This is a genomic window from Bythopirellula sp. (assembly GCF_041737835.1).
Taxonomy (GTDB): domain Bacteria; phylum Planctomycetota; class Planctomycetia; order Pirellulales; family Lacipirellulaceae; genus Bythopirellula.
Genome location: NZ_JBGSQY010000050.1, coordinates 172,685 through 230,355 on the forward strand (window position 1 = coordinate 172,685; position 57,671 = coordinate 230,355).

The 57,671-nt window shown below is 53.9% G+C and carries 44 protein-coding genes and 1 pseudogene (2 of these 45 running past the window's edge); 13 read left to right on the forward strand and 32 right to left on the reverse strand.

What is annotated here, in order from left to right; translation table 11 throughout:
• From AC6T8Q_RS16080 to gad, 5 genes and pseudogenes are all read left to right on the forward strand, one after another.
• Window positions 1-1,959, forward strand: partial view of a glycoside hydrolase family 30 beta sandwich domain-containing protein gene (locus AC6T8Q_RS16080; protein ID WP_500680047.1) — the 3' portion only. It extends 30 nt beyond the left edge of the window; 1,959 of the gene's 1,989 nt are visible here — the last part of the coding sequence; its start codon lies beyond the left edge, outside the window; its stop codon occupies window positions 1,957-1,959.
• Between the two features lie 183 nt (window positions 1,960-2,142).
• On the forward strand, window positions 2,143-4,971 hold the full coding sequence (locus AC6T8Q_RS16085) for a glycoside hydrolase family 2 TIM barrel-domain containing protein (RefSeq protein ID WP_500680048.1): 2,829 nt from the start codon (window positions 2,143-2,145) through the stop codon (window positions 4,969-4,971).
• A 147-nt stretch (window positions 4,972-5,118) separates the two neighbouring features.
• Window positions 5,119-6,423: an efflux RND transporter periplasmic adaptor subunit gene (locus tag AC6T8Q_RS16090; RefSeq protein ID WP_500680049.1), complete on the forward strand. Its 1,305-nt coding sequence runs from the start codon at window positions 5,119-5,121 to the stop codon at window positions 6,421-6,423.
• Window positions 6,424-6,495: 72 nt separating this feature from the next.
• Window positions 6,496-9,703 (forward strand): annotated as a pseudogene (locus AC6T8Q_RS16095) (efflux RND transporter permease subunit).
• 182 nt (window positions 9,704-9,885) lie between these two features.
• Entirely contained in the window at window positions 9,886-11,283 is a 1,398-nt protein-coding gene (gene gad / locus AC6T8Q_RS16100) for a glutamate decarboxylase (RefSeq protein WP_500680050.1), read from the forward strand.
• Between the two features lie 5 nt (window positions 11,284-11,288).
• On the opposite strand, the gene AC6T8Q_RS16105 is transcribed toward gad, so the two are convergent.
• The 4 genes from AC6T8Q_RS16105 to AC6T8Q_RS16120 all read right to left on the reverse strand — a co-directional run bounded on the left by AC6T8Q_RS16105 (window position 11,289) and on the right by AC6T8Q_RS16120 (window position 12,810).
• On the reverse strand, window positions 11,289-11,621 hold the full coding sequence (locus tag AC6T8Q_RS16105) for a DUF6966 domain-containing protein (RefSeq protein ID WP_500680051.1): 333 nt from the start codon (window positions 11,619-11,621) through the stop codon (window positions 11,289-11,291).
• A 184-nt stretch (window positions 11,622-11,805) separates the two neighbouring features.
• Window positions 11,806-12,021: a type II toxin-antitoxin system HicB family antitoxin gene (locus AC6T8Q_RS16110; RefSeq protein ID WP_500680052.1), complete on the reverse strand. Its 216-nt coding sequence runs from the start codon at window positions 12,019-12,021 to the stop codon at window positions 11,806-11,808.
• 2 nt (window positions 12,022-12,023) lie between these two features.
• A complete protein-coding gene (locus tag AC6T8Q_RS16115) occupies window positions 12,024-12,221 on the reverse strand; it encodes a type II toxin-antitoxin system HicA family toxin (protein ID WP_500680053.1) in 198 nt (65 codons plus the stop codon).
• 169 nt (window positions 12,222-12,390) lie between these two features.
• Window positions 12,391-12,810 (reverse strand): GNAT family N-acetyltransferase, encoded by a 420-nt coding sequence (locus AC6T8Q_RS16120; RefSeq protein WP_500680054.1) that lies wholly within the window; start codon window positions 12,808-12,810, stop codon window positions 12,391-12,393.
• Between the two features lie 594 nt (window positions 12,811-13,404).
• On the opposite strand from AC6T8Q_RS16120, the gene AC6T8Q_RS16125 reads away from it, so the two are divergent.
• Entirely contained in the window at window positions 13,405-14,070 is a 666-nt protein-coding gene (locus tag AC6T8Q_RS16125) for a DUF4142 domain-containing protein (RefSeq protein ID WP_500680055.1), read from the forward strand.
• Between the two features lie 490 nt (window positions 14,071-14,560).
• Here the strand turns inward: AC6T8Q_RS16125 and AC6T8Q_RS16130 are convergent, their stop codons facing one another.
• From AC6T8Q_RS16130 to AC6T8Q_RS16150, 5 genes are all read right to left on the reverse strand, one after another.
• Complete coding sequence (locus tag AC6T8Q_RS16130) at window positions 14,561-16,780, reverse strand: serine/threonine protein kinase (protein ID WP_500680056.1); 2,220 nt, start codon at window positions 16,778-16,780, stop codon at window positions 14,561-14,563.
• 107 nt (window positions 16,781-16,887) lie between these two features.
• Window positions 16,888-17,934: a response regulator gene (locus AC6T8Q_RS16135; RefSeq protein ID WP_500680057.1), complete on the reverse strand. Its 1,047-nt coding sequence runs from the start codon at window positions 17,932-17,934 to the stop codon at window positions 16,888-16,890.
• Window positions 17,909-21,718 carry an ammonium transporter gene (gene amt, locus AC6T8Q_RS16140; RefSeq protein WP_500680058.1) on the reverse strand — a complete coding sequence of 1,270 codons (3,810 nt, stop codon included), beginning with the start codon at window positions 21,716-21,718 and terminating at the stop codon, window positions 17,909-17,911. The genes AC6T8Q_RS16135 and amt overlap by 26 nt, the downstream gene beginning before the upstream one ends.
• A 277-nt stretch (window positions 21,719-21,995) precedes the next feature.
• On the reverse strand, window positions 21,996-22,394 hold the full coding sequence (locus AC6T8Q_RS16145; RefSeq protein ID WP_500680059.1) for a hypothetical protein: 399 nt from the start codon (window positions 22,392-22,394) through the stop codon (window positions 21,996-21,998).
• Between the two features lie 48 nt (window positions 22,395-22,442).
• Entirely contained in the window at window positions 22,443-23,603 is a 1,161-nt protein-coding gene (locus AC6T8Q_RS16150) for a DUF1559 family PulG-like putative transporter (RefSeq protein WP_500680060.1), read from the reverse strand.
• Window positions 23,604-23,964: 361 nt separating this feature from the next.
• On the opposite strand from AC6T8Q_RS16150, the gene AC6T8Q_RS16155 reads away from it, so the two are divergent.
• The 5 genes from AC6T8Q_RS16155 (at window position 23,965) to AC6T8Q_RS16175 (ending at window position 32,340) form a co-directional block, all read left to right on the forward strand.
• Window positions 23,965-24,786: a PEP-CTERM sorting domain-containing protein gene (locus AC6T8Q_RS16155; RefSeq protein WP_500680061.1), complete on the forward strand. Its 822-nt coding sequence runs from the start codon at window positions 23,965-23,967 to the stop codon at window positions 24,784-24,786.
• An 82-nt stretch (window positions 24,787-24,868) separates the two neighbouring features.
• The gene (locus AC6T8Q_RS16160) at window positions 24,869-26,551 is read left to right on the forward strand and encodes a gamma-glutamyltransferase family protein (RefSeq protein WP_500680062.1); all 1,683 of its coding nucleotides are present in this window, start codon (window positions 24,869-24,871) and stop codon (window positions 26,549-26,551) included.
• Between the two features lie 59 nt (window positions 26,552-26,610).
• Window positions 26,611-28,146, forward strand: coding sequence for a M14-type cytosolic carboxypeptidase (locus AC6T8Q_RS16165; RefSeq protein ID WP_500680063.1), 1,536 nt, complete (start codon window positions 26,611-26,613; stop codon window positions 28,144-28,146).
• A complete protein-coding gene (locus tag AC6T8Q_RS16170; protein ID WP_500680064.1) occupies window positions 28,143-31,058 on the forward strand; it encodes a PEP-CTERM sorting domain-containing protein in 2,916 nt (971 codons plus the stop codon). Before AC6T8Q_RS16165 ends, AC6T8Q_RS16170 begins: the two co-directional genes overlap by 4 nt.
• 211 nt (window positions 31,059-31,269) lie before the next feature.
• Entirely contained in the window at window positions 31,270-32,340 is a 1,071-nt protein-coding gene (locus AC6T8Q_RS16175) for a cupin domain-containing protein (protein ID WP_500680065.1), read from the forward strand.
• Here the strand turns inward: AC6T8Q_RS16175 and AC6T8Q_RS16180 are convergent.
• From AC6T8Q_RS16180 to AC6T8Q_RS16235, 12 genes are all read right to left on the reverse strand, one after another.
• Window positions 32,337-33,740, reverse strand: coding sequence for a cytochrome b N-terminal domain-containing protein (locus AC6T8Q_RS16180; protein WP_500680066.1), 1,404 nt, complete (start codon window positions 33,738-33,740; stop codon window positions 32,337-32,339). The genes AC6T8Q_RS16175 and AC6T8Q_RS16180 overlap by 4 nt on opposite strands.
• Window positions 33,741-33,788: 48 nt before the next feature.
• Window positions 33,789-34,313 (reverse strand): QcrA and Rieske domain-containing protein, encoded by a 525-nt coding sequence (locus AC6T8Q_RS16185; protein ID WP_500680067.1) that lies wholly within the window; start codon window positions 34,311-34,313, stop codon window positions 33,789-33,791.
• Window positions 34,310-34,531 (reverse strand): hypothetical protein, encoded by a 222-nt coding sequence (locus AC6T8Q_RS16190; RefSeq protein ID WP_500680068.1) that lies wholly within the window; start codon window positions 34,529-34,531, stop codon window positions 34,310-34,312. The genes AC6T8Q_RS16185 and AC6T8Q_RS16190 overlap by 4 nt, the downstream gene beginning before the upstream one ends.
• Complete coding sequence (locus tag AC6T8Q_RS16195; RefSeq protein WP_500680069.1) at window positions 34,528-35,334, reverse strand: cytochrome c oxidase assembly protein; 807 nt, start codon at window positions 35,332-35,334, stop codon at window positions 34,528-34,530. Before AC6T8Q_RS16195 ends, AC6T8Q_RS16190 begins: the two co-directional genes overlap by 4 nt.
• A gap of 2 nt (window positions 35,335-35,336) precedes the next feature.
• Entirely contained in the window at window positions 35,337-37,562 is a 2,226-nt protein-coding gene (gene ctaD / locus AC6T8Q_RS16200) for a cytochrome c oxidase subunit I (RefSeq protein ID WP_500680070.1), read from the reverse strand.
• Window positions 37,559-38,509 carry a cytochrome c oxidase subunit II gene (gene coxB, locus AC6T8Q_RS16205; protein WP_500680071.1) on the reverse strand — a complete coding sequence of 317 codons (951 nt, stop codon included), beginning with the start codon at window positions 38,507-38,509 and terminating at the stop codon, window positions 37,559-37,561. Before coxB ends, ctaD begins: the two co-directional genes overlap by 4 nt.
• A gap of 419 nt (window positions 38,510-38,928) precedes the next feature.
• Complete coding sequence (locus tag AC6T8Q_RS16210) at window positions 38,929-39,135, reverse strand: hypothetical protein (protein WP_500680072.1); 207 nt, start codon at window positions 39,133-39,135, stop codon at window positions 38,929-38,931.
• Window positions 39,136-39,225: 90 nt separating this feature from the next.
• On the reverse strand, window positions 39,226-40,125 hold the full coding sequence (locus AC6T8Q_RS16215; protein WP_500680073.1) for a TerC family protein: 900 nt from the start codon (window positions 40,123-40,125) through the stop codon (window positions 39,226-39,228).
• A 24-nt stretch (window positions 40,126-40,149) separates the two neighbouring features.
• Window positions 40,150-40,341 carry a hypothetical protein gene (locus tag AC6T8Q_RS16220; RefSeq protein ID WP_500680074.1) on the reverse strand — a complete coding sequence of 64 codons (192 nt, stop codon included), beginning with the start codon at window positions 40,339-40,341 and terminating at the stop codon, window positions 40,150-40,152.
• Window positions 40,342-40,352: 11 nt separating this feature from the next.
• Window positions 40,353-41,465, reverse strand: coding sequence for a sodium ion-translocating decarboxylase subunit beta (locus AC6T8Q_RS16225; RefSeq protein ID WP_500680075.1), 1,113 nt, complete (start codon window positions 41,463-41,465; stop codon window positions 40,353-40,355).
• A 248-nt stretch (window positions 41,466-41,713) separates the two neighbouring features.
• Entirely contained in the window at window positions 41,714-45,280 is a 3,567-nt protein-coding gene (nifJ, locus tag AC6T8Q_RS16230) for a pyruvate:ferredoxin (flavodoxin) oxidoreductase (protein WP_500680076.1), read from the reverse strand.
• Between the two features lie 19 nt (window positions 45,281-45,299).
• Window positions 45,300-45,746 (reverse strand): hemerythrin domain-containing protein, encoded by a 447-nt coding sequence (locus AC6T8Q_RS16235; RefSeq protein WP_500680077.1) that lies wholly within the window; start codon window positions 45,744-45,746, stop codon window positions 45,300-45,302.
• A 320-nt stretch (window positions 45,747-46,066) separates the two neighbouring features.
• On the opposite strand from AC6T8Q_RS16235, the gene AC6T8Q_RS16240 reads away from it, so the two are divergent.
• Window positions 46,067-46,438, forward strand: coding sequence for a hypothetical protein (locus AC6T8Q_RS16240; protein ID WP_500680078.1), 372 nt, complete (start codon window positions 46,067-46,069; stop codon window positions 46,436-46,438).
• A gap of 21 nt (window positions 46,439-46,459) precedes the next feature.
• Window positions 46,460-46,906, forward strand: coding sequence for a DUF4405 domain-containing protein (locus AC6T8Q_RS16245; RefSeq protein WP_500680079.1), 447 nt, complete (start codon window positions 46,460-46,462; stop codon window positions 46,904-46,906).
• Between the two features lie 5 nt (window positions 46,907-46,911).
• On the opposite strand, the gene scpC is transcribed toward AC6T8Q_RS16245, so the two are convergent.
• From scpC to AC6T8Q_RS16300, 11 genes are all read right to left on the reverse strand, one after another.
• Window positions 46,912-48,417: a succinyl-CoA:acetate CoA-transferase ScpC gene (scpC, locus tag AC6T8Q_RS16250; RefSeq protein WP_500680080.1), complete on the reverse strand. Its 1,506-nt coding sequence runs from the start codon at window positions 48,415-48,417 to the stop codon at window positions 46,912-46,914.
• Window positions 48,418-48,439: 22 nt separating this feature from the next.
• Window positions 48,440-48,823, reverse strand: coding sequence for a biotin/lipoyl-containing protein (locus AC6T8Q_RS16255; protein ID WP_500680081.1), 384 nt, complete (start codon window positions 48,821-48,823; stop codon window positions 48,440-48,442).
• A 2-nt stretch (window positions 48,824-48,825) separates the two neighbouring features.
• Window positions 48,826-49,170: a hypothetical protein gene (locus AC6T8Q_RS16260; protein WP_500680082.1), complete on the reverse strand. Its 345-nt coding sequence runs from the start codon at window positions 49,168-49,170 to the stop codon at window positions 48,826-48,828.
• Window positions 49,171-49,177: 7 nt separating this feature from the next.
• Complete coding sequence (locus AC6T8Q_RS16265; RefSeq protein ID WP_500680083.1) at window positions 49,178-50,779, reverse strand: acyl-CoA carboxylase subunit beta; 1,602 nt, start codon at window positions 50,777-50,779, stop codon at window positions 49,178-49,180.
• A gap of 14 nt (window positions 50,780-50,793) precedes the next feature.
• A complete protein-coding gene (gene mce / locus AC6T8Q_RS16270) occupies window positions 50,794-51,213 on the reverse strand; it encodes a methylmalonyl-CoA epimerase (RefSeq protein ID WP_500680084.1) in 420 nt (139 codons plus the stop codon).
• A gap of 15 nt (window positions 51,214-51,228) precedes the next feature.
• Window positions 51,229-52,902 (reverse strand): acyl-CoA mutase large subunit family protein, encoded by a 1,674-nt coding sequence (locus tag AC6T8Q_RS16275; protein ID WP_500680085.1) that lies wholly within the window; start codon window positions 52,900-52,902, stop codon window positions 51,229-51,231.
• Window positions 52,880-53,956 carry a methylmalonyl Co-A mutase-associated GTPase MeaB gene (gene meaB / locus AC6T8Q_RS16280; RefSeq protein WP_500680086.1) on the reverse strand — a complete coding sequence of 359 codons (1,077 nt, stop codon included), beginning with the start codon at window positions 53,954-53,956 and terminating at the stop codon, window positions 52,880-52,882. Before meaB ends, AC6T8Q_RS16275 begins: the two co-directional genes overlap by 23 nt.
• An 8-nt stretch (window positions 53,957-53,964) precedes the next feature.
• Window positions 53,965-54,384, reverse strand: coding sequence for a cobalamin B12-binding domain-containing protein (locus AC6T8Q_RS16285; RefSeq protein ID WP_500680087.1), 420 nt, complete (start codon window positions 54,382-54,384; stop codon window positions 53,965-53,967).
• Window positions 54,385-54,849: 465 nt separating this feature from the next.
• A complete protein-coding gene (locus AC6T8Q_RS16290) occupies window positions 54,850-55,131 on the reverse strand; it encodes an aminotransferase class V-fold PLP-dependent enzyme (RefSeq protein ID WP_500680088.1) in 282 nt (93 codons plus the stop codon).
• Window positions 55,132-55,171: 40 nt separating this feature from the next.
• Entirely contained in the window at window positions 55,172-55,921 is a 750-nt protein-coding gene (locus AC6T8Q_RS16295) for a hypothetical protein (protein ID WP_500680089.1), read from the reverse strand.
• 94 nt (window positions 55,922-56,015) lie between these two features.
• Window positions 56,016-57,671, reverse strand: partial view of an NACHT and WD repeat domain-containing protein gene (locus tag AC6T8Q_RS16300; RefSeq protein ID WP_500680090.1) — the end only. It continues 2,739 nt past the right edge of the window; the window shows 1,656 of its 4,395 coding nt (coding positions 2,740-4,395); its start codon lies off the right edge, out of view; it ends in the stop codon at window positions 56,016-56,018.

Below are 57,671 nucleotides of genomic sequence, written 5' to 3' on the forward strand. Positions count from 1 at the left end.
CTCGTCGCTAGTTTCAGCGCCTGCGTGACCACCTCGCTGCACGCGCAAATCTCCGCCACCGTCACCGTCGACGCGGCCAATGTTCGCTCGGTCATGTCTCCGCTGGGCATCGGGCTGCATACGTCGCCCTATTACAACAATATGTCTCACCCAACCGTGGACGACCGGCTCGAAGAGGCAGGCGTGACCACGCTGCGTTATGGCGGTGGGGGCTATGCCGACGTGCTGCATTGGTCGGTCGCGCGGCCTCAATGGGAAAGTGGCATCACCGGGGGCGGCTTGTCTCCCTGGTGGGGCGAGCCAACCAATTTTGGTTACGTCGGCCCTGGCTCGGGATTCAACGGATTCGTGGGGCTGCTCGATCAACTTGAAAATGGCAAATCGGTAGTGACAGTCAACTACGGCTCAGCGATGAAGTTCGTGGGTGGCCAGATGCAGGTGCCCGACTACGGGGGACAACCCAAAGAAGCCGCCGCGTGGGTGGCCTACGCCAATGCCGACGCGAGCATCTACGGCACTCCCAGCGACATCGTCATCGGTGTCGACCAACAAGGGAACGATTGGAAGACCGCCGGCTACTGGGCCAAGCTCCGCGCTTCGACTTCCGGCGAATATCAATCGTGGGCTCAAGCCGATGGGGTCTACAACAGCTACAACTCGTTCTTGGCGATCAATCGCGACGCGCCGGTGGGCGTTGAGTATTGGGAAATCGGCAACGAAACGTTCGGCACGGGTTATTACGGCGGTGGCAACGGGTACACGGTCGATTATCGCGTCCCTTACAACGGCACGAATCGCGATGACAACCCCGCACTCTCGCCTGCCACTTATGGTCAGGAGGTTGTCGAGTATGCCGAGTTGATGAAGTCGATCGATCCCAACATCAAGATCGGGGCCGTCCTGGCGACCCCGCCGGATGATTACGGTTGGTCCTACGCCGACTTGAACGACAATGGCTCGAAGCAATCCAACGAAGCCTACTGGAACGACGAAGTTCTCTCGCAACCCGGCGTGGCCGACAACGTCGATTTCGTGATGGTCCACTGGTATCCCTGGGCGGGAGATAATGCCAATGGTTCGAGTTTGTTGTCTCAGGTCCGCACCAAGATTCCGCACATGATCAACGGCACCACGGCGGGGCAGGACACCGGTTCGAACGCGGGGATTCGCGATACCTTGGCCACTCATAATTTGACCGATGCCGAGATCATGATCACCGAGTTCAATTACATGGGCTCGTTGCAATCAGGCGTCGCCAACAGCGTGGAATCGATTTTCGTGGCCGATGCTTACGCGAGCTGGCTGGACCTGGGGGTCACGAGTGTGCAGTACCTTGAGATGCTCACCAAAGATTTTCTGGATGACTCGAGCGGCTTCGCTCGCGGTTCGGCCTTCTATGGGATTTCGATGGTCGACAAATTAGTCGAGCCGGGGGAATCGCTCGTCAATGCGACGACCAGCAACAACAACGTTCGCACGCATGCCGCGCTGCAGGACGACGGCAGCATCGCCGTGATGCTGTTGAATCTCGATCAATCCCAATCCGCGAACGTGACCGTCAACATTGCCAACATCGCCCTGGGCAGCACGGGCACCAAGTATTTGCTCACCGGCGGGACGAACCTCACGAACAACTCGGAATCAGCACTTGGCAACTCATTCATGATTAGCTTGCCCGCGCGGTCGATTGCGACCTATATCATCGATGCGGCCCCACAGCTGCTGGGCGACTTTGATGGCGATGGCGATGTCGACGGCCGCGACTTTTTGGCCTGGCAAAGCGGCGCATCGCCCAATCCCTTCAGCGCCGAGGACTTGGCCGACTGGCAAGAGAACTTCGGCGTGATCCCCGAAGTGGTCGCCACCTTGGCCGTCCCGGAACCAATGAGTTATGGAATCGCGGTGGGTCTGGCACTGCTCACGAGTGTGGGTCGCACCCCCGGTCGAGTTTTGCGCTAATTAAGTGCGACTCGCCGCCAAATTCGTGATTTGTGGTTAAGGCCCAACTCCGCTTGGGTAATTTCTTCCTGCGGCACCATGCTCTAGGCTTGCAACTGGGCATTTAGTTTCCCGGTTTGGGTTCATAAACTACAGCAAGGTGCGCTTTCTTTTCGGATGCTTCGATAGGTTGGGTCGGTCTCGATGAATTGTTTGAATCGTCTTTGCTGTGCCATTCTCTTTGGCTTTTGGGTCGTTCTCTCATCCGTGGCCGTTCAAGCCGCGGAAGAAAGCACGCGGCTGAGTGATTGGCGGTTCACGCAGGGCGATCCTGCGAATGCCGAGGCGACCGACTTCGACGACAGCGCGTGGAGCAACGTTCGCGTCCCCCATGATTGGGCCATCGCCGGTCCGTTCGATCCCGAGGAAGATGGCTTCGCCGCGAAATTGCCCTGGAAAGGCGAGGGCTGGTATCGCCAGGAGTTCACGCTCGACCGACCCGAGGGATCGCGCGTGTATCTCGACTTCGATGGCGTGATGGCCTTCCCCAAGGTCTATATCAACGGCAAGCTCGCCGGCGATTGGGACTATGGCTACACCTCGTTTCGCGTCGACGCAACCGACCACGTGAATCTTAAGGGCAAAAATGTCGTCGCCGTGCACGTCGACACAACCAACCACGGCACGCGCTGGTATCCCGGTGCGGGGATCTATCGCAAGGTGATGCTCGAAGTTCGCGAGCCGATTCATCTCGCGCATTGGGGCGTGTTTGTCACGACGCCGGAAGTCAGCAAAGAATCAGCAACCGTCAAAGCGGCAATCACCGTCGAGAACCACAACTCCGCACCCACCAAGGGACAACTTAAATTTACGATTCTCGATCCCACGGGCAAAAAAGTTTCTACCACGGACGCAGATCTTGAATTGCAAGTTGGTGAAACAGAGTTTGGCTACGAGACCAATGTCGTGAATCCCGAACTGTGGGATGTGGACCATCCCCATTTGTATTCGCTAAAGACCGAGGTGATCGTCGACGGCCAAACGGTCGATTCGCAAACGACACCTTTTGGTATCCGCACGTTTGAATTCACGGCTGACGACGGTTTTCATTTGAATGGCCGTCGTGTGCAGTTGTATGGCGTGAACCTGCATCACGATCATGGCCCACTGGGCGGGGCGTTCAACACCCGCGCGATGGAGCGGCAACTCGAAATCATGCAGGAGATGGGCGTTAACGCCTTGCGCACCAGCCACAACGCCCCCGCGCGAGAGGTCTTGGAGCTGTGCGACCGGATGGGCATCCTCGTTTGGGACGAATGCTTTGACAAATGGAACAACACTGCGGATCGCGTCGACGGCAAGCCGACGCACGAAGAACATGGCGAGCGTCATCTGCGGAGCATGATTTTGCGCGATCGCAATCATCCCTCGGTGGTGTTGTGGTCCATCGGCAACGAGATTCCTGATGACGAAGAAGGGGTCAATCCCGAACGCGTCCGCATGATGGCCAACATCGTGCGCAAGTACGACACGACTCGTCCCGCGACGATAGGGAGTTGTTTTCCCGAACAGGTAGCCAAGGGCATTTACGAAGGAGTCGACGTCGTCGGTTGGAATTACATGCGCCGCTACGACAAGCATCGCGAGCTCATGCCCGAGAAGCCGATTGTCTACAGTGAGTCAGCCTCGGCGTTGAGTTCGCGCGGGTTTTACAACTTGCCATTCCCCGAGACCAAAACGGATTACGCCCCCGGTCTGCAGGTTTCGTCCTACGACTTGAATGGTGCCCCCTGGTCGGACGTGGCCGACGCGGAATTTCGTTTGATGCAGGACGACAAATTCGTGGCCGGAGAGTTTGTGTGGACCGGTTTCGATTACCTCGGCGAACCAACGCCGCACAGTGCCGATGCGATCAGTTCCTATTTTGGCATCGTCGATTTATGTGGCATCCCCAAGGATCGCTATTGGCTCTACCGCAGCCATTGGCGGCCCGAGGAAACGACCGTGCATATCCTGCCGCACTGGAATTGGCCCGATCACGTGGGGAAGAACGTCCCCGTGTTCGTTTACACCAATGGCGATTCGGCGGAATTGTTCTTGAACGGCAAGTCACTCGGCCGCCGCACGAAAGGTGAAGTCCCGGCCCGCCCCACCAATTTTGCGACCGCTGCAAAATTCAGCGCGAGTTCGAGTCAACCCGGCAAGGAGCCCGACTATGTCGCCGACGACGACTTCACCACGCGCTGGTGCGCGGATGCAGGCACGGCTGGGCAATGGTTGGAAGTCGATTTGGGCGAGATCAAACCGATTAAGTGCTTACTCTTGGAACTAGAAAAAGAAGCTAAGAATTATGGCTACGTCGTGAAGACGTCGGTCGATGGCGAGAATTGGGAAACGCTTGTCACGAAACCAACCAGCAACCAACCGGAATGGGGCGGGCCGAAAACCTCACCGCATGACGTTGACACGCAAGCTCGCTATCTGCGGATCGAGTTTGATGAACTTAGTGGTCGGGCGTGGGCAAGCATCTGCGAGTTGGGAATCTTTCCCGAGCATGTCGACTCTTATTATTTTGATTGCACCTACGACTATCGCCTCCGCTGGAACGACGTGGTTTACGAACCGGGAGAGCTCAAAGTCATCGCTTACAAGGATGGTAAAGAAATCGGCACGGCGACGATGAAAACCGCCGGTGAGCCAGCCCAGGTGCGGCTAACCCCCGACCGAAAGGAACTCACGGCTTCGGGGGATGATCTCTGTTACGTGCTTGTCGAGGCTTTGGGCAAAGAGGGTGTGCCGTGCCCCTTGGCGGAGAACATGATCGAGTTCGAGGTCGACGGCCCTGCTGAGATTGCCGGCGTGGGCAACGGCAATCCCATATCGTTGGAACCGTTTCAAGCGGACCATCGCCAACTTTTTTTCGGCAAGGCGATGCTGATCCTTCGTACCCAAGCAGGAAAAGCTGGCCCCATCAAAATCACCGCGAAATCGGCTGGTTTAACACCGACCAGTGTGGAAGTCTCGTCCCACTAGCGGCACAACAAGGCGTGGGCTTGTTCCGATGGGAAACTGCTATTTCTTAGGTTAAAATTGAACCTGGCCATCGGTTACCGCGTAACAGGTGATTGGACGCCCTCCTCCCGCCTTTTTGACCCTGCAATCTCCCGCCGGAATCCATTCATGCCTGCGACGTATCCCGTTCGTTGGGTTCGCCTAGCGCTGTTGTTGGCCCATGCGCTTATTGGATGTACCGCGCTCATCGGATGCACCAAGCCCGTGGCAACCCAAACGACAGCGACCGCACCCGTCGCAGCCAAGGAAGTCGTGGTCGTCCGCGCTCAACTTCAATCCTGGCCGCAAACCGTGCGCGTGCAAGGGAGTTTGTTGGCCTACGAAGATGCAGTGATTGGTTCCAAGCTCGCGGGCCGAGTGGCGGAAGTGAACGTCGATCTAGGCAGCGTCGTCAAGAAGGGCGAAGTTTTAGTGAAACTCGTCCGCAGCGAGCTCGATCTACGCGTCGGCTTGGCCGAAGCTCAACTTCGTCAAGCTTGTGCGGCGATTGGCATCACTCCAGAAGATGATGAAACACAATTCGATGCGTCATCCGCCCCCGGCACGATGATGGAACAAGCGCTGGTGAACGAAGCGCAAAGCACCGTCAACCGTGCGCAGCAACTCTTGAGTTCACGGGCCGTCACCGAGCAAGAATTCGACACGATGGTGGCCCAGTTAAAAGCAGCCCAAGCTCGTTACAACGCCGCGATCAATATGGTTGGCGAACAGATCTCGATGATTGGCGTCCGTCGCAAGGAGCTGGCCCTGGCCAAGCAAATGGTGACCGATTCGGAAGTCGTGGCCCCCTTTGATGGCGTCGTGGGCGAGCGCTTGGTTTCGCCCGGCGAATTCGTGGGGGCAGGGCAGGCGGTCGTGTCGCTCGTTCGCTCGGATGTGCTCCGCTTCACGGCTGGCATTCCTGAAAGTCGTGCCTCAGAGATTCATGTCGGTCAACCGCTCAACATCAACAGTGGCCGCAACATCGCCGCGCCGATTGCCACCAAGCTTACGCGGGTGAGTCCCACAGTGATGCAGGCCACCCGTTCGATATTGATCGAAGGCGACGTGCCGAATCCAACGCTCGAATTGCAAGCCGGTTTATTTGCGCAAGCCGAAGTGGTGGTCGATCCCGACGATCAAGCCATCGTGTTGCCTTTGACGGCCGTGAGCCGATTTGCTGGCGTGCAAAAAGTGTGGGTCGTCGCCGACAATGTCGCCAAGCAACAAACCGTCCGTACGGGTCGCGAAGATGAGCAGCGCATCGAAATCTTGAGCGGTTTGGAAAACGGCACAGTTGTGGTCCTGCGCGCCAGCGAAGGACACGATGGCCCAGTGATTCCGCGCGAACAGTATTCCGAGAATCCACCTCAACAAGAGATTCCTCAAACAACAACTCAAGAAATTTCGAAACCTAGCGGCGATAAAACGTAGTCGCACGCTATCTGGAGAATCTTCGTGCAGTGGTTAGCCCGAGTTTGCGTCGAACGTCCCATCTTCGCCTTGATGTTGATCTTGGCCGTGGTGGTCGCCGGTGTAACGTCTTACCCACACTTGGGCATCGACCGCTTTCCTAACATCGATCTCCCCACGATTCGCGTGCAGACCACGTATCCCGGCGCCGCGTCGTCGGAAGTGGAATCCGAAGTCACGCAGCCTTTAGAAGACGCCGTTGCCACGGTGGCCGGCCTCGATGAATTGAGGTCGATTTCCACCGATGGCGTCTCGATGCTGATGCTAACGTTTCGGCTCGATCAGAATATCAACGTCGCGGCGCAGGACGTTCGCGATGCGATCTCCGCGATCATGAATCGCCTGCCACCCGATATCGATCCCCCCATTGTGCAGAAGCAGGACCTCGATGCCTCGCCGATCATGTCGATCGCCGTCTCGGGACCGCGCGATACCCGTGAGCTTTACTTCATGGCGGATCGCTATGTGAAAAGCACGATCGAATCAGCGCGCGGCGTGGGGCAGGTTTTGATCGAAGGGGCCGTGGAACGCGCCGTCCAAGTGAACATCAACGCCGACAAACTCGCGGCGTATCGCCTGTCGATCATGCAGGTTCACGATGCGATCGTGGCCCAGAATGCCGAAGTCCCCGGTGGCCGCGTCGATGCCGGTTACCGCGAGTTGAGCCTACGAACATTAGGCCGTATGCCCGATTCGCGCGAGTTCAACCAACTTGTCGTCTCGACCGTCGATAACGTCCCCGTGCGAATTCGCGATCTCGGCGAGGCGGTCGATTTCACCAAGGAACGCCGCACGATGGCCAAGTTCAACGGCGAACCGGCCGTGATTTTGCTCATCCAGCGTCAGTCGGGCATGAACACCGTCGAAGTGATCGATGCCGTCAAGGAGCGTTTGAAAACAGCCCAGGAATTACTTCCACCCGACGTGAAAGCTCAGGTCCTCCAAGATCAGTCACGCTACATCCGCGCGGCGTTGCATGAGATTCAAAATCATCTGGTTTCCGGCAGCTTGATGGCCAGCGTCATCGTGCTGCTCTTTATGCGCTCCTGGCGGTCGACAATTATCGCCGCCGTTGCGATCCCCACGTCCATCATCGGTGCCTTCGCTGTGATGAAGGCGATGGATTTCACATTGAATAACGTGACGATGCTGGCCCTGGTACTGATGGTGGGCGTGGTGATCGACGACGCCATCATCGTGCTCGAGAACGTCTTCCGTGTGATCGAAGAAAAAGGGCTCTCGGCCAAAGATGCTGCCATCGAAGGGACGCGCGAAATCGGGCTCGCCGTATTGGCCACGACTTTGTCGTTGGTGATTGTGTTTTTGCCCGTCTCGTTTCTATCGAGCGTCACGGGCCGCTTGCTCTTTGAATTTGGCATTACCGCGAGCGTGGCCGTGATGATCTCGATGCTCGTGAGTTTTTCACTCACGCCGATGATGTGCAGCCGCATGCTGAAAGCAAATAAGCCAGCAAACGAGACAGCCGGTGTTGCGAACTCGAAATCGGCGGCAGGCCCTTCATCGCGCCGGGGCTTTTACCGCTTCATCGAAGGCGGCTACATGTTCCTGCTCCGCTATTCGCTCAAACTCAAGTGGCTGGTGATGGTCGTCGTGATTCTGACCATCGCCGCCAATGTGCCGCTCTATCGGTTGGTCAAGCAAGATTACATTCCCACCGATGTCGATGAAGCTGAGTTCGAAGCCCGCATCAGCGCGCCCGAGGGGGTGAGCATCGCGTCGATGGAAGAAATCGTCAACGCCATCGAACCACAGGTTCTCAAAATCCCAGGCATCATCAACGTGTTGACGACCGTGGGGGGGGGCGGGGGAGTGCGAGGCACAAGCTCGGCGGCCATGTATATTCGCCTCGAAGATATCGAAGGGCGTTCCTTCTCGTGGAGCCGATTGGTGAAAGGGCTGCTTGCTGGGAATCCCTCGCAAGCTTGGGAAGGCAACTTCAACCAGCGCGACAAGATGCGCGAAGTTCGCCAGATCATCGCGCGCTATCCTGACTTGCGGGCGTCGATTCGCAATCTCACTTCGTTCCGGCAAGGCGCCCCGGTGGATATCGACTTCGTCGTCACCGGGCCGAGCCTCCAAACCTTGGCCGAGTTCAGTCAAAAACTCGCTGGCAAGGTTGCCGAGATCCCGGGTATTGTCGACGTCGATACGACGCTCCGTATGGATAAGCCCAATCTGCTCGCCCACATCGATCGCGAGCGGGCCGCCGCGCTCGGCGTCGACGTGCAGGAGATCGCCGACACGCTACGCGTCTCGGTCGGTGGCGATGACCGTGTGTCGCGTTTTTATGACAGCCAAGACGATGATGCCTATGATGTGGAGCTTCGGCTCGTCGGCGTTGACCGCGACGATACGCAATCGATTTCGCAGTTGTATCTTCGCGCGATGCCACCCGCGGCGGCCAGAGTGCCGATGGTGGGTTTGGCCGCGCTCCCGTTGATTTCGGGCATTGGTTACGACGGTCGCACCAGCCCGCTCACGCGCATCGACAACGTCGTTACGTTTGAAGAAACATTCAGTCCCGCGCGGATCGACCGGCTCGATCGGCAGCGGATGTCGGCTGTGCGGGCCAATCTCGGCGCAGGCTACGCACTCGCCGACCGCATTCAGGCAGTGCAGTCCGCCGCGGACGAACTCGGCTTGCCCCCTGGTTATTCCACGCGGGTGATGGGTCGCGCTAAGGAGTTAGAACTCACGCTACAAGAATTCGTGTGGACCTGTGCTGTCGTTTGTCTGCATGTACATCGTGCTGGCCGCGCAGTATGAGCACCTCATTCATCCGATCACGATCTTGCTCTCGCTGCCGCTTGCCGTGCCGTTCGGACTATTGAGCTTGTGGATCGGCGGCGAGACATTGAACCTCTATTCCGCGCTGGGAATTCTCGTACTCTTCGGCATGGTGAAAAAAGCGTCCATTCTGCAGATCGATCACATCAATCAACTTCGTGCCCAAGGTATGCCCCGCGAGCAAGCGATCCTCGAAGGAAATCGCGACCGCCTGCGGCCGATCCTCATGACGGCCATCTCCTTTATCGCGGGCATGGTTCCGCTGTTGATCGCCACCGGTCCCGGTGCTGAAGAACGCCGCTCGATCGCCGTCCTGGTCGTGGGCGGCATGGCGTTGTCGCTGCTGCTCACGCTGCTCGCCGTGCCAGTGATTTATCTCGTGCTGGATGACTTCGGCCGAGTGTTTCGCAGGAAACAAACAGCTCAGCTTTAATGCTGTCACAATAGAGCCACGGATAAGCACGGATTTCACGGATGTGATTGTTTCGTATCCGTGATTCATCCGTGCCCATCCATGGCTCATCACACCATGGCTCGCCCAGCCGTGCCTTGCCTCATCTCTCCATCTGCGGCAAGATACAAGCCAACTCATTCCGCGCCAGGAGGTTTTTATTCATGGCCCTGCATGCCCGCCATTCGGTCGAGAGTTCCCAGAACCGCAAACTCACGATGCCGACCGATCTATCCGTCAGCGTTCCCAAATACACGTTTCCCGCGGACGAGCATCAGCCGGATCAGGTCTACTCGTTGATTCACGACGAACTGCTGCTCGATGGCAATTCGCGGCAGAATCTCGCCACGTTCTGCCAAACTTGGGTCGAGCCCGAAGTCCACAAGCTCATGAATGAGTGTCTGGACAAAAACATGATCGACAAAGACGAGTATCCGCAGACGGCCGAGATCGAAGCCCGTTGCGTTCACATGCTCGCCGATCTGTGGAACTCGCCCGACGAGGCCAACACGATCGGCTGCTCGACAACCGGTTCAAGCGAAGCCGCGATGCTGGGCGGCATGGCGATGAAGCATCGCTGGGAGGCCAAGCAACGCGCGGCCGGCAAACCGACCGACAAACCCAACCTGATCACCGGTCCCGTGCAAGTCTGTTGGCATAAGTTTGCCCGTTATTGGAATATCGAGCTCCGCGAGATTCCGATGAGCGAGGGCCGACTCATCATGACCCCCGCCGAAGTATTAAAACGCTGCGACGAAAACACCATCGGCGTCGTCCCCACGTTGGGCGTCACGTTCGTCTGCCAATACGAACCAGTGCAAGCCGTGGCCGAGGCACTCGACAAACTTCAAAAGGACAAAGGGATCGACATCCCCATTCACGTCGACGCGGCCAGCGGCGGATTTCTCGCCCCGTTTTGTGCGCCCGATCTCGAGTGGGATTTTCGTATCGCTCGCGTGAAATCGATCAACAGCTCGGGGCACAAGTTTGGTTTGGCACCATTGGGGGTCGGCTGGGTGCTGTGGCGGGAAGAACAAGACCTCCCGGAGGAACTCGTCTTCTGGGTCAACTATCTGGGGGGCAACATGCGCGACTTCGCACTGAATTTCTCCCGACCGGGCGGACAAGTCATTTGCCAATACTACAATTTCTTGCGCCTCGGCAGGGCCGGGTACCAACAAATCCAAACCGCTTGCTACGAGACAGCCCATTACATCGCCAACGAAATCAAACAACTCGGCCCGTTCGAGTTACTTTATGGTGGCGACATGCAGTCGGGCATCCCTGCGGTCTGTTGGGTGATGAAGCCCGGCACCTACGCTGGTTTCAATCTCTACGACGTCGCGGATCGCCTGCGAGTGCGCGGCTGGCAAGTCCCAGCGTACTCGCTGCCGTCCGAACTGCAAGAGAGGGTCGTGCAACGTGTCCTAGTCCGACGCGGCCTAACCCGCGACTTAGCGGAACTGTTAGTGCAAGATCTCAAGAGTGCTCTCGCGCACTTAGAAAAGCATCCCGTGAGCCAATCGATGACGGCAGGGGAGGGGACGGGGTTTCATCATTGAGCAGATCAGTCGGCGTATTTGTAACGCCTTAAATCTCGGACACGATCCCAAATATCACTTTTCAGCAACTGAAATTCTTTGTTGACAGAAGAAGTTTCGGATTCTTCAAGTAAATGTCCGTTAATTGGATGAATAAGTATGTCATTAAAGCTGCCCATGCCACCGTAGCTGCCGAATACTCGTTCAACACCATGGAAATCACGATTTTCGACCAATCCTCGGGACTCTTCCAGAAACACAGACCAATGTTTCTCGTTGTATTTAAATAACAATTGAGCGGTTTTCGCCAACACCTCTACAAGTTCCAATCGCTTTACTTCAGCTTCATCGTCCGTCATGCTTATAACTCCAAATCGCAATTGTTCGCGCTCTAGCAGTTTAAAAGCCAGTATATCGCTGCGTACGAAAACACCAAACATATTTTAGCCACGGACGAAACACGGATGTTCACGGATAAAATTAGCTCTATATCCGTGTTTCATCCGTGCCAATCCGTGGCTCAACGATTTGCGTGTTGCCTAGTTAGGCGGCGTCAATTTCAACCAACTCACTGAATGAGTGTGGCTCCGGTACGGTTTCGCCGCTCTCGCGCAGACCTTCGATGTGAAACTCGATGGCCTCACGAATCAGATGCAGGACTTCTTCGCGTGTTTCTCCAACCGCGACGCAGCCAGGGAGATCGGGAACGTAGGCACCCCAACTCGTGTCACCTTGTTCAATAATAGCGGTGTATTGCATGGTTAGTCGGCCTGCTTTTTGAGTCCTGCTTGCTTCAAGATATTATTCAATGTTCCCGGCGGAATATCAATGTTGGATTTGCCTGCCACGGTGACTGTGCCTTTTTTCGTGGAATGCTTGTATTGTCGGTGGCTGCCACGCATGCGTGCTTGATACCAGCCATCCTTCTCCAACAATTGGATGACCTCTCGAACTTTCACGCACGTCTCCTCAATAGCTGGCACTCAATCATACACCTCTTAAAGTATATCTTAGGTAAAGAAAACACCAAACAGAATAAGCCACGGACGAAACACGGATGTTCACGGAATAAATTGAATTCTTATCCGTGTTTCATCCGTGCCGATCGGTGACTAAACTATCTTCTTGCTAACTCGCCCCGGTCGCCTGTCGCTGGTAATTCCGTAGCATCATTCCGGTGCCTCGGCGCAAGCCTGACTTTTCGTAGAACGCTTGAACGTCCGGATCGCATGAGAGGTCGATGCTGTAGAAATCAGCCAATTGATCGAACATCCGCCGGATGAGTTCACGACCGATGCCGCGACCGCGATATTCGGGAAGAACTTCCAGAAGTGGAATTGCTGCCGCGAAGAAGCCGTCGCTGATCGCGTTGATGAAACCAACCACGCGCTGCTCATTCAAGGCAATCACGACGTGACTGCTACTGCGGAGAATCCGAAGATGTGTTTCGAGGGATGGCGGGCTTGGCCATCCATCAAAAAAACCACTGAGCATCGACGGATCTACGTCATCCGCAGTGGTTGCATAAGTGATATTGGTGTCTGACATGGTGAACTAAACGTTTCTTTACAGCCATGATCCTAATGGCGTTATTATAGACAATTGCTGACTGCAATTTTGGCCGAAGGTCTCGACTCATCGTAGCGCCTAAATTTGGCCACTTAGTGTGATAAAATAGGCTTTTCATCACACCTCATTATTTCTTGTGCGAAATAATTGCGCGCTCGACAACCACGCCGATAATATCGTTGCCAAAGCGCTTGGAAGCCAACCACCGGTGCCGACCCAATAGTAATTGGAGAACAAAGATAAAACAAAAATATTTTTAGAAAAACAACCAGAAACAATTAACCAATAAAATCGATAGAGGACAGAGATAGGCAGCGTCAATATCTAGCCGCAATAAAGTTTCTCATGGAAGTATTAATGTAAAAACCTCAACAAAAGATGAGGGTGGCATCGGTTTTGCATGACGACAGTTCCCAAATACACGCCCCCATCGATGCCTACCTACCCGTGGGGTGTGATTGTGCTCTTGACGTTGAGGAGCACTGCCAGCATGCAAGTCCCCCGAAATCGCTTCGGGGGCGTTATGGCCTTGGCCATAAGTCGCTATCTTTTAGTTGATGAAGGAGTTGAGTTATGAAAATGAACAGAAATCTTTTGGCCTTATTGGTCATGGCAACGATGGCTCTACCTGTTGCCATGGCACAGCAGTCGTCCTATCAAGCCGCTACTTCGGCAGCACAAGGCAACGAAAGTTCGTCCGCAGAGGATGCGCGTTTGGAAAGTCATATCGCATCGTGCCTGATCCTCGCGAGTTTGAAAGAACAGGAGCTGAGCAAATTTGCTAAGGACAAAATCGATGAGGACAATGTCGAAGATTTCGCCAAAAAAATGGTGAAGTCACACGATAAGATGGTTTCGAAGCTCGAAGAGTTTGCTCCCCATGCTGCGTCGGTAAGTCTTTCGGACGAGAGCGACAACGATTCTAGCAATCAACGTGTTCGCAACGCTGCTTATGGCCAAGATCCGGTCGATCGCAAGCTGTTCACAATTCAGCGCCGTGCAGCCGAAAAGTGCCTCTCCATGATCAAGGAAGAAATGGAAGGTAAGGATAGCAATAAGCTAGCCGAGGCCTACGTGGCCCAACAAATCGGCGCGCAGATTGGTATGATCGCCGAATTGACCGCAGCCGAGCGCTCGGCGTCGGGCGATTTGAAAGAAGTGATTCAAGAAGCGAAGCAGACGGCTGAAGATCACCTCGCCGAAGCGAAAGACTTGATGAAGGAACTGAAGAAGTCCTAATCAAAGAAAGTTCGCCTGAGACCGAAGCGGTTCGTTGTCGCATAACCTGTGGCAACGAACCGCTTTTTTGTTTCCAACGTTGAGATTGAGTATTTAAGATCATCGCAGGGTGGCCAAACATTCGCTCCTAAATTTGGCCACTCGCTGCAATAAAATAGACGCACGTCGTTAGACAAAAAGTCATTCTGAGAGGAGTTCTGCGACTCGAAGAATCTAGCTTCCATTATTTCACGTTTTCGATGCGTGGATGTACTGCTAACCAGATCCTTCAGTCCCCTAGGCTCTCTCAGGATGACATGCTAAGCGCCTAGCCCCCATTCCTGGCCATCCCCAAAAAAATTCGTCCTATTCGTGGTTTCAATTTTTTATCAATTTTGAAATCGCGAATAGACCCTGCCAAGTTGACCAAGTTGGACAAGTTGACCGTCTTGTAATGAGAAATCCAAACATTTGCACAAGAATGATGACTTGCAGGCTACCTATTTTCGCACTAGAAGCTCTGGCTCAGATCGATCGTCACGTCGTGGCCGCGCGTCGAGGTGGGGGCACCTTGGCTGGGGGCATTGACCAAACCACGCTCGTGCCGGCCCCACCAGGCGTCGGATTCTTCCACCGACCAGGCCGTGGCTTCCACGCAATGCGAGATCATTTGCGCCAGATCGCGGGCCGTTTGGGGACGCTTCGCGCGAGATTTTTCGAGGCAGGAAAGGATCGCATTTTCCAGCGCGGCAGGGACTTCCAGTCGTGTCCGTTCCGAGGGCGCAATCGGCGGCGTATCGACATGTTTGCGGCACAAGTCCATCACGTTTTCCGCATCGAAGACCGGTCCTCCGGTGAGCAGGTAATAACCCACGGCCCCCACGGCGTACAGATCGCTACGCGCATCGACCGTGTTCGGCATTTGAATCGCCTCGGGCGACATGTAGAGCGGCGTCCCCGTGAGTGCGCTTTGCTGGGTCATCGATTGCTGCTTGCCGTCGTCGAGTGCCTTCACGAGACCAAAGTCGAGCACCTTCACCACGTCGGGTTCGCCGCCCCGGCGATTGAGCATGATGTTGGCCGGCTTGATGTCGCGATGCACCAGACCCAGCGAATGAGCTTCGTACAGCGAACTGCAAACTTGCGTGAGAATGTGAATCACCCGCGAAGCGGGTTGCGGTCCGTAACGCTCGACCAGCGATTGCAGGTCGATGCCGTCGAGGTATTCCATCGCATAGTAGAACACCCCTTCGGGCGTGCGGCCGTAGTCGTAAATCGCCACGGTGTGTGGGTTGTTGAGTTGGCTGGTGATCTGGACTTCGCGTTCGAAGCGTTCCATCGAAGCTTCGTTGACTTTGTCGACGTCGAGCATTTTGATGGCCGTGGGTCGGCGGAGCATCGCGTGTTGTCCTTTGTAGACCACGCCCATCCCGCCCGAGCCAAGTTTCTGTTCGAGTGTGTACTGACCGATTTGCTGCGCTTCTATAGCCGCCTTTTGAGCTTCGCGGCGCAGGCGAGCGACAATCAACGTGAAGATAAAGATGGCCAAAGCACTCAAAGCCAACAGCCCGAACAGCCCCCAGAACGTCCAGCGCAGGATCATCAACGGGCGGTAGGCTTCGTCGGTATTGATTTCCGTAGCCAAGCCAATTTCGGCATCGGGCAGCCAAGTCCAAGCACCAATTTTCTTGACGCCTCGATAACCCCGATAACCATCGACGTTGATTCCAGGCCGCCCGGCAATCGCCTCTTCAGCCGCGAATGTGAGCGGCAGTTCGTGACGTCGCACTTTCGGTCGATGGCCTTTGGTGACGTCGCCACCGGGGTCCCGAATCAAAAGTTGCAACAGAGAGCGAGAGCCTTCGATATCAGGAATCAACCCGTTCAAAATCAGGCTTTCCTCGAAACGACTATTCGAGACCATTCTACTTTCACGGTCGAAGGCATAGGTTTCTCCCGATTCGCCAAACTGGCCCAGGTCGAGAATCCGGGCAAATTCTTTTTCAGGTGGGATACGGAACGCCAAAACGCCCACGACTTGAAAACTGTCATCGCGCACGGGGGCGACGGCAAACATGGTGGGGACTCCCGTGCGGACAATCCCGTTCTTGTCCTTCAGAGGAATTAAGCTGGGAAAAGGAGGTGATAAACAGGACTCACCGGCGAAAGCTTTGGAAATGAATGATTGATATGCGGCAGGGACGTCGCGATCGACAAGCTCAGCTTGATTGGCAGCGATCACCTTCTGGTTTTTGTTGATTAACATAAAGCCATCGTAGTCATGCGCCGTCACGGCCGGTGCGAGGATTTTGCCAAGCTTTGTCTGAAGTTCGTTCCGAGCTTCCACGGCGTTGTCTTCAGTCGGGATTCCGAGCTCCAGAAGCTGATAGGCGAGCTCGCGGACTTGAATATTGTTGGCAGACGATTCGACGTTCGATTCCTGGACATTGAACCAGGTCTCGAGCATAGCGGTTTGCAGCTTGAGAACCGTGTCGAGCTGCGATTCCAGGTTGGCTCGCATGGTGCTTTCGATGGCACTACGCACCGCGAAGCCGACAATAGACAAGACAACAACCGCGATGATCGGCCAAAGCCAGATTTGCTTGCGCAGAAACAACTTGGTCCGCGAGATCGTGCGGCCCACGGTGCTCGTGGCGAACGTCATGTGCGGTCCGCGCTGCTCGCGTCCGTTGAGTGTTTTATCGAACCAAGTCAGAGGGTTGAGTTTCATACGAAGCCAAAGTAAAAGATCCGCCAATTGCAGCCGCCAAATCTCCAGTATAATTGCCGCTTGAGGCCGCTGCGCAAGTGGTTTTTTCAGCGATTTCCAGCCAATAGTTATGATGCGTAAGTCATTTCCAGGTCCAACTCCACGTCGGTGAGCTGGTGGTCGGCAAATCGCTTGCGAATTTGGATGAAATCCTGCTCGGCACTCAAAAAGGCCGTCACGACGTTGGGATCGAAGTGTTTTTCGACGTCCTCGACGATGATGTCGCGAGCCGTTTCGTGGGAATACGCATCCTTATAGACCCGCCGGGAAGTGAGCGCGTCGTACACATCGGCCACTGCAACAATGCGTGCCGCCAGGGGAATATCGGTTCCGCTCAGCCCGTGGGGATAGCCCGCTCCGTCCCAGCGTTCGTGATGGGACAGAGCGATGTCGCGAGCCACTTGCAGGAAGCGAGCCTGCGGATACTTGGCGAGGGCCGTTTCCAAGGTGTCGGCACCAACCTTGGTGTGTGTTTTCATGATCTCAAACTCTTCGGCTGTTAGTCGACCCGGTTTGAGCAGCACTTTATCGGGAATGCTGACTTTGCCCACGTCGTGCAGCGGACTGGTTTGGAAGATCAAGCGGATGAAGTCGGCATCGATCTCGCGCGAGAATTGCGGCATCTTGGCCAACCCTTCGGCCAATCGACGGGAGTAATGTTGCACGCGCTCCAGATGACAGCCTGTTTCACGGTCGCGCGATTCGGCCAGCTTCGCCATCGCGAAGATGACCATCTCGCGCGTTTCGAGCGAAAGCACGCGAATCCCCGCCCGCAAACGTGCCATCAATTCAGCTTGATTGAACGGTTTGATGATGAAATCATCGGCCCCCGCGGTCATGCCCACGACGATTTCGCGTGAACTGCTGTGGCTGGTGAGCAGAATGATATAAACGTAGCCAAAGGAAGCCCGGCGGCGAATCGCTTGGCAGAGGGCCAAGCCGTCCATCTCGGGCATTTCCCAATCGGTGATGACGAGTTGGATATCGCCCCGTCCCAGCGCAAGGAGCGCTTGGCGACCGTTCGAAGCCGATTCGACTTCGTAGCCAGCCGACTCTAGCGCCGTGCGGAGCAATTCCAGGCTGATATCATCATCGTCGACAATCAAGACTTTCATACGTCGCATCCTTGGTGATCGGTACAATTACGGTATCGGCGGCTAGCAAACGTTCGATCTCGATTTGGCAAGCATCGAAAACGCTTGTCATGCGCGAGAGCAAATCGTGGCATTGCGTGCGATCGTTGACTTTGGCCGCCTGTTCGACGGCCGAAGCCAAGCTGTAAATATGGTTGGCCGTGACATTGGCCGCCGCACCCTTAAGTGCGTGGGCACTCAGGCCAAGCGAAGCCATGTCGTTGGATTCCAGTGTGGATTGCAATAGCCGATAGTGTTCCGTGGAACGTTCTTGGAACATCTTGAGAATTCGCGTGACGGCAGTCGTGGATCCGCCACAGCGTTCCAAGAGCAGCTCTGGTTCCAGCGTCGGCTGGTCGAGGCCCAATGTTTTTGAAACAGGTGCCGCTGAGTGCTCGATCACCGTTTCTTCGGTGATAGATTCCTCTTCAATGTCCAAGCAACGTCGCAACGCGGCGAGCAGTTCGCGGCGGTCGACGGGCTTGGTCACGTAATCGGTCATCCCGGTGCGCAAGCAGCGTTGGCGGTCGCCATTCACGGCCTGGGCCGTGAGAGCGATGATTGGCAAAGGGTTGCGACGTAGATGGACAAGCTGACCCTTTGATTCCGCCTCGCGAATGCGGCGAGTCGCTTCAAAGCCATCCATTTCCGGCATTTCGCAATCCATCAGCACGGCGTCGAACTCGCCTTGCCGAACGGCTTCCACAGCTTCACGACCATTGTTGGCGAGCGCGGTTGTATATCCCACGGAATGCAGAATCTCGCTGGCAACCAGTTTGTTGACATCGTTGTCGTCGACCACAAGCACTCGGAGATTCTTACCTTGAGAGCGGTTTTCTTGCTCGATCAGAGGAGCATGCGTTGCCGATTGTTCCACTTCGGTTGCACCCAAGGCGAGCATGACCGCATCGAGCAAACGCGATTGACGCACCGGTTTTTGCAGGCAAGTGAGATTGAGCTTTTTGAGTTCGCTAGCTGACATATCTTTGTCCAGCGATGTGAGCATGATCAATCGCGGCTCGCCCAGTGAATTGTCGCCGCGAATCGCGGAGGCGAGTTCCAGGCCATCCATTTCCGGCATCAGCTGGTCAAGCAGCACGACCTGATAAGGCCGACCTTGTCTGGCTGCGTCAGCCATTTTGGCGAGTCCCTCTTGTGCCGAACGGGCTACGGTTGGCAGCATGCCCCAACGTCCCAGGTACTCTTCCAAGATTTGGAGATTCGTATCGTTGTCATCGACCGCTAACGTGCGCAGCCCGGCAAGCAGGGCTGGCATATCAGGATTCTCAGCGGTGACGTCGGCACTGGCGAGTGGAATGGTAAACCAGAAGGTCGATCCCACTCCTTGCTGAGACTCGACGCCGATTTGACCACCCATCAATTCAACTAATTCTTTGCAAATGGCTAAGCCCAAACCCGTGCCGCCATACTTGCGAGTTGTCGATATATCGGCTTGAGTGAAGGAGTTGAACAGTCGTTTGCGCTGGACATCGTTCATGCCAATGCCTGTGTCACGCACCTGAAAGCGGACGTGAGAATGCTGGTCGTCGTTTTCGCTTGCCAGCTCGGTGGTGATCGAAACTTCGCCATGTTCGGTGAACTTCAGCGCGTTGGCCGTCAGGTTCACCAATACTTGGCGCAATCGTTCGGGATCGCCCTTCACGAAACGAGGAATTTGGTGCCCCAGGTGACTGTGGAGTTCCAAACCCTTATCGCTGGCGCGATGGGCGAACATATCGGGAATCGATTCAAGCACTTCATGCAAATCGAAATCAATTTGCTCGAGTTCCAGCTTACCGGCTTCAATTTTCGAGAAATCGAGTACGTCGTTAATAATGCTGAGCAAGGCATCGGCCGATGATTTTGCCAGCTCGGAATAACGACGCTGCTGGTCTGACAGCGAAGTCGTGAACAACAAATCGAGCATGCCGATCACGCCGTTGAGCGGAGTGCGGATTTCGTGACTCATGTTGGCGAGAAACTGGCTTTTCGCACGGCAGGCTGCTTCGGCTTGTTCCTTTTCGCGAATGAGACGTTCGGATCGCTTGCGCTCTGTGATATCTTCGACGGTTCCTTCGTAATACTGCAAGTTCCCCGCGGCATCACGTTGAGCACGAGCGTTTTCCGAAATCCAAATGACTTTGCCGTCGCGGCGACGGATCTGAGACTCGAAGTCGGTAATAACGTCGTTCTGTTCGAGCAATTCGGCAAACTGTCGGCGACGCAGGGGATCTATGTACAATTGATTGGCTATGTCGGAGATCGAAGCTTGCAACTCTTCCGTCGTTTCATAGCCATAAATCCGTGCCAGCGCCGGATTGACCGACAAATAATGGCCTTGAGGGGTGGTTTGAAAAATCCCTTCCACGGCGTTCTCAAAGATGCTTCGCCATTTGGCTTCGGCATATTCGCGGTTTTCGATTTCTCCACGAACTTTGTCGAGCACGAGATTGTATTCCGCGGCGATCTGGCCAACTTCGGTGTGTGGCTCGACGTGAACTTCTTGTGCAAAGTTGCCATCCGAACGATGACGATGCATTTCGGAAAGCAAGTCCAAGAGTTCCGTACTTGCACCATGTTCGGAAATGTTGAGGCCGATGCGTTCGTCTTCTTCGCAAACGCGGAGGTTGAACAACTTGTGACCGACGTACATCACGACAAAGCTGCCGCCGAAGGCCCATAAGAAGCAGGCCGACACGCCTTCGAGTTGAATCGTGAATTGGTCCCAGCGACTGAGCCCGGTGCCGAATTTTGCAGTGTCGGCAAATAGCGCTACAGCCAATGTGCCCCAAACCCCGGCCCCGGCATGGACTGGAAATGCTCCGATCACGTCGTCGATTTTGAGTTTCGGCAGCAAATAAGTGAGTCCGCTACAAATCAATCCACCGATGGCGCCGATCAGTGCTGCCGACAAGGGCGACATGATGTGGCACGAAGCGGTAATTGCAACCAAACCGGCGACCGTGCCATTGAGCACGTGACCCACGTCCGGTTTTCGTTCAATGGCCCAAGCTAAGACTAACGCAGCTATTGCGCCGAATGCCGCGGCAATGTTGGTGTTCACAAGAATCAGCGGAATCGAATCGGTGATCGCCAGCGTGCTGCCGCCGTTAAAGCCGAACCACCCAAACCACAGCAGGAACACGCCCAGAGTGGCCATCGGCAGGTTGTGTCCTTGAATCTTGGGGGCTGTCGGATCGAAGCGACCAATCCGCGGGCCGATAACTAGGACCGCAGCCAAGGCCACCCAACCCCCAATCGAATGGACGACCGTCGAGCCAGCGAAATCGATAAACCCTCGGCTGTTGAGCCAGCCCGTGGCTTGGCCATTAAGCGCACCATTCCACGCCCAGTGGCCGAAGATGGGATAAATCAATCCGGAGACAAAGAAGCTGACCACCAAATAAGCACGAAAACGCATCCGCTCGGCGACGGCACCGGAAATAATCGTCGTGGCCGTGCCGCAGAAAACCATTTGGAACAAGAAAAAGGCTAGCATCCAAGGGCTAGCCGTCTCATCGAAGAAAAACAGATCCGTTCCGATCCAACCATCTTTCGTGGCTCCAAACATGAGTCCGAAGCCAAAGATCCAGAAGACGGCCGATGCCACGCAGAAGTCGACCAAGTTTTTGATGGCGACATTAATACTGTTCTTGGCGCGGGACATGCCGCTTTCCAAAAAGCAGAATCCACCCTGCATGAGCATAACGAGAGCGGCGCACAGCAACATCCAGGTGATGTTGAGCAATTGAGGGTCGTGAGGCATGGAGTTTCTTGGTTGTTAATGGCTGTTCTTACTAGGGTCATCCGCCTCACGACCCGGCCGAAGAACAACAAGTGCAGAGTTTTCTCGCAGGTTTGCACTGAATCCTGCTAACCAAGAAATCTAGGTTGCCTAGAAGAGGGGGATGTGAAAGCGCCATAAAAATTGACGGTTCACCGAAAATTTATGATCCGCTCCAGGCGGTCAATTGTCGGCCTGTGACGGTTGTGCGGGGAGGGCAGGCGACAAGCTAGACACAAAGTCGTGTCATCTAGCCGACTTAACGCCGAGTCGAGGCAACTTTCTCCAGAGAGAAGTCGAGATTGTCTTGATCGTCGTTGATTTCGACTTCAAGTTTGCTTTCGTCATTGTAGGCCGAGGGGATGTACTGCTCCATCAAGTCAGCGGGGGGACTGGTTCCTTCGCCAGCGTTCTTCTTGCCGCTGGGACGCATTGCGATGATCTCGACGCGATATTTTCCTGCGGTGGGTCCTTCGTGGCTGGCAATGGAATAGCGGCCAGCAACGATAGGTCCACCAGAAGCTTTGCCCGTGGCCGAATCGAGCGGAGAGAAAATGATGTCGCCGTTTTCGACGGGCTGGCCGTCGTAGGAAATCGCGCCACTCAATTCATAGCGTTCAGGTCCGCCGCTGCCACAACCGAGCAGGGTCAAAAGCATGAGTACAGACCAGCATCGAAACTTCTGAAAGTTCATGCGATAAATCTTTTAGAGCGTCGATGAGTTCACGACTTCACCACCGTCAGCAGTACCCATGGCTCGCCAGACGATAACGTCGACATCGTCAGAAACAAATCGAACAGCAGCATCGGCCATTGCGACGTTTACACCTGCTGTATGATATCCACGAGCGAATTGCTGCCATTTCCCTTCCCAAGTTCCGGGCGATGATGCATTGCATGGCGAAATCTCGCGAGGAAGACCGAGACGATCACACCAACGGGTGTAATCAATGATTAGGCGATCGCCGTTATCAGGGTTGCGTGCGTCGAAAGCCACGTTGGGTTGCCAGTCGTGCATGTAGAGGGCAGCCGGACCAAAATGCATTGCGCCACGCGTATCAGGTTGCGCACCGTTTGGAACCAGTCGTAGCTCACTCACAGCTGCGGTGTTACTCGTGCCATCGGTGATCGATTCAAAGCGACGACCTTCGAAGTTGCCTTTTACAGGGACATTATCGGGCAGGTTCGTGCGGGGGATGCTGCCAACTACAAATGTTCCCAGCGCAGTCATGTTTACTGGGTCACCGATTCGAAGTGATAAAGGGTTCGCATTGGGATTACTATTGCGGTAGTTTTCCCAATCTTTAAGTGCAAGATTAGGCGTCAGATCCTCCGCCCAATAAAATCCCATTCCTGCATTGCCAACGTAGTTGCCTCGTGCTCCATAGAAACTATTGACGATTCCAATTGAAGAAGGCTGATTGATTTCTGAGGGGCATGTAAACAATGAAAGTGGTTGATGGTGCGAGGTATCGCCATTGGCGTCGCGTGCTTCAAGACGTATGTTCCAATTGGTTTGGCCGAAAGCATTATTCTCTTCGATATAGGGCATGATGAGCGTTACCCAGCTAAACAAAGTTTTAATCTGTTGGTTGGCAGGTGGTATTGAGGGATCTCCTTCACGGACCTCGGCGGGAGGCAGAGTCTTCCGCGCACTCGCATAGTTATGAATCGCCAAGCCAATATTGTGCAGGTTATTCACGCACTGGCTGCGGCGGGCGGCTTCGCGGGCGGCTTGGATGGCCGGTAGCAACAACGCGACCAGCACGCCGATAATGGCGATCACGACCAGCAGTTCGACCAGAGTAAATGCTCGCCCAGAGGAAAATGAGCTACAGGAAAACGAGCCAATAGACCGACGGCGCATCACATGTCTCCTGAGAAACTGTGGAGGGATGTTTAGACGAATTGTTGTCTCCCTCTGGCCGCCAGGAGTCGATTGTAGACAGCGGATTGGCTCTCTGCCAAGCCGATTTCAATGTTGTTTTTAAGTTCTGATGTCTTTGCTGCTGGCTAAGAATCGCTAGCGACGGCCAATTGCGGAAAATGGCAGAAAAAATTTCCTTAAATGTTGGGAGATTCCTTCGCGGTTCTGGCGTCCTTTGGCTACACTGCATGGTGATTCAGAGAGCGGCACTCGGAGAATCCACAGGGATTCTCTACTCCCGGGCAAGAGTTGTAAGAGAAGCGGGCATCGATCTTTCTCATACATCTTTGGAGAGTGTCTAATGAAACGATTCGCTTGTTTGGCCGCCGTCGCCGCGGCATTCTCATGCGCTCAATTGACTCATGCCGCATTAATTGCAGAGTTCTTGTTCAATGAGCCTGTCAATAGTCCGATTACTTCGGCTATTAATACTGTTCCGGGGGGAGCCACCTGGGCCGATGATGTGCAAGGGGACCTGAGTGGTGCCCTAACCAATGGAAGCGGCCAATATAGCTTAGCTGGTAAGAGCAATAATGAACTCGGCACAGCGCACCTCAATAATTCGCCGGACATCACCTCCGGTGTCATCTACGGTGTGATGGATCTGACTTGGGATTTTGATGCCGCTTCGCTCAACACGGCGGAAAACGAAGAAATTCGCTTGACCATCATTAACTTGAACACGGCTGGTTCAAGTTCCGTCACCGCAGAGTTTGCGATCATTCGTCAAGATAACAATGTGCTTGAATTCTCAGGGGCAGCCATCGGTACTGGCTCATCGAATATTGCTGCAGTACCTTTGAGCAACACCCAGAGTACTAAGTTTATTGGCGTCGTTGGCGTGAACCTCGACACGAATGTTTACTCAGTATACTTCTCCGATGATGCCGGCAGTTCATTTACGTCACTTGTAGGCGGAACAATCGATGCCGCGCGTATTGGGGCTCAGCTGCGCATGGTGTTGAATAATGATCTATCGCAGGACGATATACTGATCGATCGCGTGGCCCTTTATACGCACAATCCGTATAGCGGCTTGATCGCAGGTGTTCCCGAGCCTTCCACGGCAGCCTTGGTGGCATTGGCTGTATTCACAGTCGTGGGATCGCGCCGCAAAGTCTAGAGTCGGTTCTTCTAGTTTATTACAGGAATGTGCGGAACCTTGCTATCGTGGCGAGGCTCCGCACTTACTTTCCGAGTCGTTCATGATATCGCGTCTACTCTTTGGGTTAGCGGTTATTGGTCTGTTTCAATCGCCGATTTTGTTCGGACAGCAGCAGATCGAAGCCAGCAAATACGCCGTGGCGAGTGGCCATCCTACCGCGACGGCGATTGGGCTCGAAGTTTTGCGCGACGGCGGCAACGTGATCGATGCAGCAATTGCCACCTCGCTTGCCGTGGGAGTGGCGGAACCTTACGGTTCGGGCCTCGGTGGCAAGATTATCTTGCTCTATCGCGAGGCTTCGACCGGCAAAGTGTATTCCATCGTCGGATTATGCACTTCGCCCGCGGAGATGGATGCTGAAGAGTTTGCCGAGCTGCCGACTTCGCAGCGTGAATTGGGTTACATGGCCGTGGGAATTCCCGGGCTCGTGGCAGGCTTGGATGAAGCCTACCAGCGGTGGGGTTCCAAACCTTGGAAGGAACTGGTCGAACCTGCCGCGGAACTGGCTGAGGCGGGGATCATCATCGATGAGACGATGCAAGGTCTCTACAAAAGCCATGTACGCGATTTGCAGGCCGATGAAGAAGCAGCGGCCTTGTATCTCTATCAAAACGCGCTACCCCCGGTTGGCGCTCGACTGAAAAATGCCGACTTGGCGGCGACGCTGCATGATATCGCCGAGAACGGTGCGAGTTCGTTTTACACGGGTCCCACGGCACGACAAATAGTCAAGGCGGCTCGCGCTGATGGTTCAGCGATGACAATGGAGGATTGGGAAACGTATGAAGCGGAAGTCGGCGAGGCGCTCGCCATCGATTACCGTGGTAATCGTGTTTATTCGTGCCCACCACCGCTCACGGGTGGCACCACTGTACTCGCAACGCTTAAAGCCTTCGAGCAAATGCCTCACCTTGATGCTTCGGCCACACCCGTGCAATATGCCAACCAAATGGGCCGCGTGATGCTCGGTTTGTATCCGCTGGTGCAGGCCAGAATTGGCGACGGGCCCAATTCGCTCACTGATGCACAAGAAATGATTAGCCAAGGCGCAGCCAAGCAGATGGTGGCTGTTGCTAAAAAGATTGATCCGCGAAATCCCTATCCACGCAAAGAAGTTGAAGCTGCTGCCGATGGACTGCCCACGGCGAGCACGACACACTTGGTGGTGGCCGACGCGGCAGGGAATATGGTCAGCCTCACGCAGTCGTTGAGCCTGCATTTCGGCGCTGCGGTAGTGGCACCCGGTACGGGGTTTTTGCTGAACGATAGCTTAAGTAACTTTTCGGTCCACGATCCTGCGAACATCAATTATGTGGCGCCCAACAAACGGGCTCGCAGCACGATCGCGCCGATTATCGTCACGTGCGACGAAAAGCCTTTGCTGACACTTGGTATTCCCGGTGGGCAGCGGATCCCTACGACAACGATTCAATTACTATGGCAGCTTTTCGATCAAGAGAAGAGTTTGCACGATACGTTCGCTGCGTCGCGATTTCATTTGATGCGCCCGGTGACTTCCAAGCAGCCGTTCAATCGCCTGGAATTTGAAGCCGACGCCCCCGCGGCGTGGGATGACGAACTGAAATCTCTCAATTGGCGAGTGAAACGCTATCCGCGCAACGGCACCTATTTTGGCGGCGGGAATGGCATTCAGTATTCCGCCGACGGATCGTTGATTGGCGTGGCCGACCCCCGCCGTACCAACTTTGTTGCTGGTGACTAGCAGGATTGATAACAACAAGATTTGACACCACGATGCTAAGTTTGTGTTTTATTTTTAAGATGACGAAAAGTCTGCAAATCGCGGTCGTGGTTTGCTGCGCTTACGTGCTATGCATTTCCAGTACTTGGGGCGCGATCGTCCTCGACGGCGATTTCGATTCCGGCAGTCTCGACGAAGCCAATTCTTCGGTGTCCGGCAATTTGGTGATGCTTGCCGGACGCGATAACTACAACACGGGCGATTGGAAGTGGCTTTACTTCAGCGCGGATGGCGTGAGTGGTCAGCAAGTCACTTTCCGTATCGGCGATAATTTCGATACTGGTGGGGCGAGTTTGCTGGGCCACAAGATGGTTTACAGCTACGATCAAGAGAATTGGTTTTTCTTCGAGAATAACACCCGCAATGCCGCGCTCGATCGCTTCACGTTTTCTAACAACAATCCATTTGCTCAAGATCGCGTGTATGTGGCGTATGGCTTGCCGTATCCGGAAAGCCGTGTTGATTCGCACACGGCGAGTTTGGTTGCCAGCCCCTGGGTCAGCCCAACTTTATCTGGTGATGCCAATCTGGTTATTGGTCAATCGCCAGGGGGTGTGGATGATTTGGGTCGAGTGATTGCTCCCCAAGATATGTATGGCTACAAAATCACCGATCCCAACGGCGGTGCCATCGAGAAAAAGAAAGTTGTGCTCTTAGGCGGCGTCCACGCGAACGAAACTCTGGGAAACTTCACTCTCGAAGGTTTGGTCGACTTTCTTGTCAGCGATGATGCCGAAGCCGCGATATTGCGCAAGTATGCGGAATTTTATGTTTATCCCATGGCCAACCCCGATGGCCGCCTCGCTGGCTACAATCGCAGCACGGTGCAACACGAGGATCTCGACCCTAACCGGTATTGGATTCCTCCCAATTACAACAACTTAGACGATATCGAGGTCGTGGGTGACTCGGTTCGCGCGGATACAGGTGTGGACGTGGATTATTTGGTCGACTTTCATTCGACCGTCAACGGCAAGACGGGTCACTACGGCTTTATCCTGCCGGAGTATCAGGCCGATCCGTTTTGGCAGAATGTTATTCAAGTGGAACCAAGCATTGATACCAATAATGCGTCGCTCGTAGACGATACGGGGGCAAAGTTTGGGAGGGATTATCTCAATGCTGAGTTCTCCGCGACATTTGAAACGCAGTTTTTGCCTGACGAGAATATCGACCGCTTCTTGACGTTGGGACGAAACTTCGGCTTGGCGTTTCAACAAACTTTCTATGAATTCTCCGACTTGAATTTTGACGGCGTGCTCGATCCTTTGGATTGGCAAGCATTTCTTCTCGGAGCGGAAGCCGATTTGTCGGCACTTTCGCCCATCGATGCCTACGAAGCTGGTGACCTCAACGGCGACGGCACGAATGACCTGGAAGACTTTGGATTGTTCAAAGACAACTACATCCAAGTCAACGGCTTGCTAGCCTTTCAATCGCTCTTTGTTGCCGTGCCAGAGCCAAGTTCAGCCGCATTGCTGTTGGTCACAGGTATTTTGATTTCCACACGCTATTATCGCTCAACATCTACTTGTTTGACGGGGACTTACTCATGACAAGGATCATTTCTTATTTAGTGGTCGCTCTAGCGATGCTCGCTTTTGGTTCGCCCGATATGCCATCTACTTACGCCGTTGATTTACATGCGTTTGAATTCAACGAGGGGAGCGGCTTTTTCCTTTCAGAAACTTTTGACTCGGGTAATCCCGGTGGACAGGCGTGGGTGGAATCTAATCTGCTGACCGACTCAGAAACCAACGGCAGCGGTAGCTTCCGCATTACGAAGTTTAACGACGACCAAGCCGACAACTATTTGCAGATTGATAATATCACTTCTTCAACCGTAGGTAGCCGCTATATCGTCGTTCGCATGTCGGGCTGGAATTTTGTGGATAGCGTCGTTGGCCAGGGGGAAGAAATCCGCTTTGACTTCTTGGACAGCGACACGGGTACGAGTGGCTCTGCCGTCACTTCCCAAGTTCGCATCGACCGCAACACCGACAACGGCAATATCGAACTGCGCGGCACAGCCATTGGCGTGGGCTCGACCGATATTGCGAGTCGAGCAACGCTTAACACGACACAGACCGCCCCATTCACGATGGTGTTGGAACTTGATAAGAAGTCGAACACCTACGAGGTATTTTACAAGGACGGCACAAACCCAGCACAAGCCTTGGGTGCCGCGCCAATTTCAGCGGCTCGCAATGGCAACAGCATTCGTTTTACGGTCAACAATAATTTTGGCAGCGATATCACGGAGTTTTTTGCCATCGACCGCTTCGCCTTGACCGACACGAATCCGCTGACCGATTTGATGACGCTCGAAGTGAATCGGATCACTGGCGAGATGAAACTTAAGAACACGACCGGTTCCGCTTTAAGTGGTTTGCGATCTTACTCGCTGACTTCCGCATCAGGTGCGCTCACGGCTGCGAACTGGCGGTCGGTGACAGATTTCTACGATCAAGCTCCCGGCAATGGCAGCGTCGACGTTGATGGTGCGTGGTCTAAGACATCGACTTCCGCTACCGATTTGAGTGAAGGCGTTATCGGTGGTAATGGCGGCAATTTATCTATCAATCAAGAAGTCATTCTTAGTTCGGGCACTGGTCCCTGGCTGCGTGGCATCTACGAAGATTTGGAAATGGTGCTCAACTTCGACGGCGGCATCACTCGCAAAGCCAATGTCAACTTTGTCGGCAACGGTGGGGAGCGTCTCGATGTGGGCGATCTCAACTTCGATGGCTCGCTCACGGCTGCCGACTGGACAGCCTTCATTGCCGGGGCAGAAATGGATCTGTCGGGTCTGACGTTAGCCCAGCAATACCAAGCCGGTGACCTTAACGGCGACGGTCTCAACGACATTTTTGATTTTGCAATTTTCAAAGATTCTTATGACGCGGTGAACGGATTTGGTGCCTTCAACACGATGTTCGCCGCGATACCTGAGCCTACAAGTCTTGTTCTTCTATCGTTGGGCTGCGTGTTAAGTGGCATGCGCCGTTGCCGTCCTAAGTTTGTCGCACCACGTTTAATCTCTGAGGTGTCTTCCATGAAATCATTGGCTTCGTTTGTTGTGGTGTTAGCAGCTTGTATCGGCGTCAGCTTGAATAACTCCGTAACTGCTAACGCTGCTGTTCTCGAAGATTTTCCGTTTGGGGATTCGAATGGTACGCTCATCGGCGCTGCTGCCAACACCGCTAATCCGGGTAACTTTTGGGACGAAGATCCCACGGATTCGATTAATTCATCTGTTCAAAACGGTGTTTATCGAATTCAACGAAATGATGAGGAGGCTGCCACCAATTATTTGGATATCGAAAATATCACTTCGGGCAAGGCTTGGCTTGTTGCGGATATTGCTGGTTGGAATTTTACTCCGACACTAGGTGTTGGTGAGGTGTTTGAAGAGTTTCGACTTGCTTTTCTACAAAACGATCCTCCAGCGCAGGGCAATTCGACGCTGACAGCTCAGTTTGCTATCCAGAGAAACCAAACAACTAATGTTATTGAGCTCATCGGCAATCGCGCCGGTGGGGGTGCAAATATTGCTCAGACCCTTAATTTAACACACAGCAGAAATACACCATTTAGCGTTGCCCTGGAAATTGATGAGGATAATAACAGTTATTCGATCTATTACAAGGATGATACCAATCCTTACACTTTTCTGGGTTCGGCTGCGCACGATAGCGCTCGAGATGGTAATTCAATTCGTATGTTCATCAACAACAACTTTGGCGGTACAGGCGAGTTTTTTGACCTCAGCCGCGTTTATCTTACCGACACCGACCCCACGAATGTTTCCAATGATCGTATGACGTTGCAGGTCAATACCGTGACGGGCGAGTTGAAGTTAATCAACGATACTGCATCTACGTTCGACATCGATGCCTATACGATCACCAGCGCAACACTCGCTGGCGATCTCAAGCCGTTGACTTGGAACAGCCTGAGCGACCAAGTCCCACTGATTGATCCCGTGGATGGACCCGATGGTGACTCGACCTTGGGCAACGGCACGGGCGAAACTTGGGACGAAGCTCCCGGCAGCAGCAGCAAAGTCTTGGCCGAACGCTTTTTGCTGGGAAGTTCCGTGTTCACACCGGGACGTGACGAAACACTCGGCTTGGCGTTCCAAGTCGGTGGAGACACAAATGCACTTACATTCCAATATCGCAACGCCGACACCGGAGCCATTCAAACAGGATTGATTGATTTGATTGCCACCGGGCCCAATGGTGATTTCGATGGCGATGGCGACGTCGATGGCCGCGATTTTCTGCGTTGGCAACGGGGCGGCTCGCCTGCGCCATTCAGTTCAACAGACCTTGCTGCCTGGCAAAATGCTTATGGAGTGGGGCCGTTGTCGTCGCTTGAGGCAGTACCCGAGCCCACCGCACTTACGCTTGTGCTTTCACTTGCAATGGGCTTGGTTGCGGTGCGACGTAATCGAGTATCGTAAAAATTTTGAACAAACCGGCCGCACTGTTGGCTTTGCATGGACAAGAAGTTATAGATCTCGACCATCGTCGAAGTGCGTTATTGCACCGTAGCCAAGGTGTGACGTTTCGTGCCATAATTGCCAAGCTACACTATTGGGTGTAAGTGCTGTTAGGTGAGCCGCTCATATAGCGGTCTTGCGATACTCTGTCCGTTACTTTTGGCTTGGCAATATGAATAACGTCCCGGATCCGTTGTTATCTGGTAAAGAACTTCCCACGTTCAAGTTCGCGCTCGAAAAGTCGGTGGGAAAAGTTATCGGCAACAGCTATGGCAAGGAGGCAACCGTCGAACAGTTGCCAATTTCCAAAGGGATTGCCGGTGTTTCGATGCAAATCGAGCCGGGTGCGATGCGCGAGTTGCATTGGCACGCTACCGCCGCGGAATGGGCTTTTGTTCTTTCGGGACGCGTGCGGACGACGGTGATCGATCCCCATGGTTTTGCTGAAACGAACGACTTCGATCCCGGTGATGTCTGGTATTTCCCACGCGGGTATGGCCACGTGCTGGAATGCTTGGGCAACGAGCCATGCCGTTTTATTTTGATTTTCGACAACGGTTATTTTTCTGAGTTTGGCACGTTCAGCATTACCGATTGGTTGGGCCATGCCCCGCGTGAGTTGTTGGCCAAGAATTTTGGGTTGCCGTCGTCGTCGTTCGAGAATTTTCCGAACGAAGAAGTTTATTTTGCTCAAGGCAAAGTGCCAGCCGAAGAACCAGTCACGCCGCTGCAAGGGTGGCAGCCTCCGCCACAAACGCACAAGTATGAATTGCTCAAGCAACCGCCGTTCAGAACCTTCGCCGGTGGACGCGAATGGCGGGTCGATTCCTCGCGATTTGAAGTTTCAACCACCATCACGGGCGTAGTTCTCGAACTTGAACCGGGCGCGATGCGCGAATTGCATTGGCATCCTACGGCCGATGAATGGCATTACGTGATCGAAGGGCAAATCAGCGTCACCATGTTTGGCTCACACGGCCGTTTTCGCGCGGAAACTCTCGATCAGGGCGATGTTGGTTACATCCCACAAGGCTTTGGGCATTCGATTGAAAATATCGGCGACAAAACATGTCGCATCCTGATCGGCTTGAACACCGGTGTGTACGCGGCTATCGACCTCTCGCAGTGGATTGCTGGAAATCCTTCGGATATTCTGGCGACGAATTTCAGCCAACCCGCGAGCCTGTTCGAGAAGTTCCCGCGCAAGCAAGTTTTCATCGCCGAGGGAAAACAGAAAGACTAAGACCCGCGCCGCGTCTCCAGAAAACCCACGATCAAGTCCAGTTCTGCCGATGTGATCGTCCCGGCAAACGCAGGCATGTTGTAGCCGCCGTTGTTGATGCGGATGATCAAGTCGTCGCGCGTGAGCAGGCGGCCGATCTTGGATAATTCTGGCCCGCGATGTCCGCCGTAGCCGTCGATGTCGTGGCAGTAGAGACATCCTTTCGAGTGAACGAGTGCGGCCCCTTCGGCGATCGGGCCGCTTTCCGCTCCAACGATTTTTGCAGGCAAGGGGGGAACGCCAAAATCGGGTGACCAAGGCTCGTAATAGGCGTAGATCGTCAGCACGACAAAGGCTGTGAAGGCGGCAATCACAACACCCAAAGCCCAGGGACGTTTGCTCGGTGCGCGATCCCCTTTATTGGAAATGAGTGGCAAGCAGAACAGCGTTAGGAATGCTACTACCGGCAAGCCAAGAATCACCCAAGTTTCCAAGCCAGGTGGAAGCAGCGAGAGCGTTGCGAAGTACCACCAGAAATACCAATCGGGCATGGGGTTGGCCTGAATGCTGCTGGGGTCGGGAGAACTCGTGAGGGCAGGGGGGCCAATCAACAGCGCACACCCGACAATGATGGCAACGACAAATGCCGAGAAGACTGCGTCCCTCCAAATCGCATGGGGCCAAAAGGACACACCGGTGCGGCTGAGTCGTTCTTCGTAATCCTGTTTGTAGGTCGCCGGATCGACGGGTTGTTCGGGGTTCGGCATTTCCGACACGCCGTGCCGCAGCAGTAATAACAGATGCAAAGCAATGCCGGCGAAAATCACGCCGGGTACGATGAAGACGTGCATGACGAAGAATCGGCTCAGCGTTGAACCGCCGACGGTATCGCCACCCAAAATAAAGTGCGCAATCTGCGGTCCAACAATCGGTGCGCGACCCGCCATTTCAGCGCCAACGACAACCGACCAAACACCATTGGCATCCCATCGCAAGAGCTGGCCAGTGAAGCCCATTCCTAGCACGACAAAAAGCAGCACGACGCCGCTCATCCAGTTCAATTCGCGTGGATACTTATACGTTGCGTGCAAATAAACTTGCACGAGGTGAATTACCGCGAGCATAATCATCGCCGACGCGCCGTAGTAGTGCATGCCGCGGAGCAGATTACCGAACGGCGCTTGCTCGGTGATGTATTTTAAACTTTCGTAAGCCTCGTCACCTCCTGGGACATAAGACATAGCCAGGCAAATGCCGGTGAGGACTTGCACGATAAACGCCGTGAGCGTCGCGCTGCCAAAGACATACCACCAACGGGCATCCCGCGGGACAACGTGCGTAAGGAGCGGGACGACGTAATCTGAGAATCCCGCGCGATCGTCAAACGAGCGCCAAATGTTTTTCAGTTTCTTAACGAACATGTTGTTAGGTCGAGGCGATGGTTGCGATTGTTTGAGACGGTCACAAATTTATACGGGTGTTGTCGTAAGTGGCACGGGGCCGGTTTCAATTTCCACCTGCTCGCCACGCACACGCACCGAATAGCGATGCAAAGGTTTCGGTGGAGGGCCGCCCGCTACGGTCCCATTTTCGTAATAAACCCCGCCGTGACAGGGACACATAAACAACTTGGCGTCGGCAATCCACCGGACGGGACAACCAAGATGCCGGCAATTGATGGAGAAGGCGATGAACTCATTGTCTGAAACACGTCGTAACCACGCACCCGTTCGAGCGGTGACACCGGCCCAAGGCTCGGGTGACGGATCTTCAAATTCCACGAGGACGGTCTCGCCGAGTTTGAAAGATTCCAGTTTGCCGACAGCCCGCCATTTGCGAGGCTTCTTTCCAAACACGGGGGCAAGAATAAATGACAAGCCGGGCACCGCGATCGCCAACCCAATCAATCCCGAGAGAAATAACGTCAGACGAGCAAAGAACGTGCGCCGATGATCCTCATGAGGCGTCGGGTTTGGAGCGTTGCAGTCAGTCATGTGTTGCTCTCCTGCGAGTGCATGATGTCGCGAATCCACGCGCCTAGTGCAGCTATCGCCAAAGCGGCCCCTAACAGCGACATGCTCCAGTGAGTCAACAATCCCCATGCTGTCATGGTGATGCCCATCGCCAATGCGGCGGGCGCATAGGTGGGTCTCACGACGGCTTCGTCTTCCAGAGCCGAGCAATCAACGATTGTCGAATCGATTTCCGTCATAGTTGTGATCCTGCTTGTACTGGTCGTTGAGGGAGCAGCGAGAGGCGATCGTCCATCGTTGAATACCACCGAGACAATAGGAACAAAATCACACTCAGATAAAGCATACAGGGAGGCACCCACATCAATAGCCCGCCCAGATGTTGATCGACCGTGGGAGTGAGGCCCAGGTCATACAGGTGACCGACGATGTTGATGCGATCGGTGGGATTCGTGAAGGCAGGGCAAACGCTGATGGTGGTAAACGTGATGTACACTCCCAGCAGCGTGCAGCCGAGACATGCGGAGAACAAATAAACGATACCCGCTAAGGGGTCGAGTCGCTGCTCCTGCCTGGGAGAGAAAACTGGCCACCAAAACGCCAAGCCGGCAGCGACCAGCGAGGCGTCTCTTAGTAACCCGATGCCCGTACTTTCGGTGGCCGCACTGCAGAGGCTGGGGATATGCCACAGCCACATCGCTCCGATACCGCAGATCCAACCGATGATCGGAGTGGCGTTGCCGCGAAGTATGCCAGAAGTTCGCAACCGCTGAAACCGCTCTGAGGGAAGGCTTATGAGGATTAATAATGGCACGAGCAGCAGCAAAACCAAATGCTGCACCATGTGGGCGCTGAACAGGTAGCCATCAGCCAACACTCCGACCGGTGAGATAAACACGAGCACGATTAACGCAATCGCCGACAAGATCGCGAGCATGCGTTTTACGTTGATTGGCCGAAACAGCAGCATGTAATTTATCATCATCACAGCTGCGACAATCCATACGGGGGAATTCAGATTCCATAGTTCGGCCCTGAGCATGACTATAGAACTCCTAAATAAATGATCGAGAAGACAACGATCCACACCACGTCGACAAAGTGCCAGTAGATGCCGACGGCTTGCACTGGCGCATGCCATCGTGGTGTGAGAATCTTCTGTTGCCCAAAGATCCAAAAGATACTCAATGCCACCAGCCCACCGAACACGTGTAGAGCGTGAAAACTGGTGACTGTGAAAAATGTTGAGGCAAACAAGTTGCGGTCGATGGTAATGTTATTGGCTAGCAAGCCTTTGTATTCAATCGCCTGCCCCGCGAGGAAGATGACACCAAGGATAATCGTTACGCCAAGCGAAGTGAGGAAACGTATCCTACTTCCTGCCCGCAGACCTTGCTCGGCAAGCCAAAAGGTTGCACTGCTGGCGAGCAGAAACACCGTGAAAGCCGCGGTTCTTGGCACGTTCAGTGCTGTTGTCGCGGTAGGTCCCTGTTGGTCAGTTTGCGAGTTGAAGATCACATAACTTGCCAGCAATAAGACGAAGAATATCGCTTCGGAAACAACAAATAACCAAGCAAAGGTTTTGGCCTTGGTGGGACGGGAAAGCGTGTCTTCAGGTGTCGAGGAAAATTTCCAGTCGGCAAGTTCTGGGTTATCGAGATCCCACAACGGCCGCCGGCTTTTGATTTCGGGTAAGCTCGAAAAATTCTCAGGAGGTGGCGGCGATGTGGTTGCCCATTCCAATGTGTAGGCATTCCAGGGATTGTTGCCTGCGGGGCTACCGTGCTGCAAACTGCGAATGATGTTCCACAGCAGTACGAGCGTGCCCGCGATCATAAAAACGACTGATGCAGAGGAGACAGCATTGAGCAGTCCCCAACCGGGGAGATCAGCATACGTATAAACGCGGCGCGGCATGCCCATCAAACCGAGCAGATGCTGCACGAAAAACGTACCGTTGAAACCGATCAGCCACAGCCAGAATTGCAGCTTGCCCAATCGTTCGCTGAGCATGCGGCCGGTCATTTTGGGGAACCAATAATAGACCGCCGCGAAGAAAGCGAACACGATGCAACTGATCAAGACATAGTGAAAATGAGCGACGACGAAGTAGGTGTCGGTCAACTGCCAATCGACCGGCACGGAAGCAAACATCACGCCGGTTAAGCCACCAATCACAAACTGAATCAGAAAAGCGATGGCAAACAACATCGCCGTCGTCAGGCGAATCGAACCGCCCCACATCGTGGCCGTCCAGTTGAAGATTTTGATGCCTGTGGGAATTGCAATCAGGAGCGTCATCGCCGCGAAGAAAATTTCAGCCGCCGGTCCCAATCCGACCGCGAACATATGATGAGCCCACACCCCGTAGCTCAAAAGTACAATGGCCACGCTCGAACCGGCTACAAACGCATAGCCGTAAATCGGTTTGCGCGAGAACACGGGTATCACTTCCGAAATGACCGCGAAAGACGGCAAGGCGAAGACATAAACTTCGGGATGACCAAACAGCCAAAAGAAGTGCTGCCATAGAACGGCATTGCCCCCGCGTGCCGGTTCAAAAAACGCTGCGCCCAACGAGCGATCGATGTACAGTAATGCCAGCGCCGAGTTAAGCGGTGGAATCGCGAGCACCACTAACAGCGACTGCATGAGCATGATCCACACATAGAGTGGGACACGTTGCAAACTCATTCCCGGCGCACGCAGGCAAAGGATCGTGGTGATGAGGTTGATCGCCCCGGCAATCGAGCCAACGCCCATCACCGCCAGACCAATGATCCAGTAATCCACCCCCAGCAGTGAGCTATAAGGTTTTGTGGAAAGCGGTGCGTAAGAAAACCAGCCGGCATTCGGGGCCGATCCGGTCAGAAAGCTGAAGTAAAGTAGCACCCCACCGAACGCCAATATCCAGAAGCTCATGGCGTTGAGCCGAGGAAAGGCGACATCTTTGGCGCCGATCATCAGGGGAATCAAATAATTGGCGAAGCCTGTCACAAGTGGCATCCCCACCAGGAACACCATCGTCGTTCCATGCATCGTGAAGAGCTGGTTGAACATTTCGGGCGAGAGAAATGTGTTGTTCGGTATCGCCAACTGAATGCGAATCAGCGTCGCTTCGAGCCCTCCGATGATGAGAAAGATCACGGAGAGCAGCATATACATAATTCCGATCTGCTTGTGATCGACCGACGCAACCCAAGGCAGCAACCTCTCGCGCGGGAGAGTTGTTTCCAAGGCAGCAGTGGATTCAATCGCTTGCGTGGTCAATCGAGAGACTCCAAATACGCTGCCAGCTGTTGGACTTGTTCATCCGAAAGATTGAAGTTGGGCATCTTACAACCCGGTTTGATGGCTTGAGGATTCTTCAACCACCGACGCAGATTGTCTGGTGAGTTTTGCAGCACGCCACCGCCGATTTCTTTGCGACGCGCGATATGCGTGAGATTGGGGCCGATGGTCATGGTCGCGGCCGTGCCATCGATGGTGTGGCAATTGACGCACGTCTGAGAGAAAAACAGCTTTTCGCCCGCCTCTGCGGCTGACTCGGTCACAGATGCCAGCGTGACGTTCTCGTCATGTTGCCATTGAGCGTACTCTTTGGGATCGTGGGCATAGACCGTGAAGTTCATCCACGCGTGTTGGTTGCCACAGAATTCGGCACAGCGACCTTGGTACTCGCCCGGCCGACTTGCTTCGAGCCAGATGAAGTTGTTGCGCCCTGGAATCGCATCGATTTTGCGTCCCAGTTGTGGCACCCAAAACGAGTGAATCACGTCGGCGGATTGGACTTCAACACGGATCTTCTTTCCCACGGGAATATGGATTTCATTCGCCCCTACGCGGCCGGAATGGTTGTAACGAACCTCCCACCACCATTGATGCCCAATGACGATCAATTCCGCGTCAGCTGGGGCATCGTGCGGCGGATGGACTTTGGGGTAAGCATTCATCGTCAGAATCAACTTCATGCTGATGACCCCGATCCACAGCACGATGATGATGGGGCCGACCATCCACAGAATTTCGCGGCGATGGCTGCCGAAGTCCTGCTTCGGCAGATCGACACGTACCCGGCCTCGGATGAGGGCGATCACGATCAGCCCTGTGACGATGATGAAGATTCCCGCCGAGATCCAGAGAACCGCCACGAACAGGTCGAAGATGGCCTGGGCTTCGGGCGATTCGGGCTGAAATACGGGAAACGAGATGTCCACGCACTAAGCTCCTTGGCGAAAAGCACTGACGTTTGAATGGTGAAATCCCCGACAGATTAAAGCACCAACTGTATGACGTGCTCGAAATTGATGCATTGCTGATCCTTGCAACGTTCGACTGTCTTTATAGACAGGTCATGCCCTTGAAAAATGCCTCTCTGGATGGTGCATGACATTATTGTGAAAGATATCTTAGCGAATTCTGGGGGTAAGGCCACTACGATGCGTCGCCAGGTGAGAAATGCTGGCGAAAATGGCGATTCGAAAGAAAGAATAATTCGAGCTGATTGCCAATCAGCGAGTCCATCGTTACTGCGCTGGATAATTGTGACTTCAGTGGGGACTCTCATGCTTAACAGCAAGAGAAAGTTTCGCCAGATATCCTCTGACCACAGGACTTGAGACTCTTTCTAAGAAAATCACTCTGTCGACTCAGAGGGAATCAACAGTGATAAAATCACAGAACCAATTAAAGTTAGACCAACGACCCCCAAAGACGCGAATGTAATCGCCTTTTCGCTCATGTGGAAATATTCTTGTATCGGCGATTCGCCCAACATTTTAAACCCGATGAAGGCCAGGACGATCGCCAATCCATAAGAAAGCAAATAAAAGCGATCGAACATTCGAGCAGCCCTCGCGGTAGGAACGGGAACAATGAGTACGTGCCAAGTTGAAAACAGCTTTGGAGGATGGGTAACGAGTGTCAGGGCTACCTATCGGCTACACATCTTCATCGAGTCATTTTTCGGCAAAAATCCTGTGCAGAATGTCAGTGCCAACGCAATCCAGAAGATCCAAAACGGCGCTTCATGGAAATTATGGAAGTCAACACTATGGGGTTGCAAGGGTGTATTGAAACCCCAATCGATAAGCAGCTTCAAACCGATCAATAACACCAACCAATAGGCGGTCAACTCGAAGCGGGGAAAACGGTCTAACAAGCGAATGAATAGCACCGCTGCGTAGCGCATAAGTACGACTCCCAACATGCCACCCGTAATGATGACCCACAGTTTGGGGTGAACGGAATCCGGGGCATGTCCCGCAGGCGCGGGCCCCACCAGTGCTATAGCCGCCAGAATCGAATCGACGGCGAACGCAATATCAGTTAGCTCAATAACGAACACCGTGGGCCAGAACTTGGCTTTGCCATCGGTGGCCCGCCCATCGAGAAGTTCAGTTGCACGGGGAAGGGGAACTCGTTCTTCAATTTCCACGTCCTCTTGGGCCACCGTGAGTGGTTTGCCCGATACTTCATGAACGAGTACCGGCTCACCACTGGAACCCACAGCGACATCTCCCACATCTTCGTGATGTTCGAACCACAGATGTTTGATCGCCACGAATGCCAGATAACCACCGCCGAGCAGTTTCACGACTCGCCATTGCAGTAAGAAAGTGGCGACACTGATCGCCAGCACGCGAAAGGCGAAGGCACCCAATAAGCCATACGTGAGAGCCTTAGGTTGCAGGCTTTTGGGCAGGCGTTTCGCAAGCAGGCCAAGCACGAGAGCGTTGTCGAGCGACAGCACACCCTCGAGCAGGATGAGCAAGCCGACAATTCCTAAATCACCCCAAACAAACTCTTGACCGAACGGAAGTGTGGAAAACATGGTACCTGGCTATTGCCCCTCTCGTTAAATCGTCTCATCCTCAGTCGCTGGAAATAGGATTGAGAACAAACTAATCATGACCCCGAAGAGTCCCATGACCAAAAAGATTGCTAACAGTGCGATCCCGCTAACACGTAGTGCTTCCATCAACACGGGGTCGTCAAATGACACCGTCGCAAGGGAATGCACACGAAATGACAGCATATTTTCGAACATTGTTCCGCTCCCTAACCAATCAAAGCCAAGATGAGGCCGCCAGCAATCACCGAACCGAGTTGGCCGCCGACGTTACAACTGATGGCGTGCATCAGCAGGTGATTCTGTGGATCCTCGGCGAGGCCCATCTTGTAGACCACGCGACCCGACATCGGAAACGCCGAGATGCCGCATGCGCCGATCATTGGATTAATCTTATGTTTGAGAAATAGGTTAAGGAATTTGGCAAACAGCACACCGCCTGCCGTGTCGAAGACGAAGGCAATAATACCCATACCGAGAATCATGAGTGTGCGCTTATCCAAGAATTCGTCGGACGTCATGACCGCGCCAATCGAGATGCCCAACAAGATGGTCACAATGTTGGCCAACTCATTTTGTGCGCCCTTAGAGAGACGGTCGACAACGCCCGATTCACGCAGCAAGTTGCCGAACATAAGCATGCCAATCAGTGCCGTAGCACTTGGAACAATCAAACCGGCAAGTAATGCGACGACAATCGGAAACAGAATTTTTGTTCGTTGCGAGACGGGGCGAAATCCAGCATTATCCATTCGGATTTTTCGTTCACGCTTTGTTGTGAGCAGTCGAATCACCGGCGGCTGAATGATGGGCACCAACGCCATGTAGGAATAGGCCGCGACGGTGATCGGCCCCAATAAGTGCGGCGCGAAACGATTGGCCACCACGATGGAAGTGGGGCCATCGGCCGCGCCAATGATGCCGATCGAGGCGGATTCCTTCAATGTGAACCCCATCACCACGGCCAAGCAGAGTGTGAAGAAAATGCCGAACTGAGCGGCGGCTCCAAACAGCAGCATCTTGGGATTTTGCAGTAAGGGGCCAAAATCAATCATCGCACCGATAGCGACGAAGATTAAAAGTGGAAAAAGTTCGGTACGGATGCCGAAGTCAAACAGCGTGGTCAGTATGCCTGGCTCTGCGGCCGTTCCAATGGCCGCGGAATAAGGAATGTTTGCCAGGATAGCACCCAGGCCAATCGGCAGGAGCAAAGTGGGTTCATACTCTTTGGCGATTGCCAGCCAGATAATGAGTCCCCCGATACCAAACATCAATACGGCGCCAGGCGTTAAGCCATAAATGCCCTGTAGCAGTTGGTCCATGATTATTAGGGGCTTGTGAGAGCACTGGCTGCTCGTACCTACGCGGTGTTGAACCGTCCTGCACCCGCGTGCTATTGGAAACTTCTTACGGCTCAACGGAATTGGTTCGCAAAGAATGTTCCAATCGCCTAAGGGGAAAATGAAGCGGAATTCTAGCAGTTTCTTGCGAGTAAGTTGCTAGGATGCCCGGGCACAATGCGCTCCTGCGCGCCATATGGATACATAAATCTCACGGTTCAACGGCACTACTATTCTGCGCCGTTCGTCATACTTGCCAGTTGCTGATACATCTTCCAACGCTCGTCGATATCGTGCTGAGCGTTTTCGATCGATTCAGCAGAGCTTGCGGTATGAGCATTCGCGACACCCGCAAAACGCGATTCTGACTTGCAGAATTCAGCAAATGGGACCGTCGGTTTACGGCTATCGAGCTGAAACTCATGCTCTCCCTGAGCTATGCGGCGGGGATCATGGCGATAGAGTGGCCAAAGCCCCGCTTGGACAAGATCTTTCTGATGTGTCATTCCGCAGGCCATGTCGATCCCGTGAGCAATGCACTGGCTGTACGCAAGAATGAGCGACACACCTGGATACGATTCGGCCTCACGCATCGCCTTCAGCGTTTGATTGGGATTGGCTCCCAACGCGACCTGGGCCACATAAACATTGCCATAAGACATGGCGAGCAGGCCGATATCCTTCTTCCGCGTGGATTTGCCACCTGCGGCAAACTTGGCCGTGGCACAGCGTGGGGTCGCCTTCGAAGCTTGCCCCCCCGTGTTGGAATAGACGCCGGTATCCAGCACGAGAATATTGACATCGCGGCCACTCGCCAAGACGTGATCCAATCCTCCGAATCCGATATCGTAGGCCCAGCCATCGCCACCGACAATCCAAACACTACGTCGCACGAGGGAGTCAGCGATGGTGGCCAATTCGCGCGCCGCTGGTTCGTCAAACTCTGCCAGCAACAGTTTTAGCTCGGCCACGTTTCGACGTTGTAAGTCAATGTTGTCGTCATCGGTTTGGTTGGCATGCAAGAGTCGCCCAACGAGTTCACTGTCAATTTTCGAACTCAATTTTGTAAGCAGACTCGTCGCATAGTCGTGTTGTTGATCGACGGCCAAGCGCATTCCCAAACCGAATTCGCCGTTGTCCTCGAATAGGGAATTGCACCAAGCGGGTCCGCGTCCTTCCGCGTTCGTGCTCCAAGGCGTGGTCGGCAAATTGCCTCCAAAGATCGAAGAGCAACCCGTGGCGTTCGCAACGATGACACGGTCACCGAACAGTTGCGACATGAGTTTCAAATAAGGCGTTTCGCCACAGCCGGCGCACGCTCCCGAGAATTCAAAGAGCGGCTGCAAGAGTTGCGAACCCTTGATGGTGTCGGCTTTGACTTCCGCCCGATTGAGTTCAGGCAATCCCAGGAAGAAATCGAAGTTGGCACGTTCCGCCAACAAATGATCGACTTTCGGTTCCATGTTGATGGCTCTATGGCCAGGAATTTCCTTGCTCTTGGCAGGGCAAACGTCGACGCAGACGCGGCAACCCGTGCAGTCATCGGGAGCGACTTGCACCACAAACTGATGGCGTGGGTGATCTTTATCGCGCCACTCGATCGATTGGAAATTCACAGGCGATTCTTTGCCGAGATCTTCACCAAAGGCCTTGATGCGAATCGCCGCATGAGGGCACACCAGGGCACACAAGCCACACTCCGTGCAAAGTGATGAATCCCAAATCGGAATTTCCGCCGCGATGCTTCTTTTCTCGTACCGCGACGTTCCCGTAGGATACGTGCCATCTATGGGCATCGCGCTCACGGGCAGTAAGTCTCCACGTCCCGCGGCAATCGCTGCCGTCACTCGATTAACAAAATCCGATTCCGTTTGAGCGAGCCGAGGCACAGGAAGCTCGTCACCATCGGCGAAAAGAGGAACCTCAACGGCCTGGAGTGAGTTGAGGGCTTCATCGATGACCCCAATATTTTGCTGAACTACATCTTCGCCACGTCGTCCGTAAGACTTCCGAATTGCGTTCTTGATATGTTCGATTGCCTCATCACGAGGTAATAACCCGGCGAGAGCAAAGAAGCAGCATTGCATAGCGGTGTTGATTCGTGCTCCCATGCCAGCTCGCCGGGCCACGCCGTAAGCGTCGACAACGAAAAACTTAAGATGCTTGCTGATAATTTGTTGTTGCACCTCCCGGGGCAGCCTGCCCCAAACTTGGACAGCGGAGTAAGGACTATTGAGCAAAAACGTCGCGCCCTCCGCAGCGACGCCTAGCACGTCCGTAGTCTCCAGAAATTGGAATTGGTGACAGGCCACAAAGTTTGCCTGGCTCACCAAGTACGTCGATGAAATCGGACGGGGACTGAATCGCAAATGCGAAACCGTCATCGACCCCGACTTCTTGGAATCGTAAACAAAGTAACCTTGTGCATAGAGATTCGTATTCTCGCCCAGTATCTTCGCCGAGTTCTTACTGGCCCCGACCGTGCCATCACTACCCAATCCGTAGAACACGGCTCGGAAGACGTCATTCGCCTCGGTAGTCCACTCGGAATCCCAAGCGAGGCTCAGCTCCGTGACGTCGTCATAGATTCCCACGGTGAAATGTTTCTTAGGAGTGGGACGGAGCGCATTCTCAAAAACCGAATCCACCATCGCCGGTGTAAATTCTTTCGACGCGAGTCCGTAACGTCCCCCAACGACTTGGGGGGCCGGCCCGCCTAAGGTTTCCAGCTTCGTGGGCCAGTATTCCGAGATCGCTGCCACAACATCGGTATAGAGCGGCTCGCCTACCGCGCCTGGTTCCTTTGATCGGTCGAGTACAGCTATGCGTTGGACCGTATTAGGCAAGGCTTGTACGAACGACCAGCCAGCAAAGGGTCGATACAGCCGAACCTTGAGCAGTCCGACCTTGTGACCCTCGCTGACTAGGCGCTCGATGGCCTCCTCTGCGGCGCCAGCCCCTGATCCCATCAAGACAATGACGGTTTGTGCATCGGGAGGACCAACGTAATCAAACAAGTGATAGTGTCTGCCGGTCAGATCCGCGAAACGGTTCATTTCGTTCTGCACGAGATGCGGAACGGCATCGTGAAACGGATTGGCCGCCTCGCGTGATTGGAAGAAAACGTCGGGATTTTGTGCTGAGCCTCTCAGGCAGGGATGATCCGGGTTCAACGCCCGCTCACGAAATTTCTTCAAGGCGCCCAAATCGATCATCGACAATAGGTCTGCCTGTGACAGACATTTGATCTTGTTGACTTCGTGAGAAGTGCGGAAGCCGTCAAAAAAGTGAAGGAACGGCACGGAGCACTTCAGCGTGGCGGAGTGAGCCACGAGTGCTAAATCTTGAGCTTCCTGCACGCTGCCGGACGACAACATGGCCCAGCCAGTCCCTCGGACTGCCATCACGTCGCTGTGATCTCCGAAGATGGACAGTGCGTGGGTGGCCACCGTTCGAGCGGCAACATGGAAGACCGATGGCAAGAGCTGTCCCGCGATCTTGTACATCTCGGGAATCATTAGCAGCAAACCTTGGGAGGCAGTGAACGTCGTCGCGAGAGTGCCGAGTTGCAGTGCTCCATGTACCGCTCCCGCGGCACCGGCCTCGCTTTGCATTTCGATGACTTGCGGCACCGCGCCAAAGACATTTGTCCGCCCACTGCTTGACCATTCGTCGGCGAACTCGCCCATCGTCGAAGCGGGAGTAATCGGATAAATCGCGATGACCTCGCTCAACGCGTGGGCGACGGCAGCGACGGCTTCATTGCCATCCACAACGGAGTAACTGTTGGCCAACATGATAGGCTCCCGAGTGTCTTCAATCTTTCGTACCGAGATCATCTGTATAGGCCATCTGCAACACACCGTTCTCGTCGGATTCGTGTTTGCGGAGCTTGGTGACGAGATCTTCCATGCGGTGATTGAGCATCCACCAACACAGCGGCTGTCCCGTGCCACGTCGGGCAAAGCGAAGCATGCCGTCCATCCGCTTGACAAGTTCCGCGTGCTCGCTCATCACTTTGCGAACTTGGCGGCTCAGATGAGGTGCGCGCTCTTCGATAAGTTCGAATAAGCCACTCCGCTCTTCCTTTTGAAAATGAGCGATGAAAAACTTTCGCAGGGATTCAAGTAGCTCAACGACTCTTTCGAGAGTTATCGCCCTGCTCTCGATAAGGCGAGCTAACGTATTGAGTTTTTCGTGCAGCTGATTGTGCTCGCGTTCGGCAATTTCCAGTGCGGACCGCGTACTTACACGTGCGACCATGACAAGGCCCTTGTATTAGTGAAATCGGGGTTACGACGTCCTCTCGACAGTGTTCGCGACGAAAGTTAACGCAAATGAAATGCCGCCAGGGCGTTAGCACATCCCTAGGGAAAAATTCGACCAATTTCAGACATCGGCGGCATTTTCCATGATTTTTGGTGTGCGGCCCTGCACACTCAACCTCTGATAAGGCACACAACAAGTCTGAGATTACTCTCGGCACAGCGTGAAACGGCGTTTCCTGTCATGGAATCCCTGGCCCGCCTTTTGCTGATACTTTCCCTGGCTTAATAGCTTTAGTTAAGAAGGAAGTGTGTGACATGATTGCCAATCTTGAACTCAAGGAATATGCCAAAGAACTTGAATTGCAAGTTTGCCGTCGTTGCGTAGCGAGAGTTAAGAATGCCCCGCCATGCCAGCCCAAAGGAATTGGCTGCGGAGTGGAGCAGCACCTCGAAAAACTTGTGGCCATTTGCAAGTCGGTCGACAGCGCGTTGATCGATCCCTATCTCGATCGGCTGCACGACGAAATCTGTGAGGATTGTGCTAACAAGGAAACTTCGAACTGTCCCTGTCCGTTGAAGTACCTGTTACCACTGGCGGTCGCCGCCGTGGAAACCGTCGAACGGCGCCGGCATATCCTCGGTGAACGTCTCGCACGAAAGTTTAATGGCGTGCAAGAGACCGACTAGTTCCCTGGAAAGGTATCCGCCATGAAACGCGTGAACCTGAATTTTGTTGTGGATGGCGCAGCCATGTTCTTGCTGCTCCTGTTGCTATCGACGGGGCTATTAATCACCTTTCGATTGCCGCCCGGGAGCGGCGGACATTTGCCGTTCGGGCGTGGTCTAGGTGCGTTGGATCGGCCCATCGACGTGGTCGGTGGATTGACCCGCCACGACTGGGGAGAAATCCATTTGTGGATCGCCTGTGCATTCCTGGCGCTGCTGGTCTTTCATCTTGCGCTGCACTGGAAGTGGATTGTCGCGATGTTCAAGAATCTCGCCTCGAGCTGCTCGAAGCTGCAATTTCTAGTGGTGTTGGTTGTCGTAGCAATTTCGCTTGCACTTGTGACATATCCCTGGCTTGCGCCATTACAACAGACCTCGCAGCGTGAGCAACAAGAATTGCAGCAAGTGTCGGCCAACAATACTCCGTAAGCCATCTAACAATTTGCTGCGACCGCTTCCGGCAGCATTGAACCGGTTTCGGCATAATTGCGGTGCAGCTCAAAACAGCGTCCCAAATCGTGCGGCAAATGTCCCGCCGGGGCTTCCGACAAATACCGCCGGAGGTAATCGCGGTAAGTGGGGTGCGCACACTTGTCGATAATCAAGCGAGCTCGCTCGACGGGTCCTAAACCGCGCAAGTCCGCTAAGCCTTGTTCCGTGACAACCACCTGTACGGAATGCTCGTTATGATCGACGTGGCTGACCATCGGCACCACGGCCGAAATTTTGCCGTTCTTGGCAATGCTGGGTGTGACAAGAATCGATAGGTAAGCATTGCGAGTAAAGTCTCCCGATCCGCCTACGCCATTCATGAGTTGCGTGCCACAAACGTGCGTTGAATTCGCACAACCGTAGATATCCATTTCCAGAATTGTGTTAATAGCGATTACGCCGAGTCGGCGAATCAGCCCAGGATTGTTCGATAATTCCTGCGGTCGCAGAACAATTCGTGGAGCAAAAAAATCCATGTTGTCGTACACGTGCTGCAGCCGCTCATCGCTTAGCGTAAGACTTGTGGAGGAAGCCCCCAGTAGTCTACGGTGTTCCATCAGTTCGACGAGCGAATCTTGAAAGACTTCGCTGAACATAAAGAAAGGCGGGATATCATTGCTTTGCCCAAGTCCAGCCATCACGGCGTTTGCGACGTTGCCCACCCCTGCTTGTAGCGGCAAAAATTCCGGTGGAATGCGACCCGCGCGCATTTCGTCGACGAGAAACTTGATCACATGCTCGGCAATAAGGCTACTCGCCTGGTCAGGTGAGTCAAAATTTAACACGCCATCTGATTCCTTTGTTTCGACAATGCCGACAACTTTCCGCGGATCGACAAACGCGAAGGGCGTGCCTAGTTTACCTAGCGGCGTTTCGATCGGAATGTGCGAACGATGAGGTGGGGCAGGGAGGATTGCAATGTCGTGCGTTTCGGCGACACGCTTCGAGTGGTATTGATTGATTTCGATGATGATCTTGTCGGCGTGCTTCAGTAAGCTCGGTGAGACGCCGACAGACGAGCTGAGATAAACCCTGCCGTCACGGAGAACTTCGACGGCTTCAACGACGGCATAATCGAGCTTTCCAAAAAAGCCAAATTCGATCATTTGCGGCAAATGCGACAAGTGCATGTCGACGAATTGCACTTGCTGGTCGTTGATCCGGCTGCGCAAAGTTCGGCTGCTTTGATAGGGAGCACGCCAGGAGATGGCATCCGCCTCGGCCAGCGCTTCATCAAGCGCGGCCCCCGTGCTGGCCCCGGTAAGCACGCGAATTTTCATGGGCTGGCGGTCTTCGTGCAGTCGCCGGGCTCGATCCGCGAGCGCGCGAGGGACAGCCTTGGCGGCACCCGCAGGGGTAAAGCCAGAGAATCCCACGAGCGCGCCATGGGGTATCATCGCCGCCGCTTCCTCGGCTGACATTTTTGGAAATGCGTTTCCCGTTTTCATCTCTTCTTTGCCTCCTGCCTCATTATTCAAGTTCGATCAAGGCCTGCCCCGTTTTCACAGCGTCACCCGGTGCAACCAGGATCGCTTTGACTTTTCCTTCGAGGGGAGAAGCGACGTTAGTTTCCATCTTCATCGCTTCCATGACGAGCAGCACTTGATTGGTCGTGACCACGTCGCCCGGCGAAACCTTAAGATTCAAAATTGTCCCCACGATTGGCGCTTTCACGATTCGTTCGCCGGTCACCACGGGTGCCGAGCTGGGCGCCGGTGGTTTTGGCTTGGAAATCGGCGGTGCGGCCATGCTCGCGGGTTCGCTCGGCTGGCTCGTGCCGTGCGACACGCTGTCATCGAGCACCTCCACGTCGACTTCGTAACTCTTTCCTTCCACAATGATGCGAAGTTTCATGCTTAATTATTCCTTCGCACGTTGTGCGACCAGTGCAACGAAGTCCGACCCGCCTCGGCCCATCCCGAGACGGTATTTTGATTCAAAAACGTGATCCGGTGAACTATGACAGGTGTCCCGAGTGCCGCAGTTGCTGCCGCGGTTAAGACAACAAGAAGTTCAGGATTAATAGCTTCTGAAGATGAAACAACTTCCGATGCTGGGTTAGTTGTAGGGTTCGTGCGTAGTATCTTGCTCACCCAAGCCAAAGCGAGGGCAGCTACGATCATGACCAACAACGGCAACCAGCCCATGAAGTTATTTCCATCGACAGTTTCAGCAATCATCAAACTTTCAAATGCAACCATGATTCACTTACAGCGGGATCAAACCGTGTTTCTTCGCGGGACGAATATCACGCTTGGTCTTGAGACTTGCCAGGGCGAGCGCAATGTACCGCCGCGTCTCGGCGGGATCAATAACATCATCCACCATTCTGCGCCCCGCCGCCACGTAGGGCGTCGAAAACGTATCCTGATACAACTTGATCAATTCTGCGCGTTTGGCTGTTTTGTCTTCGGCTTTCTCAATCTCATTGCGAAAAACGACCTCCACCGCGCCGTCTGCCCCCATGACCGCGATCTCGGCGGTGGGCCACGCGGCACAACGGTCGGCCCCCAAATCCTTGGCACACATCGCCACATAGGCCCCACCATAAGCCTTGCGCATGATAATGGTGATCTTGGGAACCGTTGCCGCCGAATAAGCGAATAGCAATTTCGCACCGTGGCGAATGATGCCGCCATATTCTTGCTCCACGCCAGGCATAAATCCTGGCACGTCAACAAGTGTTACCAACGGGATGTTGAACGCATTGCAGAACCGAATAAATCGCGATCCCTTATCCGACGCGTCGATATCCAAACAACCAGCCTTGAACTGAGGTTGGTTGGCAATGATGGCCACGGTTTGCCCGAGGATGCGCCCAAAGCCAATCAGAAGATTTTCCGCAAAGTGAGCTTGGATCTCCAAAAAGTCTTCATTGTCGACAATCCGTTTGATGGCCTCGTGCATGTCGTATCCTAACCGCGAATTCTCCGGCAAGATATTGCGCATTTCGGGATCGAGCGACACCACAGGTTTCGTGGGAATCGTAGGTGGGTCTTCCATATTGTTCGAGGGAAGAAAGCTGAGCAATCTACGGCACAAGCTGATCGCTTCACGGTCGTTCTCGGCCACAAAGTGAACGACGCCGGAATAGTGCATGTGGGCTTCAGCACCACCCAATTCTTCGGCGGTAACAGTTTGTCCTGTTACCTGCTTGATGACGCTTGGCCCTGTGATGAACATCTGGGCATGTTTCGTTTGAATAATGAAATCGGTGAGCGCAGGGCTGTAGGCCGCACCACCCGCACAAGGCCCGCAGATCAAACTGATTTGTGGCACCACGCCAGAAAGCAGCGTGTTGTGAAAAAAGACTCGCGCATAAGCAGCTAGACTATCGATGCCTTCTTGAATGCGTGCACCGCCGGAATCGTTAATGAAAACAAACGGGCTGCCTGTTTTCAAAGAGGCTTCCATCATTGCGACGATCTTATCGCTATGAACTTCGCCCGCGGCTCCTCCGGCCACGGTAAAGTCTTGACTCGCCAAATGGACGAGCCTGCCATCGACGGTACCGCAACCCGTCACAACGCCATCGGCCGGCAAGTCTTTCTTTTCCATACCAAAGTGCGTGCAGCGATGGCTGGCAAAGCCAAATTGCTCCTGAAAACTGTCGGCGTCGAGGAATGTTTGCACACGTTCGCGAGCCGACAATTTGCCAGCTGCTTTTTGTTTGGCAATCCGCTCGGCTCCACCTCCAAGTGTCAGTGCCTTGCGACGTTCTTCAAGTTCGCGAAGCAGCGTCGTCATCAACGACACGCTTGGATTCGGCTTTCCCGAAACATAACCATTTTCCAATGCTGAATTTGACATGTTTTTCAAAGCCTTTACTTTTGGCCGTCTATTATCTGGCACAATTCCGTGAGCACGCCGCCGGAACTTTTGGGGTGGAGAAACGCGATTTGTGTATGGTGAGCGCCTGAGCGCGGTGTCTCATCAATCAGACGAATCTGCTCTGCTTTCAATTCAGCCAATCGCTGTTCGATATCGTCGACCGTGTAGGCTACGTGATGCAATCCCTCGCCGCGCTTCTCCAAAAAAGTGGCGACGCTGCTCGCAGGATCGGTGGGCTCGAGCAACTCCAGGCGTACATCGCCGACTTTATAAAACGCAACGCGTACTTTTTGACTCGGCACATCCTCAATCATCTCAAACTCCGCCCCAAGGATGTTCTCATAAAAGTCGCGCTGCGATTCGATTGAACTGACCGCAATCCCGATGTGGTTAATCGCTTTGGCTGCTATCATGACAGTAGACCTTCGTTAATTGGATTCCGTGTAGTCGCCGAACAGCGCGCCCAACGTACTGCAAATTTCACCCACCGTGGCGTAGGCACGTACAGCCTCAAGAATTAGTGGCATGAGGTTGTCGTGTCCTGCCGCGGCTTGCCGAAGTGCCTCTAGGGCTGCGGTTGTGCGAGCTTGGTCACGCTCGGCGCGAACTCGCCGGACGCTTTCGATCTGACGTTGGGCAATCGTGTCTGAGACTTGGAATAAATTCATCGCGAGCGGTTCTTTCGAGACAAATTTATTGACCCCCACGATCGTCCGCTCGCCACTATCGATCGATTGCCCAAATCGATACGCGGACTGTTCGATTTGGTCTTGGACATAACCTTGTTCAATCGCTGCGACCATGCCACCGCGATTTTCAATCTCAAGAATGATTTCGTTCGCCTCTCGCTCGATGTCATCCGTGAGTTGTTCGACAAAATAACTCCCGGCAAGGGGATCGATTGTGTTGGTCACCCCCGATTCATAGGCAATCACCTGCTGTGTCCGCAAAGCGACGGTCACCGACTCTTCGGTCGGCAAAGCTAAGGCTTCATCCTTGGAGTTTGTGTGCAAAGATTGCGTGCCACCCAAGACCGCAGCAAGTGCCTGCAAGGTCACACGAACAACATTGTTATCTGGTTGCTGAGCGGTGAGAGTCACTCCTCCGGTTTGGGTGTGGAATCGCAACATCTGGCTCTTGGGGTTTGTCGCCTCGAAGCGATTTTTCATGATACTTGCATAAAGACGACGTGCCGCACGGAACTTGGCAACTTCTTCAAACAGATCGCTATGAGCCGCAAAGAAAAACGCCAGCCGCGGCGCGAAATCGTCGATCTTGAGACCGGCCTTCAAGGCCGTGTTGATGTAGCAAATGGCATTGGCCAACGTGAAGCCAATCTCTTGCGCCGCCGTCGAGCCCGCCTCGCGGATGTGATAGCCACTAATGCTGATCGTGTTCCAGTTCGGCACGTGCTCCGTACAGTAAGCAAAAATATCGCTGGTCAATCGCAACGATGGCCCTGGCGGAAACCGGTACGTGCCGCGGGCGATGTATTCCTTGAGAATGTCGTTCTGAATCGTTCCGTTGAGTTTCTCCGGCGTAACGCCTTGCTTCTCAGCGACGACAATATACATGGCCAGTAAGATGGCCGCCGTGGAATTGATCGTCATACTGGTGGAGACTTTGTCTAACGGTATGCCTGCGAACAAGGCTTCCATGTCGGCGAGCGAATCAATGGCAACGCCAACTTTTCCCACCTCGCCCGCCGAAATGGGATCATCGGAGTCATAGCCGATTTGCGTCGGCAAATCGAACGCTACGCTCAAACCGGTCGTTCCTTGCTCGAGCAAATACTTATAGCGTTGATTCGATTCTTCAGCCGTGGCAAAGCCCGCGTACTGACGCATTGTCCAATACCGCCCGCGGTACATCGTAGGTTGCACACCCCGCGTGAATGGATACTCACCTGGAAAACCAAGTTGCTCGACGTAATTTCCTTCCGAACCTTCTTCGGGTTTGTATAACCGCTCAACAGGATGACCCGAAGCTGTCACGAATTGCTGACGCTGTTCAGGAAACTTGGCCAGCGTCTTCGCCAGCAAGCCGTCATTCCAGCATTTGTGAGCCGCGTCGATTCGATTACTGTTTAACAAGGTATCCATTATCTTCTGCCGTTACCGAGAACTCGGTGTTACCAATGTTCGCTTGGGAAGTGGTGTTCGACCGCTGCAACAGGTCGTCAACAAAACACTTCAATGATTTCGAGCCATCCAGAATCGTGCGCAAATTTGCCTCGCCCGTTCCGTTGCTGCCGATTATGCCTTCCACTCGCCGCTGGACTTCTTCAAAAACCGCTTGTCTAATTTCCGCGAGTGCGTGAGCTTGTCGCTTAGTCTGCCATTCGCTGGATTTGTGCTCTGTCAATCGTTGCAATTCACTGGTGATCGCCTCGATACCTTCATGGTGAGCTGCGCTGCAAACATAGACATTGGGAAGCTCGCTGCTCTGATTTGCTGGATCTTGATGTCCCCAGTGATGGTCGCTGGTTGCTAGCGAAGCCGTTCTCAATGTCATCAACAGCTGTTGCCTTAATTGCAGAGCTTCGGGACGGTCCCCTTTGTTCACGACAAAAAGGTCGCCCGCCTCCATGAGGCCCGCTTTTAATAACTGCACGGAATCGCCTTGGCCCGGAGCGAGCACTATTAACACAGTGTCTGCACTCTTGGCAATTTCCACTTCACTCTGGCCCACGCCAACCGTTTCGATGAACACCACATCGCAGCCGAGCAGTCCCATCACTCGCACGATTCCCCTGACGCCGAGAGTGAGGCCACCAAGATGACCTCGTGAGGCCAAGGAGCGAATAAAAATGTTCGGGTCCGTGCTGTGACGCATCATCCGCACGCGATCACCCAGGATTGCTCCGCCGGTGAAAGGCGACGAAGGATCGACGGCGATGATTCCGATCTTCTTATCCGGATACCGCAGGCGGTAGTCGATGGCCAAATGATCGACGAGCGTGGATTTGCCCGAGCCAGGTGCGCCGGTGACTCCTAGTACAAGACTTGGTTGCGGCCAATGTTGGCTCCCCGCCAAGAGTTCGACAAGGCGCTGCGGCTCGTCCGTGAGGATTGTCATCAAGCGCGCCGCAGCACGACAAGACAGGGGGCCACCTTCTTGAATCTGTTTCACCAACTTTTCAATCGAAACAGCCATGGCAGCGCCTAAGCAAAAACTGCTGCCCTTTCATCCAATAAGGTATGAAGCGTCTCGACGATTTCGCGCGCCGGCGTGCCAGGCGTAAAGATTTCTGCAACGCCTATTTCTTTGAGTTTGGCAATATCGCTCGGTGGGATCGTCCCACCGCCAAACACGACGATATCCTCGGCCTGCTGATCACGTAGCAACTCAAGAACTCGTTGAAAGAGGACGTTGTGCGCGCCCGACAGCAGCGACAGCCCAATGCCTTGAACATCTTCCTGAATCGCCGCGTCGACGATCTGCTCGGGGGTACGGCGTATGCCCGTATAAATGACTTCAAAGCCGGCATCGCGGAGAATATGGGCGACGTATTTCGCGCCCCGATCATGGCCATCAAGGCCTGGTTTAGCGATTAAGATTCGGTGTTTCTGTGAAGTCTTCACGGCGGTTCTCTGCAAGGGTTTGTTGTCTCCCATTCAGAGAAGCGATTCGCGTGCCAAGACAAAAAAGTCAGAAAGCTAAAAATTCCCTGCAAAAAAAGTCTTCGTTGGCTGGTGTCAAGCAGTTTAGCTGGTCGAATACGCCTCGGGCACTGTGCATGATGTGCGGTTCAGCACGAACTTAAGAAGGGAAAATGAGAGTACCCTGCCAACGAATATGAGGTTTTACGCAGATAAGAATCAACAAAGATTGTGGAGCGTTAACCATCCAAAGCCAATCCGGATTATCAAGCCAGCCGGCCTGACACCTTGGCCAAAGCTCTTTAAGAACATGCGGGCATTGCGTGCTACAGAAGGGCACCGGAATTCCTTTTGCGAGTTGCCGCAGAGTTGCGCCATTCAGCGTTCGGAATAGTTATTTAACCGCTCTGCCAGCGATAGCCGCATGGTGCTTTCAAATCCAAATCGTCACGTAATTAGTTGGGCGCAGTGATGTCCCGCACGCACGGCGATTCCTTCTTGGCTCAAAGCGGAACCGATTTCTTCCGTCGAGAAGCCGTCCATGATAAAGGACAACACGGCAGCCTTGTCGGGCGCGTTCCCTATCATCCTAAGGCCCGGGACGCGCTGCATCGCCTGTGTAGCGTAGTTCAGCAAGTCATGCTCGGCTTGGGCCACAACATCAAGGATGAAGTTGGTGAAGAGCACAATCTGGTTGAGGAGCAGCCTGAAGTTGCCAAGAAACTTCATGGTCAGCTCGTGGCTTCACGTGAATCGGTAAACGAATCAGCTATGGCACGATATGTAGCATCTTGGCTACGGTGTTGCTGTAGACGTCGATGATAATCTGGCCATCCTTTTCTTCCACAGTCACCAGATCGACGAATATAGGAAGTGGTCCTTTGTAAGCTTCTTCAGGGGTCACATCCTTGTTGACTGCTGCGAAATGAAAGGCAAGCGTTCCCTTCCCGGTAGGCAATGGCTCTTCAAGCCAGAAGAAATTCGAGACATTATTATTCGCCGAATAGGACAACCGGACGGCATACTTACCACTTAAGTCGCCAAGCTGCTCGGTACTGACTCTCCCTTTGATTTCACTTGTGCCGGAAAGCGCGTCTGGGTTTTCGATCGTGAGATCGGAAAACTTAATGATCGGCGTTTTTTTTGTGTCTTGTTTTTTGTTTGATACGAAACCAACATTGGTCTGCTCAACACCGAGGGCGGTGGCATCTTCGGCGCTCAATGGAAAGGCAAAAAACTGATCGGCATAAGTTTGCAGCAAAAAGGGCTGCTTAGCTCCGATCAAGCCAGGTCCGATTGTCATCCGAATGTTTGATTCTCCCGCAGCAATCCGTTCGGCAATCGCCGAGGCCATATCGCCGGAGATGGCATGGTCGGGACCAAAGGCATTGTATTTCTTGATCCACTCGACAAGCTTTTGATTGGCTTCGTCAAGATTTTGGGCTTGTGTATGAGATGTCGTGAATCCGATTAAAAGGATCGCGTAGAAAAACGAAATCCGCATTGGCAATAAGCACATCGTTAGTTCCCCATTATTGAGTTCAAGACGAGAATTTCTCCTCGGTCAGAAATATGAGTACTCTCAGACCGGAAGTCAACTTTTTTAACTAGATTTACTCCAAGATGGCTCCCGGAATGTCAGACTCAAATGCCGCTGGAGCTTCAGTCGTCGTGGGAACGGGTGAACTATCCCATTTGATGATGGTGCCGTCTTTGCTCGAGGAATACAACTTATTGCCATCTTTACTTAGGGAAATCGACGACACTTCGCGGCCATGACCACGCAAAATCAACGCTTCTTGCCCAGTATGTACGTCCCACAGGCGAATTGTGCGGTCGTTGCTGCCCGAAAACAATCGTTCGCCATCTAATGAGAATAGTATGCAGCTAATGCTGCCTGAATGGCCCTGTAGTTTATGCAAGAGTTGGCCAGAATCCACGTCCCAAATTCCGATTTCACCCGGCTGATCGTACAAGCCAGAACCAGCTGCAATCAGCTTCCCGTCGGGACTAAACGCGACGCCATTGATGGGGAACTTGAGACCAGAAAATGTTTTGAGTTGCTTGCCATCCGCAGACCAGAGCACAACCTGACCATCAAAATGGCCACTAGCCAATTGCGAACCATCATGTTTCCAAGCAATCGATTTTCCAGCTGATGTTTGGTACGGAACATTCCAAATAACGGATGCGGAGGGTGCGTCAATAAGTGCTACACCTGTGGTAAGTGCGGCGGCCACTTGATACTGCGTTGGGTTAAATGCTACGTCATTGGCCCAACCGCTCTCCAAGGTCGCTTCGACGGGATCATTCTCTCCTTGCCACAAAACTACCGCACTCTTGCGATCAGTTTTTGGAGTCGCAATCCACGAACCATCCGTACTATAGCAAATTCGTTCCGCGCCTTCATCCAATGTTCGAGGAGGCAGGTGGGCACCTAGCGGACGTACGTAACAACCTACGAATGTTGCAACTGCCAAACTTGCTTCCGAAGGATGCACGGCAACATCTTCCACGGGAATAGTCACGACGGTGGAAACTTCCTTACCAAGATCCGTTTTGAAATCGACGCTCATGCCGGTGCCAATTTCGACTTCGCGAAGGCTGGCAAGATTCAGGTCCCAAACTCTTGCAGTCTTGTCCCAACTTGTGCTGACAAGGCTCCCACCGCTGGGGCTAAAGTCAACAGCTGTGACCCAGTTCTCGTGGCCACGAATCGTGTATTTTTCCTGCCCGGTTGTGGCGTTCCAAACTTTCACAAGTTGATCCCAGCCACAGGTCGCAATTTCGCTCCCACTGGAGTCAAACTTGGCCCGAGTCACCGAGCTCTTGTGACCATTCAGGCGAAGCAGCTCTTTTCCCGTTTCGAAGTCCCAAACATAAACAGTGTGATCGTTTCCTCCTGAGACGATTTTCTTGCCATCAGGGCTTAGGCAAACCGTCCAAACTTCATTCACATCGCCGGTGAATTCGCTCACTTGTTTGCGATTTTCAACATCCCAAGCCTTGGCAACACGGTCTTGCCCCCCTGAAGCAAGTCGTTTCCCATCCTTACTAAATGACAGTGAAGTAATATCGCCTTGGTGCCCCGGCAAGCGGCCAAGTTCTTCACCGGTTTCAATGTCAACCAATAAGATTTCAGCCCGTTCGTCATCGCCATTGCGAATGGCCGAACCACCAATCGCGAGCATGTTACCCTCGCGCGGCATGGCGACGGCTGTGGCGCCTTGTAGTGTAAAGCGTTGCCGGATCTCCCCGGTGCGGGCATC

Bases quoted from the DNA above. Each gene is read 5' to 3' on its own strand.
- AC6T8Q_RS16085 (WP_500680048.1), top strand. From the start codon at position 2,143: ATGAATTGTTTGAATCGTCTTTGCTGTGCCATTCTCTTTGGCTTTTGG.
- AC6T8Q_RS16090 (WP_500680049.1), top strand. From the start codon at position 5,119: ATGCCTGCGACGTATCCCGTTCGTTGGGTTCGCCTAGCGCTGTTGTTG.
- gad (WP_500680050.1), top strand. From the start codon at position 9,886: ATGGCCCTGCATGCCCGCCATTCGGTCGAGAGTTCCCAGAACCGCAAA.
- AC6T8Q_RS16105 (WP_500680051.1), bottom strand. From the start codon at position 11,621: ATGACGGACGATGAAGCTGAAGTAAAGCGATTGGAACTTGTAGAGGTG.
- AC6T8Q_RS16110 (WP_500680052.1), bottom strand. From the start codon at position 12,021: ATGCAATACACCGCTATTATTGAACAAGGTGACACGAGTTGGGGTGCC.
- AC6T8Q_RS16120 (WP_500680054.1), bottom strand. From the start codon at position 12,810: ATGTCAGACACCAATATCACTTATGCAACCACTGCGGATGACGTAGAT.
- AC6T8Q_RS16125 (WP_500680055.1), top strand. From the start codon at position 13,405: ATGAAAATGAACAGAAATCTTTTGGCCTTATTGGTCATGGCAACGATG.
- AC6T8Q_RS16130 (WP_500680056.1), bottom strand. From the start codon at position 16,780: ATGAAACTCAACCCTCTGACTTGGTTCGATAAAACACTCAACGGACGC.
- AC6T8Q_RS16135 (WP_500680057.1), bottom strand. From the start codon at position 17,934: ATGAAAGTCTTGATTGTCGACGATGATGATATCAGCCTGGAATTGCTC.
- amt (WP_500680058.1), bottom strand. From the start codon at position 21,718: ATGCCTCACGACCCTCAATTGCTCAACATCACCTGGATGTTGCTGTGC.
- AC6T8Q_RS16145 (WP_500680059.1), bottom strand. From the start codon at position 22,394: ATGCTTTTGACCCTGCTCGGTTGTGGCAGCGGCGGACCTGAACGCTAT.
- AC6T8Q_RS16150 (WP_500680060.1), bottom strand. From the start codon at position 23,603: ATGCGCCGTCGGTCTATTGGCTCGTTTTCCTGTAGCTCATTTTCCTCT.
- AC6T8Q_RS16155 (WP_500680061.1), top strand. From the start codon at position 23,965: ATGAAACGATTCGCTTGTTTGGCCGCCGTCGCCGCGGCATTCTCATGC.
- AC6T8Q_RS16160 (WP_500680062.1), top strand. From the start codon at position 24,869: ATGATATCGCGTCTACTCTTTGGGTTAGCGGTTATTGGTCTGTTTCAA.
- AC6T8Q_RS16165 (WP_500680063.1), top strand. From the start codon at position 26,611: ATGACGAAAAGTCTGCAAATCGCGGTCGTGGTTTGCTGCGCTTACGTG.
- AC6T8Q_RS16170 (WP_500680064.1), top strand. From the start codon at position 28,143: ATGACAAGGATCATTTCTTATTTAGTGGTCGCTCTAGCGATGCTCGCT.
- AC6T8Q_RS16175 (WP_500680065.1), top strand. From the start codon at position 31,270: ATGAATAACGTCCCGGATCCGTTGTTATCTGGTAAAGAACTTCCCACG.
- AC6T8Q_RS16180 (WP_500680066.1), bottom strand. From the start codon at position 33,740: ATGTTCGTTAAGAAACTGAAAAACATTTGGCGCTCGTTTGACGATCGC.
- AC6T8Q_RS16185 (WP_500680067.1), bottom strand. From the start codon at position 34,313: ATGACTGACTGCAACGCTCCAAACCCGACGCCTCATGAGGATCATCGG.
- AC6T8Q_RS16190 (WP_500680068.1), bottom strand. From the start codon at position 34,531: ATGACGGAAATCGATTCGACAATCGTTGATTGCTCGGCTCTGGAAGAC.
- AC6T8Q_RS16195 (WP_500680069.1), bottom strand. From the start codon at position 35,334: ATGCTCAGGGCCGAACTATGGAATCTGAATTCCCCCGTATGGATTGTC.
- AC6T8Q_RS16210 (WP_500680072.1), bottom strand. From the start codon at position 39,135: ATGTTCGATCGCTTTTATTTGCTTTCTTATGGATTGGCGATCGTCCTG.
- AC6T8Q_RS16215 (WP_500680073.1), bottom strand. From the start codon at position 40,125: ATGTTTTCCACACTTCCGTTCGGTCAAGAGTTTGTTTGGGGTGATTTA.
- AC6T8Q_RS16220 (WP_500680074.1), bottom strand. From the start codon at position 40,341: ATGTTCGAAAATATGCTGTCATTTCGTGTGCATTCCCTTGCGACGGTG.
- AC6T8Q_RS16225 (WP_500680075.1), bottom strand. From the start codon at position 41,465: ATGGACCAACTGCTACAGGGCATTTATGGCTTAACGCCTGGCGCCGTA.
- nifJ (WP_500680076.1), bottom strand. From the start codon at position 45,280: ATGTTGGCCAACAGTTACTCCGTTGTGGATGGCAATGAAGCCGTCGCT.
- AC6T8Q_RS16235 (WP_500680077.1), bottom strand. From the start codon at position 45,746: ATGGTCGCACGTGTAAGTACGCGGTCCGCACTGGAAATTGCCGAACGC.
- AC6T8Q_RS16240 (WP_500680078.1), top strand. From the start codon at position 46,067: ATGATTGCCAATCTTGAACTCAAGGAATATGCCAAAGAACTTGAATTG.
- AC6T8Q_RS16245 (WP_500680079.1), top strand. From the start codon at position 46,460: ATGAAACGCGTGAACCTGAATTTTGTTGTGGATGGCGCAGCCATGTTC.
- scpC (WP_500680080.1), bottom strand. From the start codon at position 48,417: ATGAAAACGGGAAACGCATTTCCAAAAATGTCAGCCGAGGAAGCGGCG.
- AC6T8Q_RS16255 (WP_500680081.1), bottom strand. From the start codon at position 48,823: ATGAAACTTCGCATCATTGTGGAAGGAAAGAGTTACGAAGTCGACGTG.
- AC6T8Q_RS16260 (WP_500680082.1), bottom strand. From the start codon at position 49,170: ATGGTTGCATTTGAAAGTTTGATGATTGCTGAAACTGTCGATGGAAAT.
- AC6T8Q_RS16265 (WP_500680083.1), bottom strand. From the start codon at position 50,779: ATGTCAAATTCAGCATTGGAAAATGGTTATGTTTCGGGAAAGCCGAAT.
- mce (WP_500680084.1), bottom strand. From the start codon at position 51,213: ATGATAGCAGCCAAAGCGATTAACCACATCGGGATTGCGGTCAGTTCA.
- AC6T8Q_RS16275 (WP_500680085.1), bottom strand. From the start codon at position 52,902: ATGGATACCTTGTTAAACAGTAATCGAATCGACGCGGCTCACAAATGC.
- meaB (WP_500680086.1), bottom strand. From the start codon at position 53,956: ATGGCTGTTTCGATTGAAAAGTTGGTGAAACAGATTCAAGAAGGTGGC.
- AC6T8Q_RS16290 (WP_500680088.1), bottom strand. From the start codon at position 55,131: ATGAAGTTTCTTGGCAACTTCAGGCTGCTCCTCAACCAGATTGTGCTC.
- AC6T8Q_RS16295 (WP_500680089.1), bottom strand. From the start codon at position 55,921: ATGTGCTTATTGCCAATGCGGATTTCGTTTTTCTACGCGATCCTTTTA.